Below are 55,827 nucleotides of genomic sequence, written 5' to 3'. Positions count from 1 at the left end.
CTCACCGTGGCGACGGTATGGCTGGCGTTGCTGTCGTGGCGCAGCTTCACCGCCGACCCGCACTCCTACCTCGCGCCTGCCGCGTTCCTCGGCGTCGTCATCGTCGGCGTCGGCGCGCTCGGGCGGGCGGTGCGGCTGCGGACACCGCTCGTCGTCCTCGCCCAGCTCGTCATCGGCGGGCTGGTCACCGACGCGGTGATCTTCGGCTCGCCGCTCCCGCTCTCGTCCGGAGCCCGCGCCCATGTCGTCGACGTGTTCAACACCGCCTACGACACCGTGACCCGATCCGACCTTCCGGTCCGCGTCGGCGACGGCGGCATCGCGCCGTATCTCCTGCTCGGGGCGGCGGCGGCGTTCCTGCTTGGCGACCTGCTCGCCAACCGCCTCCACCGTCCTCCGCTCGCCGGGCTGGTGCTGCTGGCGATCTTCAGCGTGCCGTTCAGCATCGTCGGCGGCGGTGTCGCGTGGTGGGTCTTCGCACTCACAGCGGCTGGGTTCCTCGCCCTGCTGGCGTTGCAGCAGGCCGAGCGCATCGCCCACTGGGGCCGCCACCTCGGCGACACCGCCGCCGCCGGCATCGCGGCCGACCCGGTCGGGGCGCGGTCGCCGGCGCGGGTGCGGAGCCGGGCCGTCGGCCCGGGCGCGATCGGGCTCGCAGCGACGGCCTGCGCGATCGTCGTGCCGGTCTTCGTGCCGACCCTCCACCTCGACCTGAGCGGGTTCGGGCCCGGCTCGGGCGGCGGCGGCCCGATCCGGGTCACCAACCCGACGGTCGGCATGTACGACGACCTCAAGAACCGCTCCGACACCCCGCTCGTCTACGTGCACACCGGCCGCGGCGCGGCGACGCCGCCGGCGTACCTGCGGATCGCGACGCTGACCTCGTTCAACGGCACCGAGTGGACGCCGGGCGGCCGCAGCATCCCGCCGTCCCACACCGCTCACACCAGCTTCGACCCACCCGAAGGGGACGGTGCCCTGCTCGGGGCGCCCACGACGTACACGCTCACGGCGACCCCGGACTTCCAGTCCAAGTGGCTGCCGACCTTCTACTACCCGACCCGGGTCGACGCCGCCGGCGACTGGCGCTACGACGACGACACGCTGGACTTCATCTCCGGCGACCGGGGCGGCGGACTCACGACGGCCGGCGAGACCTGGACGGTGACGTCGGCGCCGGTCCAGCCGCCCCAGGACCTCCTGCTCGCGGCGCCGTTCACGACGAACGGCGTGCCGGCGGCCTACACCGCGCTTCCGGACCTGCCGGCCGAGTTCGGGCGGATCGCACGGGAGAGAACGGCCGCGGAGTCGACCCCGTTCGCCAAGGCCGTCGCGCTCCAGGACTGGTTCCACTCCAGCGGCGAGTTCACCTACAGCCTGGACCGGCCGGGCGGCACGGGGCGCAACGACCTGCTCCACTTCGTCACCGACCAGAAGATCGGCTACTGCCAGCAGTTCGCCACCGCGATGGCGGCCATGGCTCGCGAGCTCGGCATCCCGGCCAGGGTCGCTGTCGGCTTCCTCAACCCCACGGCGATGGGCGGCGGCAACTACGTCTTCCGTGCCCGCGACATGCATGCCTGGCCGGAGCTGTGGTTCCAGGGCGTGGGATGGGTGCGCTTCGAGCCGACGCCGGCCGCTGCGGACACCTCCGTGCCGGGCTACACCATCGGCGTCCTCGGCGGCCAGGGTGGCGACGACACCGGCTCGCAGACGACGCAGGGTCCCGGCTCCCTGCCGACGCAGAACGTCTCGCCGAACCATCGTGGCGACGTGCCGCAGCCCGGAGCGAACGACACGACCTCACCGTCCGGCGCGAACGCGTCCGACGACGGCGGACACGGCTGGCTGGTCGCGGTCGCCGTCGTGGCGGGCCTGCTCCTGCTCGTCGGCGCGAGCGTGGGCCTGCCGCTCTGGGTCCGGCTCCGGCGTCGTTCCCGCCGTCTGCACGGAGGTGCCGAGGACGGCTGGGCGGAGCTGCGTGACAGCGTGCGCGACCTCGGCCTGCCGTGGTCCGACGACCTCTCACCGCGGTCGGCCGGCCGACAGCTTCACGGACATCTTCGTGGCGCGACGGCGCGCGATGCGCTCGAGCGCATCGTGGTCGCGGTGGAGCGCAGTCGCTATGCCCGCGTCGCGTCCCAGGAGCCGATCGGGGACGACGTGCGGCTCGTCGTCGAAGCCCTGCGGGAGGACGCCGACCCCGCCAGCCGACGGCGCTCGGGGCTGTGGCCGCGCTCGGTCATGAGCACCCGGCGGCGCCAGCCCGCACCGCGTCCCGAGCAGGAGCGCGAGCTCGTCGACCACATGGGGTGACCGGCCACGCCAGGCCGGTCAGCGCGGCGTGGTCACCAACCCTGACCGCGGCGACGACGCCAGCGGTGCTCGGCCCGCTCCAGCAGCGAGACCCGTCCCAGACGGGTCGCTCGCGAGGAGGGCACGACGGGAGGGTGACCACGCAGCGCGGACAGGCCGGTGCTCGCGGAGGCGAGCATGACCAGGAAGCCGAGCACACCCAGCAGCCACACCTCGGTGACCACCCCGGACATCAGGATCGCGATCCCGCCGGCGAGGACGGCGCCGGCGGCGATGGCCTGGCGCCGCTGCGCCCGGCGCAGGGCCGTGCCGCGCAGGGTGTTGGCGAACTTCGGGTCCTCCTCGGAGAGGGCGCGCTCCATCTGCTCGAGCAGTCGCAGCTCCTCTTCCGAGAGTGGCACCGTGCCTCCCAAGTCCGTCGGTCCCCCAAGTCTAGGCAGCCGCGACGGGCGGCGGTAGGGACCGTGACGAAATTCCCTCACCGCAGCAGACTGGCCGGACCGACGACACCCTTGCCGAAGCGCTCCACCGCCCGGTCGACCGCCAGGTCGGCGTCCCGCCAGCCGCGCCGGCGCTCGCCGAGCATCCCCTGTCGAGGAGTGCGCTCGCGCGGAAGGAGTCCCTCCACCCGGACGCCGACGAGGCGGAGCCTGCTGTCGTCGCCCACGCTGAGCGCGTCGTAGAGGCCGACGGCCGTCGCGTGGACCTCCTGGGTCACGTCGGTGGGCTGGGTCAGCGTGCGGGACCGGGTGATCGTGCGGAAGTCGGCGAAGCGGACCGTCAGCGTCACCGTCCGGCCGACGCAGCCGGCGGCGCGCACCCGCCGCCCCACCCTGGCACTGAGCCGGAGCAGCTCGCTCACGATCGCAGCTCGATCACGCCCCGCGTGGAGGTCACGCCCGAAGGTCTCCTGCGCACCTATCGACCGGTCGGTCTCGAGCGGGCGCCGCGGCGCTGAGCGTCCGTCGCCATCGGTGCCGTGGGCGAGCCGGTGGAGCCTGGCGGCCGAGCCGGGCCCGAGGGCCTGGACGAGCACGGGCAGTGGCGTCGTCGCCAGATCGCCGACGGTCGAGAAGCCGAGCCGGTGCAGGCGGGCGCGGGCCTTGGGCCCGACGCCGTAGAGCTCACCGACGTCGAGCGGGTGGAGGAACGTCGTGAGCTCCTCCGGCGGCACGACCACGACGCCGTCGGGCTTGGCGTGGCGGCTGGCGACCTTCGCCACCCCTCTGCTCATGGCGACCCCGACCGAGCAGGTGATCCTCTGCTCGGCCAGCACCTCGGCGCGGATCCGCTCGGCGATCGTCACCGGGCTGCCGAGCAGCCGGACGGCGCTGCGAACGTCGAGGAAGGCCTCGTCGACGCTCACCATCTCGACCGACGGCGTGAACCGACCGAAGATCTCGCGCACCGCCGCGGAGACCTGCGACACCAGGTCGTGGTCGAGCGGCACCGAGACCAGCGGGGGGCAGAGTCGACGCGCCTGCACACCCGACATCGCGGACCGGACGCCGAAGGCCCGCGCGGCGTAGTTGGCACACGTGACCACACCGCGCGGTCCACCACCGACGGCGGCGGGCACGTCCCGCAGCTCGGGCCGGTCGCGGATCGCCACAGACACGAAGAACGCGTCCATGTCGACGTGGAGGATGGGTGTCTTCGGAGCGCTAGCCGCCGACACGACGAGCCTCCGGGCCGGGGATCAGTTCATCGTCGCGCGGTGAAGTGAAGCTGAGCCGCGAGCGCGCGGTAGTCCGGCCGCTGGGCGACGGCCTGCTCCAACTCGACGAGCGCGCTGGCCGCCCCGGGCTCGAGGTCGAGCAGCGACCCGGGGACGAGATCGGCGAAGACCCGGACGGCGTGGACCGCCGTGATGGAGAACTCAGCGGTGGCCAGCGCCGCGGCCGCCTCGTCGTAGGTGAACCGGCGTCCGGAACGCCCCACGGACGTGGTCTCGTCCAAGAGCGCGATGGCCTGCCCGAAGTGGCCGGCCATCGCGCGGGCGAGCACGGCGGCGGTGCGCTGCGCGACGAGCAGGCTGAGATGGCCGCCCGGGCGCAGCACCGCGCGGATGGCCTCGAGCGCGGCGGCCGGGTCGGGCACGATCTCAAGGACGCCGTGACACAGCACGAGGTCGGCGCTGTCAGGCTCGACCACCTCGAGCAGGTCGGCCGCGCTCCCCTGCTGGGCCGCCACGTCGGCACCCATCTCGCGGGCGCGTCGGGCCAGCGCCGCCAGCGCATCGGGACTCGGGTCGACGACGGAGACCCGATGGCCCAGCCGGGCGAGGCGGACAGCGGAGCCGCCGGTGCCACCGCCGATGTCGAGCACGTCGAGCGGCGCTCCGGCGTCGAGCAGCGGGTCGAGGGCGTCCCAGACCACGGCGGTGCGGGCGCTGGCCCGCCTCTCCGACGGGCGTTCGCTCGCAGACATGTGACCCACCCTAGGACCTCGACCGGGCGGGCCGTGCGCTCAGCCCACACGACGGATCGGCTCGCCCTCGACCGAAGGATGCGGGACCAGTCCGAGCGCGTGCTCGACCACGCCGAGGAACCGGTCGGCGTCACGGACGAGGTCGTCGGCATCGCGCGCGCTGACGGCACGGGTCGAGCCGGCCTCGGCAGCCGCTCGCTTCGCCGCGCCCGCGGCGAAGAACCGGGCCCACTCGGCGAGCTCGGGTGCGACGTCGGCGAGCAGCACCCACGCGTTGCGCTGCACCCGTCGGCGCCCGGGCGCGGCGGGCCGGGCGCGAGCGGCGATCAGCGCCGCCGCCGCGCGGAGGGCGGCCACGTGGGCGCAGGCATACCTCGCCGGCACGTCGGGGGCGGCGATCGCCTCGGCGAGCGACTCGCCGGCGCGCAGGAGGTAGGAATGAGTCGTCGCGGGCAGTGCGTGCAGACTCTCGACGTACGGCGGCATGGGGCATCCTTCCCTCGTTCGAACAGATGTTCGACCCGAGGGACAACATAGCGCCCCTCGCCGACAGTTCTCAACGGTCGAGGACCGGCCGGCCTGCGAACCCCGTGGCTCAGACCCGGGCGCGCTCCCGCAGCCGTGCGAGCTCGTCGTCGCCCCGCGGATGGAGATATCCCGTGGTGGCCGGCATCCACATCGCGACGATGGCCGCGACGCCGATGGCGATCGCGACCAGGGTGAGGACGACGAAGAGCGCCGGCGGCCCGGTCAGGATGCCTCCGACACTGGCCACGGCGGTCGCGAGCATCACGAGCGTCGTCACGATGCGCGCCCACTCGAAGCCGTTGCGCAAGAAGACGGCGAGCACACCCAGAAGACCCGCGACGACGCCCCACAGGGTGAGCGCCGGCGCGACGAAGTGCGGCGGCTTGATGTCGAACTCCCCCGGGTGCTTGAGCGCCTCGAGCCCCTGCGTCTGCAGGATCCTGCGCGCGCTCGGGTTGCCTTCGGCCCAGGCCCGCAGCAGGTCGTCGTGACGGATCGCGACGAGCAGCACGACGAACCCGGAGAAGAGCACCAGGATCCCGATCAGTCGCAGGGCCCAGGTCAGGGTCGCGGGCCGCGGGTCGACCTCGTCGGCCAGCGGTACGCCGGCGAGCGGCTCCGTCCTGCGCTCCGTCATGCGCCCTCCTGTGGCTCCCCTCGCCGGGGTTCGTTCTCGTCTGCGGATCCGGCAGGGCCGCCGCTAGGGTCGGCCCATGACCGATGAGCACCCCACGATCGCCGTGTTCCGTGCCGCGCACGCGGAGCGCGGGGGCACCGGTCGGATCGTCATTCTGCCCGACGCCGTCCACACCGCCGCACTCGCCGCCGAGGCGCTGGGCTGCGAGGTCGGCGCCATCGCCAACAGTCTCCTCTTCGACGCAAGCGGCGCGCCCGTCCTCATCCTCACCTCGGGGGCTCACCGCGTCGACACGGCCACGGCGGCCGCGACCATCGGCGTCGAGCGGCTCCGCCGGGCGAGTCCCGAGTTCGTGCGCACCCACACCGGCCAAGTGATCGGCGGGGTCTCGCCGATCGGGCATCCGGCCCCGGTGGCGACCTACGTCGACTCCTGGTTCCGCCGCCACCCGGTCGTCTGGGCGGCGGCCGGCCATCCCGCGGCGGTCTTCTCCACGACGTACGACGAGCTCCTCGCACTCACCGGCGGGACGGCGATCGACGTCGAGTGACCTCCGGCGGGAGGGGCTGACCGGCGCTCGGTAGGGTGCCGCGCGTGGCGCGCGTGGTGGTGATCGGTGGCGGGTACGGCGGCCTCGCGACCTCGGTCCGGCTCGCGAAGCTGGGCCACTCGGTCACGCTCGTCGAGTCGGCCGACGCGCCGGGAGGGGCGCTGCGCCCCGTCGAGCTCGACGGCTTCTCCTGGGACGGCTCCGCCCACGCGACGCTGCTGCCTGCGGTCCTGCGCGACCTGTTCCGCAAGTCCGGGCGGCCCGCCGAGCGTGAGCTCGAGCTCGAGCCGCTCGACGTGATCCGCGAGCACCGCTTCGAGGACGGCACGCGCGTGCGCCTGCCCGGCGGCTCACGCGCGGCACAGCTCGCCGCGTTCGACGAGCTCGGACCCGGCCTGGGGCAGCACTGGGTCGACCACGTCGCGGCGTACGCCGACGACTGGGAGGTGCTGCGCAAGCACTACCTCGAGAACCCGTGGAACCCTGCGGCGCTCCCCCGGGAAGCGGCCGCCCGACTCGACTCGCGCGAGATGCTCGCGCGGCGGCTGCGGCGCACCCTCAAGGACGAGCGACTGCGGCTCGTCGCCGGTCACCCGTTCGTCGCCGGCGGCCACCACCTGCGCGACGTCCCCGCCTGGTCGGGCCTGACCGCCTACCTCGAGCAGCGCTTCGGCGCCTGGCGGGTCGTCGGCGGCACCGGCGAGATCGCCGCCGCTCTCACGAAGCGGCTCGCCACGCGACGCGTCGAGACATTGACCTCCACCTCCGCGGTCGACCTCGTGCTGCGCGACGGACGGGCCGCCGCCGTCGCCACCACCGCGGGGGAGATCGACCTCGGGCCCGACGGCGCGGTCGTCTGCGCGATCGACCCCCGCCGCCTGCCGGCGCTCCACGACCACGTCCGGCGGACGCTTCCCGCCCTGCCGCCGCCGATGTTCCACCTCGGCCTCGCCGGCCCCCTCCCCGACCACCTCACCGACCTGCCCGCCGAGCTGGTCCTCCACGGCGACCCGACACTCGTCGTACGCACCCGGGGACGGGCGCCGACGGCGGACGGCGCGGCGTGGACGGTCCACTCCTACGGCACGCTGCTCGAGGACATCCTGCTGGCGCTGGCCCGCCACCGGATCGACGTCCGCGACCACGTTGTCACGCGCGTGGACCTCGGTGCCGCGGAGCTGGTCGGCCGCTGGGGCGGCTCGCCGCTCGGCGTCTTGTGGGCGGGGCGGCGCACCGTCCGACAGCGCCTCGGGCCGCACACCCCGATCGAGAATGTGTACGCCGCCGGCGCGCACGCCACCCCGGGGGCGGGGCTGCCCTACGTCGGGCTCTCCGCCGCGCTCGTCGCGCAGGTCATCGGCCCCGCCTGACCCGCCGACGCCCCGTCAGAGGGCGCAGGTGGCCCTCAGACCGTGACGTTGAGCTGCGCGAAGATCTCCAGCGTCGCCTTGGAGCGGTTGAGGGTGTAGAAGTGCAGCCCCGGGGCGCCGGCGGCGAGCAGGTCCTCGCAGAGCTCGGCGGCCATCGTGATGCCCTCGGCCCGCAGCGCGGCGGGATCGTCCGCGTGCTTCTCGACGCGGGCGACGACCTCCGCTGGGATCGCCTTGCCGGAGAGCTCGGCCATGCGGGTGATCTGGCGGAGGTTCAGGATCGGCATGATGCCGGGCAGGATCGGGATGTCGACGCCGATCGCCGCGGAGCGCGCCACGAGGGCGGCGTAGTCGGAGGCGCGGAAGACCATGTCGGTGATGGCGAACTCCGCGCCCGCCTGCTGCTTGGCGAGCAGCACCTCGGCGTCCGCCTCGAGCGAGGCGGACGAGGGGTGGCCGTCGGGGAAGGCGGCGACGCCGATGCTGAAGTCGCCCCGCTTCGCGGCCAGCTCGACCAGCTCGACGGCGTAGGTGAACCCGCCCTCCGTCGGCGTCCACGCGGCGCGCGGGCCGTCCTTCGGGTCGCCGCGCAGCGCCAGGATGTTGACGACGCCGGCGACGGCGAACGCGTCGAGGGTGGCCTCGAGCTCGTCGCGGGTGTGACCGACGCAGGTGAGGTGCGCCATCGGGACGAGCGAGGTCTCGCGCGCGATCCGGCCCGTGATGCCGACCGTGTTGTCGCGGGTGGTGCCACCGGCGCCGTACGTCACGGACACGAACGTCGGCCGGTAGGGCTCCAGAGCGCGGATCGCGTCCCAGAGCTGGGCCTCGCCCTCCTCGTCCTTGGGTGGGAAGAACTCGAAGGAGTACGAGTGCTCACCGGCCCGGATGAGGTCGCCGATGCGGCGCGCCGTGTGCTCGGTCATGACCGACAGTCTAGGGAGCAGACGGCCCTCTCCCCCGGATCGTCCACGATCTACCCTCGACTGGTGATCCAGCATGGGGACCGAGCCGCGGAGAGCCGCGCGTTCCGCGCGCAGATCCAGAGCGCGCTCGATGCGTTCCTCGACGTGCAGGCCGCCCGGCTGGCGCCCCTCGGCCCGGACGCCGCCCGGCTGCTGACCCAGGCGCGGGCCGGCGTGGCCGGTGGGAAGCGCCTGCGCGCCGCGTTCTGCTACTGGGGCCACCGTGCGCTCGACCCGGCGCCCGCCGACGAGCAGGCGCTCGTCCGTGCCTGCGCCGCCCTCGAGATCCTGCACGCCTCGGCGCTCGTCCACGACGACCTCATGGACGACTCCGACACCCGCCGCGGCCGCCCGGCGACCCATCGCGCGCTCGAGGCCGAGCACCGCGCCGCGGGCTGGCGTGGCCGGCCGGAGCAGTACGGCGCCGCCGGGGCGATCCTCCTCGGCGACCTGCTCCAGGCCTGGGCCGACGAGCTGCTGCGCGGCGCCGGGTTCCCGGTCACCCGGACGGCGGCCGCGCTGGAGCTCTTCGACCGGACCCGCAGCGAGGTCATCGCCGGGCAGTTCCTCGACATCTCGGTGCAGGCGCGCGGGCACGCCGACGTGGAGACCGCGATGACGGTCCTGCGCTACAAGTCGGCGAAGTACTCCATCGAGCGTCCCCTCCACATCGGCGCCGCGCTCGCCGGCGCGGACACCGAGGCGCTCGCGGCGCTCTCCGGGTTCGGGCTCCCCCTCGGTGAGGCGTTCCAGCTCCGGGACGACCTGCTCGGCGTCTTCGGCGACCCCGGGACCACCGGGAAGCCTGCGGGCGACGACCTCGTCGAGGGCAAGCGGACCGTCCTCGTCGCCCTCGCGCTCGACGGCGCCTGCGCCACCGAGGCCGCGCGCCTCGACGCTGCGCTCGGCACCCCGCTCGGCGACGAGGAGGTCGCCGAGCTGCGCCGCATCATCCGTGACTCGGGTGCCGAAGCCCAGGTCGAGGAGGCCATCGCCACCCTCCACGGCGAGGCGCTCGCCGCCCTCGATCGCGCCGTGGCCGAGTCGGGCCTGGACGAGGACGCCGCCGGCGTGCTCCGGACGCTGGCGGCCGCCGCCACGAGCCGCTCCGCCTGAGCGCGGGCGGTGATCGGGACTCAGTCGAGGCCGGCGATCCCCAGGTCGGGACCATCACCGCGCAGCAGGACGGCGAAGCCTCCCTCGGCGGCCCGGTCCTCCAGGACGCCGAGCAGGCGGCGTACGTCGGGCTCTGCGGCGTGCGCCAGCGCACCCCAGCCGTCCCAGAGCAGGACGGTCGGGCCCGGCAGATCGCGCAGGCAGTCCCAGAGCGCGTCGAGGTTGCGGCCGTAGTGGTCGGGGAAGTCGAGCACCTCCCCGAGCGCGGCGAGCGCCTCCTCCCGCGAGTCGAGGGTGCGGTCGAGGTGAGCGAGCCGCCAGCCGGCCGTCTCGAGGGTGTGCGCGAGCGCGTCGGCGTCGAGGTGGGAGTGCCAGCGGTACACCCCGGACGGGGTGCGGCCCGCGAGCAGCCCGGCCAGCCCGCCGGTGGGGCGCGTCATCGCGCGATCCTCGAGAAGGACGCGTAGTGGTCGTCGGTGTAGTAGAGCTCCCCGCCGTCGCCCCTGATGATCCGGCGCGCGCCGCGGTCCTCGGAGCCGGGCGTCTCCACGGTGTACTCCCGGTAGTAGCCGCGCGACTCCTTCGGCAGGATGCTCTCGTAGTTGCCGAACGTCTTGTCGTCGTGCTCGGGATAGGGGTAGGGCCCGCCCGCGTCGATGAGCGCCAGCGTGTGCTGCGCCTCCGCGGGCAGTGCTGTGGCCGAGACCCAGGGAAGTCCGCTCCCTGGATCGGTGCCGTTCCGCGACGCGCCCGATGCGGGCGCCGGCGCCTGCGTGGTCCGCGCGCCGGTCGGGGCCGGCGTCCCGTCTGCGCGGGAGTCGCCGCCCGAGCCGCTCTGGGTGCACGCGGTCACGATCGCGATCACCACGACGACCAGCACCGAGCCGAGCGTGGACAGAGTCTTCTTGTTCAGCGAGATCATCCCCCGAGATGGTGTGGGCCGGTTCAGAAGGCCATCGCCTGGGCCCGGCGCTTGACCTCGGAGCCGCGATTCTCGCGCAGGGCGTCGATCGGACGACCGGGGAGGTCGGCGTCGAGGAAGAGCCAGGCGATGCACTCGCGGTCGTCGTACCCGCCGTCGTGGAGCACGGTGAGCAGCCCCGGCAGGCCCTTCACCGGGAGGCCGTCCTGGATGAAGTCGGCCGGGATGTGCTGGCCCTTGATGCCGGGAGGCACCGCCGCCGCGAGCTCGTGGTCGCGGATCATCGTGCGCACCTTGCCGACCGTGACTCCGAGCCGCCGGGCGGCCTCCGCCCAGTCGATCCAGTCCTCCACGAGGGCGCCCAGGTCCTGGTCAGCGAGTGGCTTCTCGGTCATGCGGCCAACTCTGGCACCTCCGTGTCGGAGCGCGAAAGTCACGGGATCGGGCACCCCCGTCCGTACCATGGGGGCTCCGGTTCCTTCCCCAGCCGGATGCAGGAGGGCTGACGTGCGCGCTGATCGGGACACCCGCTCAGGCGGTTCGACGCGCCCCGACGCCCGGCGCCGGCTCCCCGCCGACCCGATGATCGGACGTGTCCTCGACGCCCGCTACGAGATCACCGACCGCATCGCGCGGGGCGGCATGGCGAGCGTCTACGAGGCCCACGACCTCCGGCTCGATCGGACCGTGGCGGTCAAGGTCATGCACCCGGGCATGGGTGACGACGAGGCCTTCGCCAGCCGGTTCGTCCGCGAGGCCCGCGCCGCGGCCAAGCTGTCCCACCCCAACGTCGTCGCCGTCTATGACCAGGGCGAGGACGACGGCGCCGTCTTCCTCGCGATGGAGCTCGTCCGCGGTCACACCCTGCGCGACACGATCGCACGGGAGGCGCCGATGCGGCCGGCCCGCGCGCTGAGCCTCCTCGAGCCGGTGCTCGCCGCGCTGGCTGCCGCCCACCGCGCCGGGCTCGTGCACCGTGACATCAAGCCGGAGAACGTCCTCATCTCCGAGGAGACCGACGGCCCGACCCGCGTCAAGGTCGCCGACTTCGGGCTCGCCCGCGCCGTCACCGCCGAGACGCAGCACACCTCCACCGGCGTCCTCATCGGCACCGTCTCCTACATCGCCCCCGAGCTCGTGATCGAGGGCAGGGCGGACGCCCGCGCCGACGTCTACAGCGTCGGCGTCCTGCTCTTCGAGCTCCTCACCGGCCGCAAGCCGCACGCCGGCGAGACGCCGATCCAGGTCGCCTACAAGCACGTCCACGACGACGTCCCGCCGCCCTCCCACGAGGTGCCTGGCATCCCGCCCTACGTCGACGCGCTCGTCGCCCGCGCCACCGCCCGCGCCACCGCCCGCGACCGCGACCTGCGCCCCGCCGATGCCGGCGTCCTCCTCCACCAGGTCCGCCGGGTCGCCAACGCCCTCGCGGCCGGTCTCGCCGACGACCCCGAGCTCACCGCCGACCTCGCGCTCCCCGTCCACCCGGCCGAGGAGGAGACCGAGGCGTACGACGTCGCCGACTGGGTCCGCGAGACCGACCACGAGCCGACGACCGCGATGCGCACCGCGCCCCCGACGCGCGCCGCCGCGCCGCCGGTCACGCCCGGGGGCCCCGCGGGGCCTCCGGTCCCCCGGCGACCGCGCCGGCGTCGTACCGGACTGGTCCTGCGGCTCGTGCTCGCGCTCGTGCTCGTCGCCGCCCTCGCCGTCGGTGGCTGGTGGCTGTTCGAGGGTCGCTACACACGGACGCCGGCGCTCGTCGGTCTCACGAAGGCCGCCGCCACGACGCGCCTCCACCACGCCGGGCTCGAGGCGAAGGTCGCCACCGCCTACTCCGACACCGTCCCCAAGGGACAGGTCATCTCCTCCGACCCCGACCGCGAGGGGAAGGTCCTCGACGGCGGCACCGTGACGATCACAGTCAGCCGCGGCGTGGAGGAGTACGCCGTCCCCAAGCTCGCCGGCCGCAGCCTGGACGACGCCGAGCAGGCGCTCGCCACGATCAAGCTCGAGGTCGGTGGCCCGCGGAAGCGGTGGTCGGAGACGGTCCCCGAGGGGTCGGTCATCCGGACCACACCGAAGGCCGGCACCGTCCTGCGCCCCGGTCACACCGTCACGCTCTACGTCAGCAAGGGCCGCCAGCCGATCACCATCGGCGACTGGGAGCACCGCGACGCCGCCAAGGCGAAGGCGACGCTGGAGAAGCGTGGTCTCAAGGTCGATCTGGACTATGACTACGACGACGACGTCGCCAAGGGCGACGTCGTCAGCCAGAGCCCGGGCGCCGGGACGACGCTCCACCGCCGCGACACCGTGTCGCTGATCGTGTCCAAGGGACCGCACCTCGTCGTGGTCCCCGACGTCCGCGGCTCCGGCCAGGGCTCGGCGACCGACGAGCTCGAGAAGGCCGGCTTCAAGGTCGAGGTGGACCACTACACGCCGTACTTCGGCCTCGGCTTCGTCATGGGCCAGGACCACGCCGGCGACAAGCTCCCGTTCGGCTCCACGATCCACATCTACGTCAGCTGAGATCCGCCGTCGGTGCGCCGTCGCGGGACCGGAGCCGATGACGGTCCGCCGCACCGGAGCACCTAGGCTTCCTGCTCGTGACACCGGAGCAGCGCAACCCGATCGGCACCCACGTCCAGGTCGGCAAGGGCCTGGTGAAGGGGGCCCTCGCGAGCGCGGACGCGCTCGGCTGCGAGACGCTGCAGATCTTCGTGGGCAACCCCCGCGGGTGGGCGCTCTCGGCGGGCAAGCCCGCCGAGGACAAGGAGTTCCGCCGCGAGATCGAAGCCCGCGAGATCCGCGCCTTCATCCACGCGCCCTACCTGGTGAACCTCGGGTCGCCGACCCCGGCGACGTACGAGAGGTCGGCGGCCGTCGTCGCCCACAACCTGCGCCGCGCGGCCGAGATCGGCGCGGAGGGCGTCGTCGTCCACACCGGCTCGTTCGTGAGCACGGAAGGCGACCCCGAGGAGCAGTACGCCGCCGCGATGGCCCAGGTGCGTGCGGCGCTGCTCCCGGTGCTGGACGAGCTCGACGGGGACGCGCCGTGGCTGCTGCTCGAGCCGACCGCCGGGCAGGGCCGGTCGCTGTGCGCCGGCGTCGAGGACCTGACGGCCTACCTCGGTGCCCTCGACTTCCACCCCAAGGCGGGGATCTGCCTCGACACCTGCCATGTCTTCGCCGCCGGTGCGCCCCTCGACGAGGCGGGCGGGACGACCGCGACCGTCGACCGGATCGTCGAGATCGGCGGACCCGGCCGGCTCCGGCTGATCCACGCCAACGACTCGATGGACGTCCGCGGGGCCTTCAAGGACCGTCACCAGCGCATCGGCGAGGGCCACATCGGCACCGACGCGTTCGCCGAGCTCTTCGCCCACCCGGCGACCGAGGGTGTGCCGTTCGTGCTCGAGACGCCCGGCTCCCGCGACCCGGACACCCCGGACATCCCCCTGCTCAAGCGCCTGCGGGACTCTGCGCGGGGATGAGGGACCGCACCTCCATCCTGGCGTCGTTCGCCCTCCTCGCCCTCGCGGCCTGCTGGGGCTCGACGTTCTTCATGATCCGGGACCTGCTCGACCGGGTGCCGACGCTCGACTTCCTCGCCGTGCGGTTCACGATCGCGGGCGTCGCCCTCCTGGCGGTCGCGCCGGGCGCCGTACGCCGCCTCTCGCCGCTCGCCCTGCGCCGCTCGGTGCTGCTCGGTCTCCTCTACGGCGTCGCCCAGATCCTCCAGACCGCCGGGCTGGCCCACACGCCGGCCACGGTGTCCGGCTTCATCACCGGCACGTACGTCGTCCTCACGCCGCTCCTTGCGGCGCCGCTGCTGCGGGTCCGGATCGGCAAGGTGACCTGGCTCGCGGTCGTCATCGCGCTCGTCGGGCTCGGTGTCCTGACGTTGCGCGGCGTCTCGGTCGGGATCGGCGAGACCATGACCCTCGGGTCCGCGGTGCTCTACGCGCTCCACATCGTCGGTCTCGGCGCCTGGTCGCGCCACGACGAGGCGCTCGGCAGCTCGATCGTCCAGCTGCTCACCATCGCCGTCGTCTGCCTGCTCGGCACGGCGCCCGACGGCCTCGTCCTCCCCCACCGCGCCGGGGACTGGGTCGCGGTGCTCTACATGGCGATCATCGTGGGGGCGCTCGGGCTGCTCTGCCAGACCTGGGCACAGGCGCATCTGGCTCCCACACCGGCGGCGATCGCGATGTCGATGGAGCCGGTCTTCGCGGCCCTGTTCGCGGTGTGGTTCGGCGGCGAGCCGGCCAGCCTGCGGCTGGTCCTCGGCGGTCTCCTGGTGCTTTCCGCGATGCTGCTCGTCGAGCTCGTCCCCCGCCGCAAGGTCGAGGCCGAGGTGCTCCACCCCAGCGTCTGACCGGCGAACGGGTCAGCGCCGGTGGTTCGGTCGGGCTCGGGTCCCTCCCCTACGCTGGGCACACCTCTGGGTCATATCGGTGGGGACACACCCGAACGTCGAGGAGCACGATGAAGTACTGCGGACAGTGCGGCAGCCAGCTGCGCGCCGGCGCGCGGTTCTGCAGCAACTGCGGTGCGACCGTCCGGACCGACGCCACCGCGCCGGGTCCGACGACGCCGCCACCGGCGACGACCTCGCCGACCAGGTATCCGCTCTATGCCGACCAGGCCGGCCCCGCCCGGGCCGTCGACACCGCGCCCGAGCCCATCGCGCAGGCGCAGGTGCAGGCCCAGACACAGGCACAGGAGACCGCGGTGCGTCCGGCGCTCCCGCCGCTCAGCGAGACGGCGGTGATCCCCGCCGCGGCGGAGTCGCGGACCCGGGCGACCCCGCGGGTCGTCGTACCCGAGGGCGCGGGTGCCGGCGCCGCGGACGGCACCGACGAGCACCATGCCTCCCCCTGGGTGGTCTCGGTCTGGGTCCTGTGCACGGTCCTGGTGGTCGTGCTCGCGGCGGGGATCTGGCTGCTCGGGCACTGAGCGGCCGCCGCGGCTATCCTCACCGAGGTGCCCCGCATCCCCGTCGTCCGCGCCGACTCCCCCGAGCTGCGCGCGCTCGCGAGGGAGATCTGGCGTACGGCGGACGCCGCCCGGCCCCGACCGGCCGGGGCGCTGCGCGCGGAGCGCGTCCGCCACAAGATCGAGGCCGCGGAGCTGCTCCTCGTCGCCCACTACGGGACCCGTCCCGCGGGAATGCTGCTGGCCGAGACGTACGTCGCCGACGGAGTGCCCGATCCCGAGGTCGGCCACCTCTCGATGGTGTTCGTGGACCCGGCGGTGTGGGGGTCGCGGGTCGGGACGACCCTCGTGCGGGACCTGCAGGGCCGTCAGTGGTCGCAGCTGAGCGCATGGACCCGCACCGACAACCGGCGCGCCCAGCGGCTGCTGCTCGCCACCGGGTTCGTCGACTCCGGCGCCCGCTCGACCCTCCAGGACGGCGACGAGCTGCGTCAGCTCATCTGGACGAGATAGCCGCGGGCGGGGTCAGAGCGTGGCGAGGACGGCGGCCGCGCGCTCCGCATCCCCGCGCGTGACGTCGAGGTGTGTCACCAACCGCACCGTCGTCGGCCCGACGGCCGAGACCAGCACACCCTCCGCCTTGGCCCGGGCGACGAAGCCGGGCGCGTCGTCACGGGGTAGGACGACGATGTTGGTGTCGACACCGGCCGGGTCGAGCCCGCAGGCCTCGGCGAGCAGCCGGGCGTGCGTGTGGTCGTCGGCGAGCCGCTCCACGTGGTGGTCCAGGGCGTGGAGCCCGGCGGCGGCCAGGACGCCGACCTGCCGCATGCCGGCGCCCATCCGCTTGCGCCGCACCCGGGTCTCGGCCATCAGGTCGGCCGGACCCACGGTGAGCGATCCGACGGGAGCGCCGAGGCCCTTGGAGAGGCAGACGGACAGCACGTCCGCGACAGCGCCGTACTCCGCCAGCGGGACGCCGGTCGCGACGTGGGCGTTCCAGATCCGCGCCCCGTCGAGGTGGATGCCGCAGCCGGCCTCGTCCGCGAACGCCCGCAGCGCCTTCAGGTCGTCGAGCGGGAGGACGGCGCCACCGGCGAAGTTGTGGGTGTTCTCGACGGCGATCGCCCTCGTCTGCACGAAGTAGGGCCCGAGGTCGGGCGCGAAGAGCGTGCGGATCTGGCCGAGGTCGACCTGGCCACGCGGATGGTGCCAGGTCCGCATCGTGAGGCCCGAGACGGCGCCGTGCGCGCCCAGTTCGGCCCGGGCGATGTGGGCCGCCGACTCGCAGAGGACCTCCTCCCCCGGGCCGACGAGGGCACGCACCGCGAGCACGTTGGCCAGCGAGCCGGTCGGCATGAAGACCGCGGCCTGCTTGCCGAACATCTCCGCCACCCGCTCCTCGAGCCGGGTGACGGTCGGGTCCTCGCCGTACACGTCGTCGCCGACCTCCGCGCGCGCCATCGCGGCGCGCATCGCCTCGGTCGGGCGCGTGACGGTGTCGGAGCGGAGATCGATCACGCTTTGCGGAGCATCTCGGCGACGAGAAAGGCCATCTCCAGCGACTGGACCCGGTTGAGCCGCGGGTCGACGACGGACTCGTAGCGGTTGCCGAGGCTGGTCTCGTCGAGCTCCTCGCCACCGCCGATGATCTCGGTGACGTCGTCGCCGGTGTTCTCGACGAGGATGCCGGCGGGCACGGTGCCGAGGGCACGGTGGACGTCGAAGAAGCCCTGCACCTCGTCGAGGACGTCCTCGAAGCGGCGCGTCTTGTAGCCGGTCGACGCCTCGAACGTGTTGCCGTGCATGGGGTCGCAGATCCAGGCGACGTCGACACCCTCGGCCGTGACCTTCTCCACCAGGCCGGGCAGCCCGTCGCGGATCTTGCCGGCCCCGAAGCGGGTGATGAAGGTCAGCCGGCCCGGCTCGTTCTCGGGGTTGAGCCGGTGGGCGAGCGCGAGCGCGTCGTCGGGCGTCGCGGTCGGACCGAGCTTGCAGCCGATCGGGTTGCGCAGGTGGCGGAAGTACTCCACGTGGGCGCCGTCGAGCTGGCGGGTCCGCTCGCCGATCCAGACGAAGTGGCCCGAGACGTTGTAGGGCTGGTCGGTGCGCGAGTCGATCCGCGTCATGGCGTGCTCGTACTCCATGAGGAGCGCCTCGTGGCTGGAGTAGAAGTCGACCCGGTGGAACTCGTCGGGGTCGGCGCCGATCGCCTTCATGAAGGTGAGGGCACGCTCGATCTCGGCCGCCACCGCTTCATACTTGGCGCCGACCGGGCTGTTGCGCACGAACTCGGAGTTCCACGCGTGCACCTGGCGCAGGTCGGCGTACCCGCCGGTGGTGAAGGCCCTGACGAGGTTCAGCGTCGACGCCGAGGAGTGGTAGACCTCGAGCAGCCTCTGCGGGTCCGGGATCCGCGACTCGGGGGTGAAGTCGTAGCCGTTGACGGCGTCGCCGCGGTAGGCCGGCAGGGTCACCCCGTCGCGGGTCTCGGTGTCCTTCGACCGCGGCTTGGCGTACTGCCCCGCGAGCCGACCGACCTTGATGACCGGCACCGAGGCGGCGTAGGTCAGCACGACCGCCATCTGCAGCAGCACGCGCAGCTTGTTGCGGGTGTTGTCGGCCGTGGCACCGGCGAACGTCTCGGCGCAGTCGCCGCCCTGCAGGATGAAGGCCTCGCCGCGGCTGGCCGCAGCCACCTTCTCCTTCAACTCGTCGCACTCGCCCGCAAAGACCAGCGGGGGCAGGGTCCGCAGCCGGTCGACGGCCGCGGCGAGGGCCGCCGGGTCGTCGTACGTCGGCTGCTGGGCCGCTCCGATGGCGTGCAGCTGCTCGAGGGAGGGAATGGCGTCGTTCACGCCTGCCAGCGTACGCGCGCCGCGCCCGCTTGACGCATCGTCATTCTCCCGGCGAGACGATCCCGAGCCGCTCGAGCAGGAAGAGACAGGCAACGGCGAAGTCGTTCTCCTTGGTCCGCGTCCGCACCTCCGCCCAGTCGACCTGCTCCCGGACGGCGCGGGCGGCGGGCAGGATCTTGCCGAGGTCACAGGCGTGCTCCTCGAGGGCGTTGAGCTTGTCCCCCATCAGCCTGGTCGCGGAGAGCACCGGCATCGCGACCGACTCGACCTCGATCTCGTCGACGTCGTCGAAGTAGGTGCGCTCCACCGGGACCCCGTTGACCCGGAAGAGGATGTCGACCATGGACGCCTCGGGGCCCGACTCGACGAACACCTTGAAGAGCCAGTCCTCGGGCGGCTGCACCACCTGCACGCCCTGCTCCGCGAGGCGCGCCATCACGTGCGGCGCGTCCTCCTCGGCGACGAGGAAGTCCACGTCGTGCTCCGGCTCGGGACCGCCCCGCGCCCAGAGCGCATAGCCACCCGCGAGGGCGAACGGGGCGTCCCCCTCCTTCAGCGTGACGGCGACGAGCTTCAAGGCCTCACGCAGGTTGCGCTGCAGCTCTCCCGGCATTCCGCGCCGTTACCCGGGTACCTGCCCCGCATGCGCGTGGTGACCTTCAACATCCTCAACGGACGGGCCCCCGACCGCACCGAGGTCGACATCACCGCGTTCGCCGAGGCGATCTCACGCCTCGACGCCGACGTGCTCGCGCTGCAGGAGGTGGACCACCTCCAGGCGCGCTCGAACCACGTCGACCTCACCGCGGTCGCCGCCGAGGCCATGGGGGCGAAAGAGCACCGGTTCGTCGCGGCGCTGTCGGGCACCCCCGGCGCCACCTGGACGGCCGCCACCGGTGAGGAACAGCCGGACTCGGCGGCGTACGGCGTCGCGCTGCTGAGCCGCTGCCCGGTCACCTCGTGGGAGACGGTCCGGCTGCCACCGGTGCCGTTCCCGGCGCCGTGGCGCCACCACGACCGGCGCTGGCCCACGCTGGTCGACGACGAGCCGCGGGTCGCCGTGGCGGCGGCGCTCGACTCCCCGCTGGGGCCGCTCACCGTGGTCAACACGCACCTCTCGTTCCTGCGCTGGTGGAACGGCCGCCAACTGCGCCTCCTCACTCGGTCGCTGGCGCCGCTCCCCCGGCCGATGCTGCTCGTCGGCGACCTCAACATGGGACCCGACAAGGCCTACCGCGGGACCGGCATGACCGGCCTCGGCGCCCATCTCACCTTCCCCGTCGACCGGCCGCGCGAGCAGATCGACCACATCCTCGCCGACCCGCCGATACGCGCGCGTACGTCGACCTGCCGGCTGCCCGTCTCCGACCACCTCGCCCTCATCGCGGACCTCGACAGCACGACGGCTCGCTAGTGTCGTCGCCATGACGTTCTCGATCGTGGCCAGGTCCGTCGATCCCGCGACCGGGGAGCCCTCCTGGGGCGTCGCGGTCGCCTCGAAATTCCTCGCGGTCGGTGCCGTGGTTCCGGCCGCCGTGGCGGGGGTGGGCGCGATCGCGACCCAGGCGGAGGCCAACGTGGCCTACAAGGGGCTCGCCCTCAGCCACCTCGACGACGGCGCGACGGCGTCCGTGGCGGTCGAGCGCCTGGTCGAGGAGGACGAGGGGCGCGACCACCGCCAGGTCGGCATCGTCGACGTCGAGGGCGGCGCCGCGTCCCACACCGGGGCGTCCTGCCTGGAGTGGGCCGGCTCGCTGACCGGTGACGGTTACGCCATCCAGGGCAACATCCTCACCGGCTCCGAGGTGGTCGAGGCGATGGAGGCGGCGTTCCTCGCCGCCGACCCGGCCGAGCCGCTCGCGCGGCGCCTGCTCGCGGCGCTGGCTGCCGGCGACGCTGCCGGGGGTGACCGCCGCGGCCGGCAGAGCGCGGCGCTGATCGTCGTACGCGAGGGGGCGGGGTACGGCGGCGGGGACGACGTCGCCGTGGACCTGCGCGTCGACGACCATGGGGACCCGGTGGCCGAACTGGGGCGGCTGCTCGACCTCAACGACCTCTACCTCACCGCCTCGACCGAGGCGGAGAGGGTGCCGGTCACGCCCGAGCTCGAAGCGGAGCTGGACGCGTTCGCGAAGGCGTCCGGGGCCGCCGACTTCCACGCCTGGGTCGGCACGGAGAACTACGAGATGCGGGTGGCCCCCGACCTGTCCTGGGTCGACCGGCGGGTGCTGGCCATCGTCCGTGGCGAGGCCGCCCGGTGAGCATCCTCGCGATCGACGCCGGCACCACCGGCGTGACGGCCCTCGTCGTCACGGACGAGGGGGCCATCGCCGCCCGCGGCTACCAGGAGTTCCCGCAGCACTTCCCGAGGCCGGGCTGGGTCGAGCACGTCCCCGAGGAGATCTGGCAGGCGACCCTCGAGGCCTGCCGGCAGGCGCTCGCGGGCGCCGATCGCGACGCGGTCGTCGGCATCGGGATCACCAACCAGCGCGAGACGGTCGTGCTCTGGGACCGCGAGACGCTCGGCTCGCCGCGGCGGGCGATCGTGTGGCAGGACCGTCGTACGGCCTCGCTGTGCGGCGACATGGCCGCGCACGAGCAGCGCATCGCCGAGCTGACCGGCCTCCGGCTCGACCCCTACTTCTCCGGCACCAAGCTGGCCTGGATCCGGCAGAACGAGCCGCACACCTGGGCGCTCGTCGAGTCGGGGCGGTACGCCGTCGGCACGGTCGACTCCTACCTCATCGCCCGGATGACCCGCGGGCTGGAGCACGTCACCGACGTCTCCAACGCCTGCCGCACGCTCCTCTTCGACCTCACCGCCGGCGACTGGTCCGACGAGCTCTGCGCCCTCTTCGGTGTCCCGCGCGACGCGCTCCCCGAACTCGTCCCGAACTGGGGCGCGTCGATCACGACCGACCCGCGCTCCTTCCTCGACCTCGCACTGCCGGTGGCGGGCATGGCCGGCGACCAGCAGGCGGCGCTCTTCGGTCAGGGCTGCTTCGACGTCGGTGACGCCAAGTGCACCTATGGCACCGGCTCGTTCATCCTCACCAACACCGGCGGGACGCTCGCGCGCTCCGACGCCGGGCTGCTCTCCACCGCCGCCTGGCGCGCCCCCGACGGCCACCTCACCTATGCCCTCGAGGGCGCGATCTTCGTGACCGGCGCGGCCGTGCAGTGGCTGCGCGACGGGCTGCAGGTCATCGGGTCCGCCGCCGAGACCGAGGCGCTCGCCCGCACCGTGCCGTCCTCCGACGGCGTCGTCTTCGTCCCGGCGCTCACGGGCCTGGGTGCGCCGCACTGGGACCCGCACGCGCGCGGCACCATCGTCGGCATCACCCGCGGCACCACCCGCGCCCACCTCGTCCGGGCGACGCTCGAGGCGATCGCCTTCGAGGTCCGTGACGTGATGGCGACTCTGCCCACGCCGCTGGCCTCACTGCGGGTCGACGGCGGCGCCTCCGCCAACGACCTGCTCTGCCAGCTCCAGGCCGACCAGCTCGGTGTGGATGTCTCAAGGCCGCGCTATGTCGAGACCACCGGCCTCGGTGCCGCCTTCCTCGCCGGGCTCGGCACCGGCGTGTGGGACTCCCTCGACGACGTACGCGACACCTGGGCGCTCGACCGCACCTTCTCCCCCAGCGGCTCCCGCGAGGACGCGGACGCGGCGTATGCCCGCTGGACCGACGCCGTCGAGCGCGCCAAGGGCTGGGGCTGACCCCTCCCGAGAGGTCACCGATTCCTCCCCGAGAGGTCGCTCATTCCTCATTGAGCGACCGCTCGAGCCGAACGACCGACTTCTGGGCGACATCGAGCGACTCCTCGGCGCGAGCGAGTGACTCCTCGGCGGTGTCCCGGGTGTCCTCGGCGTCAGCGAGCGCGTCGTCGGTCTCCTGGGCGTCCTCCTCGAGCTCGGCGAGGCGGCGGCGGAGCTCGTCGAGCTCCGACGACGCCTGGAGCGCACGGGCCCGGAGCCGGTCGACCTCCTCCTGCGCCCGGTCGCGCTCGGCCCGCGCCTCGCGTTCGGCGGCCTCCGCCTCGGCAAGCGCCTCACGGGCCCCGTCGAGGGCGCGTGTGTCCGGCAGGTCGGGTACGGCGTGGAGCGGCACGGGCGGCGGCTCCGCGAGCGCGGACGCCTCGAAGCCGAGCGCCTCGGGCAGCGCGACCGCGGCAGCCGCGTCGACCGCACCGACGCCGGTCGCGGAGAGCGCACTGACCAGGAGCCCGCTGCGGACCGCCTGGGCGGCGCCGGGATCCACCATCGCCGCCGTCAAGGTGGCCTCGACCTGGACGGCGACGGCGTCGGTGACGCGGAGCCCGTGGCTGCGGGCGAGGGCCCGGGCCCGCGTCGTGACCGCGGCGGTCAGCTGTCGGCGCTGCCGGGTCAGCTCGCGCAGCGCTGCGGCGTCCATGCCCTGCTGCGCCTCGCGGAGCGCGGCGCCCACGGCGAGCACCTGGTCGACCTGCTCGGTCTCGTAGCGCACCAGCAGGTCGACGACCCAGGCCGCCGTCGACGGCTTGCGCAGGCCCTTGACCGCCGCCTGCCGCGGATCGCCCTTGAGCTCCCGGGCGCGTGCGTCGCGCGCCGGCGTGAAGTCGCCGAGCGGCAGGCCGTAGAGCTCCTCGGCGATCGCGAGCACGCCGTCCGCACCGTCGCCCGGCGTCCCGTCGCCCGGCGCACCGTCGCCCGGCGTGCTCACCGGACGTACCGCCCGCGCCGGTGGATCAGCGGCTCGCCGTCGTCGCCGACCTCGAGGTGCTCGACCGCGCAGGTCAGCAGGGTCGACCAGCCGAGCGGCGTCGCCGACACCAGTCGTACGCCGGCCCAGGTCGGCGCATCGACGAGCCGCGGGCCCCAGTCGGTCCGGCTGAACTCACCTGTGCGGAACGGTCCGCCCGGCGAGGGGGCCGTCCCCGCGAACGCCTCCGCGAGGTCGCGGTGGGGCCACTGCAGCAACGCGACCACGGCCCGCCCGGTCTCCTCGACGGCGTCGCACAGGTCGCTGTCCGGGTCGACCAGGCCCACCACGTGGGCCGGGTCGCCGCCCGCGACCATCAGCGAGGAGACGGTGAGCCCCGCGCGGGCCGGACCCGCGCCGGCCGTCCAGAGCGACACCTGCCCGCCCAGGCGGGCCCGCAGGCGGCGTACGGGATCCTCGGGCGTCGGGAAGGGATGGCTCGCGTGGATCGTCACGGGACCGACCCTACGGGCGCCGCGACGACCCGGCCGGGATCAGGCGGCCCGCTTCCCGGAGTCCGAGCCCTTCTCGCCCTTGGACCGCTCCTTGGCCTCGGAGGCATAGATGTCGACGTAGTCCTGGCCGGAGAGCTTGAGGATCTCGTACATGATCTCGTCGGTGACGGCCCGCAGGATGAAGCGGTCGTTCTCCATGCCCTCGTAGCGGGAGAAGTCCAGCGGCTTGCCGAAGATGACCACCGGACGGGCCAGACGACCGAACTTCTTCCCCGGAGGCGCGATCACGTCGGTCTTCAGCACGGCGATCGGGATCACCGGGGCCCCCGTCGTCAACGCGATGCGGGCGACGCCGGTGCGGCCGCGGTAGAGCTTGCCGTCGTGGGAGCGGGTGCCCTCCGGATAGATCCCGAAGAGCTCGCCGTCGTGGAGCACGCGCCGGGCGGAGATGATCGCGCCCTCGGCGGCCGAGGCTCCCGCCCGGTCGATCGGGACGTTGCCGGTGCCGGCGAAGAAGGTGCGCTGCAGCCAGCCCTTGACACCGCGGCCGGTGAAGTACTCCGCCTTCGCCACGAACCGCACCATCCGCGGGAGGTAGAGCGGCATGAAGAGCCAGTCGGCATAGGAGAGGTGGTTGCTGGCGAGGATCGCAGGCCCCTCGGTAGGGACGTTGTCGGCGCCGACGATCTTGGGACGGAAGACGAGCTTGAGCCACGGACCGATGAAGATCCACTTCATCGCCCAGTAGAAGAACCCCTCGTACACCCCACGCATCCTTCCGCTGCCCGATCCGGTCGGGATGAGCCTAACGTCCCCGTTCCGCAGGCGGCGGAATGCCCGGGTGCCCGAGACCTCCGCCACTGTCCTCGCCACGGAGTTCGTGCGGCGAGTCGCGACCGTGGGCTAGTTCGCCAGACCACCGCGTGTCTACTCTGGAGGGGTGCACGAGGGAGACGACCGGGCCGACGAGCCGCGAGCCGACGAGCACCCGGCCGAGCCCGAGGAGCCCGTGGAGTCCGCTGAGGACGCGGCCTGGCGCGAGATCGTCGAGAACTACGGCGATCTTGTCCTCGACGACGCCCCGATGACCGACGAGTCGGTCATCGTCTCCTTCCCCGAGCCGTTCGCCTTCGACAGCGACGCCGACCCCGACGACCCCGACTCCGAGGACGACCTGGTCCCGGACGACGAGGCCTTCGTCCCGCCGCGTCCCGACCTGCCCCACACCACGCCGGAGCGCTTCCTGGCCTGGCTGGGCGTCCTCGGCTCCCCGGTGCTTGCCATCGTGCTGGTGACGATCTACACCATCACCGGCTTCGTCTTCCCGAGCTGGGTCATCGCGCTGCTCGTCCTCGCCTTCCTCGGCGGCTTCGGCTACCTCATCGTCACGATGTCCCGCGACCCCGGCGACCCTTGGGACGACGGCGCCCGCCTCTGACCCGGATCAGTATCCGGAGCGCGCCATCGCGGCGGCCCCCACGACGCCGGCCTCGGGCCCGAAAGCGGCGCGGACGACCGGGGGGACGGTGCGGTGGGCGGCACCGACGAGCGAGCCTTCGAGGGCGGCCCGTGCCGGGCCGAGGAGCAGGTCGCCGGCGGCCGAGACCCCGCCGCCGATGACGAGGAGCTCGGGGTCGATGGCCGCGACGAGGTTGGCGAGACCGATGCCGAGCCACTCGCCGATCTTCGCGAACGCCTTGAGGGCGAGCCGGTCCCCGGCCTCGGCGGCCTTGGTGACCATCGGGCCGTTGAGCGTCGCCGGGTCGCCCCCGCAGAGGTCGTCGAGGAGCGAGTCCTCATGCTCGGGCCGGTCGATCCGAGCACGGACGTAGCGGACGAGGGCGTTGCCGGAGGAGTACTGCTCCCAGCACCCCGTCCCGCCGCACTCGCACGGCAGCCCGTCGGGCACGACCTGCATGTGACCGAACTCCCCCGCCATGCCGTTCCGGCCGCGCAGGAGGGTCCCGCCCAGGACCACGGCGCCGCCGATGCCGGTGCCCATGGTGACCAGCAACGCGTCGCGTACGCCGGCGGCGGACCCGAGCGCGAGCTCGGCCCGCGCCGCGCAGTTGGCGTCGTTGTCCAGGACCACCCGCGTCCCCCACCGCGCCTCCAGCCGCGACCTCGTCGGGTCACCGCGCCAGGGCAGGTGCGGGGCGAACATCACCCGCTCGCCGTCACCGTCGACGAACCCTGCCGCCGCCAGCCCGACGCCGTCGATGCGGCGCCCGTCGGCGACCTCGAGGACCGCCTCGGTCAGCGCGTCCTCGACCAGCGCCACCTCGACGCGCCGGCCCGGCGTCGTACGCCTGGCGGTGCGGGCGACCTCGCCCTTCGCGGTCACCTCGGCGGCGAGGACCTTCGTGCCGCCGATGTCGACACCGATGTAGAGCCCCACAGGTCAGCGCCGCGCGAGGTCGGCCGCGCCGATCAGGCCGGCGCGGTTGCCGAGGGAGGCCTTGCGGATCTCGAGCACCGGGCGGTGGCCGCGGCCGGTGAGCTGGGCCGCGAAGGCCCGCCGGGTGGGGCCGAGGAGCAGCTCGTCGGCGTCGGCGACGCCGCCGCCGATCGCGACGACGGCCGGGTCGAGGACGGCGGTCAGCGAGGCGATGCCCTCGCCGAGCCACATGCCGAGCGTCGTGAGCGCCTCGACGGCGAACGGGTCACCGTCGCGCGCGGCCTCGGTGACGAGCGGTCCGGTGATCCGGGCGGTGTCGCCGCCGGCGCGGTCGAGGAGGCCGCGGGCGAGCAGCGACCCGGCCGACGCGGCCGCGCGGGCGTCGCGCACGAGGGCGGAGCCGGAGGCGTACTGCTCGAAGCAGCCCTTGTTGCCGCAGCCGCAGAGGATGCCGTTCGGGACGACCCGCATGTGGCCGATCTCCGCGCCGACCCCGAACGCGCCGCGGTAGAGCTCGCCGTCGAGCACGAGCCCACCCCCGACGCCGGTGCCGACCGTGACCAAGAGAAGGTCGTCGACGTCCGCGCCGGCGCCGTACGCGAACTCGCCCCAGGCGGCCGCGTTGGCGTCGTTCTCGATGACGACCGAGACGCCGACCTGCTTCTCGAGCCGCTCGCGCAGGTTGACGTCGCGCCAGGCGATGTTGGGGGCGAACATGACGGTGCTGCGCGCCTTGTCGATGTAGCCCGCCGCACCGACCCCGACCGAGCGGAACTCGTGGCGGCTGGCCAGCTCCTTCACGACGGCGGCGATGGCGGCCTCGATCGCCTCGACGTCGGTCGCGGGCGAGTCGACCCGGACCTCGTCGAGGATGGTGCCATCCTCGTCGACGACCCCGCCGAGGATCTTGGTGCCCCCCACGTCCACGCCGCAGGCCAGGGTGCCGCTCATCAGATCTCCTCCCCGGGACCGGTTGCGGGCCCGGTGTCATTCTCGCCATCGCCCGTGCCGGTGGCGCGATCCTCATCCTCGGCGTACGCCGCCGCATCGTCGTCGTCGAGGTCGATGTGCTCGACCGCGGCGTCCCGCTCGGAGGGCCGCGGCGACGACGCGGCGTGGAGGACGGCGGCGGCCGCCTGCATCAGCGACGCCGCGGCCCCGGCGAGGTGGACGCGGACCTCCGGGCTCGCCTCACGGACGACGTGGACGGTCCGACAGATCGGGCAGTAGGTGCACTCGGGTGCCCCGGTCGCGAGATGGTCCGCGAGGTCGTGCTCGGCCGCGGACGCCGCCGCGGCCGCGTGGCCGGCCAGTCCGGCGAACCCGTGGGCGAGCCCGCTCGCCAGCTCGGTGCCGTGCTCGCGCGCCCAGTCGCCGAGCGCACCGAACAGCTTGGCGGCCTCCTCGGACGCGCTGCCGACCGGGTCGTGCCGGTCCTCCCAGGGCCCCTCGCTCACTGCCGTTCCTCGCTCCTGCCCTGCCGATCGCGTGTTCCCTCCGGGTCGACGAACCGCACCTGCAGCTCGCCGTCCTCCACCCGCGCCCCGGCGACGCGCAGCCGCGCGAGCCCGGCGGGCAGCGTGAGGAGACGACGATACGACCCCAGCGCGGAGCCCAGCGTCACGACCAGCTCGTCGCCGTTGCGGCCGAGGTGCACCTGGTCCTTGTCCAGCCAGTCGTCGACGCCCGGCAGCGCCAGCCGCAGCACGGTCGCCGTGCTGCCCCGCACGACCCGGAAGGGCCCCTCGCCGGTCGGCGTCGCGAGCGGGTCGTCGCCGGCGTACACCTCACCGGCGAGTGCGGTGAGGCCGGGGACGCCGACCGGCTCCTGGGTGCGGTAGACCGACCGCCACACCGGCAGGCCCGCGAACGAGGCGTCCACGTCGGCGAGGACGGCGTCCTGCGCGGCGACCCAGCCGGCGCGCCACGCGTCGGCGCCCTCGGCCGGGAAGACCCGGTTGGCGACGACCCCGTCGACGCGGTAGCCGTAGAGCGACAGCGTCGTCCAGCTCCGCCGCGCCTCCGCGAGGACCACCCGCTCAGGGGTGAGCACGAGCCGGACCGACGCGTCCGGGCCGGAGAGCAGGGCGCGCACGTCCTGCAGCTCCTCGTGGAGGCGTACGACGGCGTCGAAGACCGAGTCACCGGGCATCGGCACCCCCGCGGTGCGGGTCAGGACGGGCTTGAGCGCCTTGACGATCCGGCGCTGCAGCGGCAGCACCCGTTGCATGTACCACCCCAGCGCCTCGGGCAGCGCCAGCAGCCGCAGCGTCTCGGCCGTCGGCGCGCAGTCGACGATGATGACGTCCCACTCCCCCGAGCGCGCCCGCTGGCGCAGCTCGAGCAGCGCGAAGACTTCCTCGGCACCCGGGACGACGGTGAGCTCCTCGGCCGCGACCGGGTCGACGCCGATGACGTCGAGGACGCTGAGCAGGTAGCGCTGGATGTCGGCCCACGACTGCTCGAAACGCTGCTGCGCGTCGATCTGGGAGACGAAGAGGCGCGGCGACACCTCGGTCGGCTCGCTCCCGATGGTGAGGCCGAGCGCGGCCGCGTCGTAGGCGTCGGCGAGGGAGTGCGCGGCGTCGGTCGAGAGGACCAGGGTCCGCTGCCCGGAGGCCGCGGCCAGGGCCGCCGTACCGGCGGCGACGGTGGACTTGCCGACCCCGCCCTTGCCGGTGAAGAGCAGGATCCTCATGGGCGGGCCCTCACCTCGGTGACTCGACGCGCGTCTTCAGCCCCCGGAGCGCGGTGTCGATGAGCATCTTCTCGCCCTTGCGCTTGAGCATGCCGATGAGCGGGATGCTGACGTCGAGCGAGAGTCGGTAGGTGACCTCGGTGGACCCGTTGCCGAGGTCGCGCAGGACGTAGGCGCCGTCGAGCATCCGCAGGAGAGTGCCCTCGATGAGCGTCCAGCGGACCTCCCGGTCGCCGTCCCAGGTGTAGGCCAGGACGTAGTCGTCCTTGATCGGCGGCACGTCGAGCACGAACCGGACCCGCTCGGCCCGCCCGTCGGAGCCGGTCGAGAGCGGGGTGACGCTCTTCATCCCCTTCGCCCAGGACGGGTACGCCGGGAAGTCCGCGATCACCGCCATGACGTCGGCGGGAGCCGCGTCGATCACGATCGACGACGTGGTCTGGTCGGCCATGGGAAGGTCCTCCGCGCGGGGCAGGTCGGGTCGTCTCGTGGGCAGGGGCGTGAACGGTGGGGAGCGTACCGGATCGTGTCCCGGGTGACCGCTCCGGCTGTGACCGGGGTAACCTCCCGCTGGACACCTACCAGGAGTATGCGGAGGCCCTAGTGCGCGAGTTCTCCACGCCGGCGACGTTCGAGATCCCTCGGACCGGCAACCTCACCGACGACGTCGTGACGAACGCCGCCGTCGCGCCGCAGGACGTCGTCTTCAGCCGCCCCGCCTCGGAGGGCGGATGGCAGGACGTGACGTCGGCGCAGTTCCTCGCCGAGGTCTCCTCGGTCGCGAAGGGGCTCATCGCCGCCGGCATCCAGGCCGGCGACCGGGTCGCCCTCTTCTCCAAGACCCGCTATGAGTGGACGCTGCTCGACTACGCGATCTGGTTCGCGGGCGCCATCACCGTCCCCGTCTACGAGACCTCCTCCGCCGAGCAGGTCCACTGGATCCTGCAGGACTCCTCCGCCCGCGCGGTCGTCGCGGAGGGCGCGGACCACGTGGCGCGGGTCGTCGAGGTCCGCGAGGGCCTCGCTCACCTCGACCACGTCTGGTCCTTCGCCGACAACGCGGTCGAGATCCTCGTCAAGCTCGGCGCCGACATCTCCGACGAGGAGCTCGAGGGGCGGCGTACGGCGCTGACGCCGGACTCCATCGCGACGCTGATCTATACGTCGGGCACGACCGGGCGGCCCAAGGGCTGCATCCTCACGCACGGCAACTTCATGTTCGAGCTCGGCGTCGCCGTCAGCGAGCTGGAGCGTCTCTTCGAGACCGAGGGCGCCAGCACCCTGCTCTTCCTGCCGCTCGCCCACGTCTTCGCGCGGATCATCCAGATCGGCTGCATCAAGTCGCGCACCCGGCTCGGCCACTCCCCCGACATCAAGAACCTGCTCGACGACCTCGGCGAGTTCAAGCCGACCTTCATCCTCGCCGTGCCGCGCGTGTTCGAGAAGGTCTACAACACCGCCTCCCAGAAGGCGGTCGCCGACGGCAAGGGCAAGATCTTCGCGATCGCGACCGACGTGGCGATCGCCTTCTCCCGGGCCCAGGAGAAGGGCCGGGTCCCGCTCCGGGTCAAGGCCCAGCACGCCGTCTTCAGCAAGCTGGTCTACAGCAAGCTGCTGGCCGCGCTCGGCGGCAGCTGCGAGTTCGCCGTCTCCGGCGGCGCGCCGCTCGGCGAGCGGCTCGGCCACTTCTACCGCGGGCTCGGCCTCACCGTCCTGGAGGGCTACGGCCTGACCGAGACGACCGGCGCGCTGACCGTCAATCTCCCCGACGCCATCAAGATCGGCACCGTCGGGCGGCCCATCGCCGGGACCGCCGTCCGGATCGCCGACGACGGCGAGCTGCTCTTCAAGGGCGGCCAGGTCTTCACCGGCTACTGGGGCAACGAGGACGCCACCGAGGAGGCGCTCAGCGACGGCTGGTTCCATACCGGTGATCTCGGCGAGGTCGACGACGAGGGCTTCGTCCGCATCACCGGCCGCAAGAAGGAGATCCTCGTGACCGCGGGCGGCAAGAACGTCGCGCCCGCCGTCCTCGAGGACCGCCTCCGTGCCCACCTCCTCGTCGACCAGTGCATGGTCGTGGGTGACGGCGAGCCCTTCATCGGCGCGATCGTCACCCTCGACCCCGAGTCGATCCCGGCCTGGGCGAGCGCCCGCGGCAAGTCGGACCGGATCGAGGACCTCGTCGACGACCCCGACCTGCGTGCCGAGATCCAGAAGGCCGTCGACGACGCCAACAAGGCCGTCTCCCACGCCGAGTCGATCCGGAAGTTCCAGATCATCCCCGACGCCTGGACCGAGGAGGGCGGCCAGCTCACGCCCAGCCTCAAGCTGAAGCGCAACGTCGTCATGCGCGAGTTCCGCGACGAGGTCGAGGCGCTCTACCGCTGACCGACCGCCCACTAGCCCGAACGGACTAGACCGGCGGCGTGAAGACCACCCGTTCGTACGGTCTCAAAACCGGTTCCTGGTCCTTCCCCCGCCACTAGCGTTCCCGACGAGGGATATCCCCGACGGGATACGGGGTGCGCCCGCAGCGCACACAGTGGAGGGGTCGTCATGGAGCGACGCAGGATTCTTGTGGTCGCCGCCGCACTGGTGGCCGCGCTGGGCGCGGTCCTCGTGCTGCTCTACGTCCACGGCGCGGACAGCCGCGCCCAGGCGCAGTTCGCGACCCGGCAGGTCCTGACCGCGACGCAGGCGATCGCGCAGGGCGAGTCGTTCGACGACGCCGTCAAGGCCGGGAAGATCGACACCCGGTCGGTCGTCACGGCCGACGTCGTCCCCGGCGCGCTGGGCCAGGAGGGCGTGAGCTCGCTGACCGGCACGTCGGCGCTCGCCCCGATCTATCCCGGCCAGCAGATCCTCGCCGCCGAGTTCGGCGACAAGGCGGGCGCCGCGACGACCACGAGCCTGCCGATCCCGGCCAAGCACGTCGCCATCTCGGTGACGCTCACCGACCCGGCCCGCGTCGCCGGCTATGTCGAGCCGGGCTCCCGGGTCGCGGTGTTCCTCAACGGCAGCGACGCCGGCGGCGCCGCCTTCACCCGGCTGCTGCTGCCCGACGTCACCGTGCTCGGCGTCGGCTCGACCCCCGCCGCGGGGACCACGACGTCCACCGGCTCCAGCACCGACAGCGCCACCGGCGGCTCGGCCGCCCCCACGGAGACGCTGCCCAACACGCTCATCACGCTCGCCGTCACCCAGAAGCAGGCGCAGAAGGTCCTCTTCGCCCAGCAGAACGGCGCCCTCTCCTTCGCGCTCCTCGGCTCCAAGAGCGGCGTGAAGGCCGGACCCAGGACCGATCTCGGCAACCTCTTCGAGTGAGCCAGAGGTGAAGTGAGTCATGCCCGTCGTCATCGAACCCGAACAAGCCAGCGCCGCGGACCTGCTCCCCGGCCTCCCGACCGGCACCCAGGTGGTCGCCACCACCGACCGGATGCAGGCCTGGCTCGGCCAGCACCATGACGAGTACGTCGTCGTGGTGGGTCCGTCCATGCCGCTCGGCGACGCCCTCGTCGTCTGCGATGCCCTGCGCACCTCCCACCCGACCGTCTCGGTCGTCCTCGTCGTCGACGAGGTCACGACCGAGGCGCTGGCCGCGGCCATGCAGGCGGGAGCGCGCGACGTCGTACCCCTCGACGAGCCGAAGGCGCTGACCAAGGCGGTCGAGCGTGCCTACGAGCTCTTCACAGCCCTGCGCGGGCCGTCGGGCGCCGCCCACCAGGGCCGGGTCATCACGGTCTGGTCCCCCAAGGGCGGCGTCGGGAAGACCACCGTGGCGGTCAACCTCGCCCTCGCACTCACCGAGCAGGGCGCCCGGCGGGTCTGCCTGGTCGACCTCGACCTGGCGTTCGGCGACGTCGCGATCACGATGCAGCTCTTCCCGACCCACACGATCGAGCACGCCATCGGCGCCGAGTCCTCGCTCGACGCCGAGCTGGTCGACGGCCTGCTGACCCGCCACGAGGGCTCCCTCATGGTGCTGGCCGCGCCCACCCACCCGGACGTGCGCGAGCGGATCTCCCCCGCGCTCGTCGCGCGGATGCTGCGCGCGCTGCGGGAGACCTTCGACTACGTCGTCCTCGACACGTCCCCGTCCTTCGACGAGCAGACGCTCACCGCCCTGGACGCCACCGACGACATCGTGCTGGTCGCGACGCTCGACGTGCCCACGCTCAAGAACGTCAAGGTCGCGCTCGAGACCCTCGACCTCCTCGGCGTCGCCCCCGACCGCCGGCACCTGCTGCTCAACCGCTCCGACGACGAGGTCGGCCTCGGCCCCGAGCGGGTGGAGAGCATCCTCGGGCTCACGCCGGTGGTGAAGGTCGCGTCGTCGATCGACGTGGCCGCCTCGACCAACACCGGCGTCCCCATCGTGACGCGGAACCCCCGCCACCCCGGCAGCGTCGCGCTGCTCCAGCTCGCCTCCCACCTGGCGGGCCAGGACATCGCCGCGCCGGTCACCCTCACCGACCAGCCCGCCGAGCAGGCCCCCGCCCGCCGGTTCTTCAAGCGGAGGTAGCAGATGAGCCTCGCCGAGCGCCTCGCCGCGGCCCGTGCCCGCGTCGGCGGCCCCGACGCCGGGTCCGATGTCGGGCCCGTCGTCCTGGGTGCCCACGCCGGTGACTTCGCGCCTGAGCCCGCGGGGGCTGACGCCGGTCCCGACGACACCCCGATCGCACCGTACGTCGGCCGGCGGCGTGCGGTCGTCGCTCCCGACGGCGCCCCGGTCGACCCCGGCGCGCACGCCCCGGTGGAGTTCGTGAAACGGCCCGCCGAGGAGATGCCGCGCCGCACGCTCGGCGGTCAGCTCGGCGACCAGCAGGAGGAGCGTCTCGAGGAGCTCAAGAGCAGCGTCCACAGCGAGCTGCTCAAGCAGCTCGGGCCCCGGTTGTACGACGCCGACATGACCCAGCAGGAGCTCGACAAGCAGGTCCGCGCGGTCCTCGCCGACGTGATGTCCGCGCAGGACCGGCCGCTGAGCACGGGTGACCGCATCCGGGTCACGCAGGAGATCACCGACGACATCTTGGGCTATGGGCCGATCGAGCCCTACCTGCGCGACCCCGACGTCTCCGAGGTCATGGTCAACGGCCACCACGACATCTGGCTCGAGCGGCACGGCCGCCTCGTGCGGGCCGAGGCCCACTTCGCCGACGAGGCCCACCTGCGGCGCACGATCGACAAGATCGTGTCGCGCATCGGCCGCCGGGTCGACGAGTCCAGTCCGATGGTCGATGCCCGCCTCCCCGACGGCAGCCGCGTCAATGCGGTCGTGCCGCCACTCGCGGTCGACGGCTCGGCGCTGACGATCCGGAAGTTCGCCGCCGACCCGCTGACGATCGAGGACCTGCTCCGCTTCGGGTCGGTCACCCCGCAGAGCAGGGAGTTCCTCGAGGCGGCCGTGCGCGGCCGGCTCAACGTCATCGTGTCGGGCTCGACCGGTGCGGGGAAGACCACGACGCTCAACGTGCTCTCGAGCTTCATCCCCGACGACGAGCGCATCGTGACGATCGAGGACGCCGCCGAGCTCCAGCTCAAGCAGGACCACGTGGTCCGGCTCGAGGCGCGCCCCGCGAACATCGAGGGCAAGGGCGCGGTCACCATCCGCGACCTGGTCAAGAACAGCCTCCGCATGCGTCCCGACCGGATCATCGTCGGCGAGGTCCGCGACGCCTCCGCGCTCGACATGCTGCAGGCGATGAACACCGGCCACGACGGCTCGATCTGCACCCTGCACTCGAACGGTCCGCGCGACACGCTCGCCCGCATGGAGACGATGGTGCTCATGGCGGGCATGGACCTGCCTGTGCGCGCCATCCGCGAGCAGGTCGCCTCCGCCGTCGACCTCATCGTCCACCAGACCCGCTTCAAGGACGGCACCCGGCGCATCACCCACATCACCGAGGTGGAGCGGATGGAGGGCGACGTCATCACCCTCCAGGACGTGTTCCTCTTCGACACCAGCGCCGGCTTCGACGGCGACGGCCGCGTCCTCGGCAGCATCCGTCCGACGGGCCTGCGCCCGAAGGTGCTGGAGAAGATGGCGGACGCCAACGTCACCGTCGACCCGCTGATCTTCGTGACGGACCGGCTGTGACGGGCCCCTTCCTGCGGGGCCGGCGCGTCACCGCACTCGTCGCTGCCCTGGGCGTCGTCCTCGGCGCGCTCATGCTGGGCTCGCCCGCACGCGCCGCCGACGCCGGTGGCGCCCGGATCACCCACTTCGAGCAGACCGACGGTGGCGTCCGGATGCTCGTCTCCGTGCCGACCGACGCGACGCCGGACCTCTCCGGCGTGACCGTGACCATCGACGGCGACCCCGCGAAGGCGACCGCCGAGCAGGCGCAGTCGCATGCCGTCGTACGCCGGACCGCCATCCTCGCGATCGACACCAGCGACTCGATGAGGGGGAAGCGGCTGGCCGCGGCCAAGACCGCCGCGGAGGAGTACGTCACGACGCTCCCCCACGACGTCTACCTCGGCATCGTGACCTTCGCCGGCGACGTCACCACGGCGCTCGCGCCGTCGCAGGACCGCGCGAAGGCGAGCTCGATCATCGACGGGCTCACCCTGTCGCACGGCACGAAGCTGTACGACGGCGTGGGCGCGGCCATCGACCTGGCCGGCCCCCAGGGCCAGCGCTCGCTCCTCGTGCTCACCGACGGTGCCGACGTCGGCAGCAGCGCCACGCTCGCGCAGACCGCCACCGCGGTCACGCGCGCGAAGGTGCTCATCGACACGGTCGCCGTGGACGAGTCCGACAGCGCGCTCACGGCGCTCCACCGCCTGGTGAGACCTGCCGACGGTGACGTGCTCGAAGCGGACCCCGCGACGCTGCAGCAGCGCTTCGAGGCCGAGGCCGACGCGCTCAGCCGTCAGCTCGTCGTGACCGCCACCCTCCCGGCCGGCTTCACCGGCACGTCGGGTCAGGTCGCGGTGAGGATCCCCACCGAGGCCGGCTCCGCGCTCACCGCCTCCGCGCTCGACACCGAGCTGCGCAGCGGCTCGACCACCACGACCGCCAGCACCACCGCGGTCGCCGCGTCGACGGTTCTGCCGTCGTCGTCGACGACGCGCGGCATCGTGCTCCCCGGCTGGGCGATGTACGCCGGCGCGGCCGTCGTGGGCCTGGGTCTGCTCCTCCTGCTGCTCGCACTCGTCCCGGTCCGCCGGGCCGTCGAGAGCCCCGAGCAGCGCATCCTCACCTACACCGCCAAGCACGCCCGGACGCCGACGCCGAGCGCCAACAAGAGCGACACCGACCACGTCATCGCGAGCGCGAAGAAGGCCGCCGACGACCTGCTGCGGCGCAACCGCGGCCTCGAGGCCCGGATCTCCCGGCGGCTCGAGGCGGCCGGCAGCCCGCTCAAGCCGGCCGAATGGCTGCTGCTCCACCTCGGCGTCGCGGTGGGCGTGGCCCTGCTCGGGCTCCTCGTCGGCGGAGTCCTCGGTGGCTTCATCTTCCTGCTGCTCGGCGCGGTCGGTCCGTGGTTCTATCTCGGCCTGCGCCGCAGCCGGCTGCAGAAGAAGTTCTCCGCCATCCTGCCCGACACGCTGCAGCTCATCTCGGGCTCGCTCTCCGCGGGGCTCTCGCTCGCGCAGGCGGTCGACACCGTCGTCCGCGAGGGGCAGGAGCCGATTGCCTCCGAGTTCAAGCGGGTACTGATCGAGAACCGTCTCGGGGTCTCGCTGGAGGACGCGCTGGAAGGGATCGCCGAGCGATTCCAGAGCAAGGACTTCGCGTGGGTGGTGATGGCGATCAAGATCCAGCGGCAGGTCGGCGGCAACCTGGCCGAGCTTCTCGACACGGTCGCCGGGACCATGCGTGAGCGGCAGTACCTCCGGCGACAGGTCGACGCGCTCGCCGCCGAGGGGAAGCTTTCGGCGATCGTGCTGGGCGCCCTTCCGCCACTCTTCCTCGTGTACCTGCTGCTGACGAACCGGAAATACGTCATGCCGCTGTTCAACGATCCCCGGGGCCTCGTGATGTTCGTCGGCGCGATCCTCTGGCTGCTCGTCGGCATCTTCTGGATGAAGAAGCTCGTGAAGGTGGAGGTCTGACGTGATCCTGCTCCTGCTCCTCGGCTTCATCTGCGTCACTGGCGCGATCACGCTCGTCGCCATGGCGCTCCAGCCCGGCGAGGGTGGCGTGACCCGCTCGCTGGCCGTCCTCGAGGCGATGACCGACGCGCCGAAGGAGCTGACGAAGGACCTCGACCGGTCCTTCGCCGACCGCATCCTTGAGCCGACGCGCGAGCGTGCCCTCCGGGTAGGGCGCCGGCTCGCTGGCTCCGACAGCGCTGAGCGGATCCGCCGCAAGCTCGATCTGGCCGGGAACCCGACTGGCTGGACCGTCGACCGCGTGGTCTCCGGGAAGGTGATGGCGGCTGGTTTCGGTGCCGTCATGGGTGGATGCCTCGGCGTCATCTTCGGGGTCTCCTTGATGACCGGCATCCTCATGACGGCCATCGGCGCGGCCGCGGGCTTCTTCTCGCCGGATCTCTTCCTCTACCAGCGCGCCTACGACCGCACCGAGCGGCTCCGCAAGGAGCTGCCCGACGCCATCGACCTGATGGCGATCAGCGTGGAGGCCGGCCTCGGCTTCGACGCCGCGGTCCAGCAGGTCGCCCGCAACACCGAGGGCCCGCTCGCCGAGGAGTTCTCCCGGATGTTGCGCGAGATGCAACTCGGCACAGGCCGGGCCGAGGCGCTCCGCGGGCTCGGCGAGCGCACCTCGCTCGACGACCTCAAGTCCTTCATCAGCGCGATGGTCCAGGCCGACGCGTTCGGCATCCCGATCGCCAACGTGCTGCGCGTCCAGTCCAGCGAGATCCGGGTCAAGCGCCGCCAGTGGGCGGAGACCAAGGCCCAGCAGGTCCCGGTGAAGATCACCATCCCACTCATCTTCTGCATCCTGCCGTGCCTCTTCATCATGATCATGGGCCCCGCCGCCCTCCAGATCATGGGAAAGTTCTAGCGGCCGCCGTGTTCCCAGGACGGCAACAACTCCGCCTCGCCGCCACGGCGCGCCTCTTCGTGCTCGTCGCGCTGCTGGTGCCGGTGCTGTGGGCCCAGGATGCGACCGCGGTCTTCGTGCTGCTCGCCATCGGTGCGGTCTGGGTCCTCACCACCCTCGCCGAGGCCCATCCCGGCGACGGGGTGACCGACCGCGCGCCGGGCACGATCCCCGGCGCGCTCACCGTCCTCGAGGGCATCGCGATCGGCGCGCTCTGCGGTGTCGCGCTGAACGACTCGCGCGCCGTCCTGGGTGCGCTCGTCGTACCCCCGTTCGTCGCCGGGTTGTGCTGCAGCGTCCGCGGGCTCCTGCGCTCGCTGGCCGCCGTCCTCGGGGCGCTGGCCGCCGTGATGCTCGCCGCCTGGCAGCAGCCGACGCCCGACCAGGCGTACGCCGTCTTCAGCTGGTGCTTCGCCGGACTCGGCCTCGGGCTGATCGGCGCGTTCCTGCACGGCATGCTCCACCGGGAGAGCGACCCGCTCGCGCCGTACCGGCACGCCCAGAGCCTGCTGCGCCGCCTCATCTCCATCTCCCATGGGCTCGACACCGACCTGGACCCGGTCGCGCTCGGCGGCGAGGTGCTCACCGAGGTCGGCGACGTGCTACCGACCTCGGCGCTGGCGCTCTACGTCCCGCGGGGCGACGCACTGACGCCGCTGCTGACCCGCTCGCTCGGCACCGAGGAGCTCACCGTCTGCGAGGAGGTCGGCGTCGAGGCCTGGACGCTGGAGATGCCGGTCGTGGTCGGGCGCTACTTCGCCTTCCCGCTGGCCACCGACGCCGGAACGGCGGGCGTCGTCGTGGGCGCACTCTCCGAGCGCGTCGACCCCGACAGCATCGGCCTGGCCGCCGTCCTGCAGCGCCTCGGAGCGCGGCTGCGGGACCGGGCGGTCCACCTCGACACCGCGCTCCTCTTCGCCGCCTTCCGCGACTCCGCGACGACCGAGGAGCGGCGCCGGCTGGCCCGGGAGATGCACGACGGCGTCGCCCAGGACCTCGCGTCGCTGGGCTACTTCGTGGACGCCCTCGCCGCGGGCGGCCCGGTCGCCCCCGAGCGGCTCCAGATCCTGCGCGAGCGGATCAGTGCGATCGTGGCGGAGGTACGCCGCTCGCTGGTCTCGCTCCGCACCAACGTCGGCGCCAGCGAGAGCCTCGGCGCCGCGCTCGGCACGCTCGCCCGGAACCTCGCGGAGGTCTCGGGCGTGCCGGTCCACGTGACCCTCGACGAGCACACCGACCGGCTCCGGCCGGAGGTGGAGGGCGAGCTCTTCCGCATCGCCCAGGAGGCTCTCAACAACGCGGTCAAGCATGCCCGCGCCCGCAGGATCGACGTCCACTGCCAGGTGCGCGCCCCGGAGGCCACGATCACCGTCACCGATGACGGGCTCGGCTTCCAGGGCCCCCGCCGTGGGTCGCACGGACTCTCCATCATGCGGGAACGCGCTCACCTCATCGGTGCCGACCTCACCCTCAGCGACACGCCGGGTGGGGGCCTCACCGTGACCGTGACCGTCCCCGCGCCCCGTTCCCCGGGGCGAGTGCGGGAATCCGTCACCCAAGGAGCTGACGCATGATCCGACCCAGCCAGTCCGAGACGAGCATCCTGCTCGTCGACGACCACGAGCTCATCCGCGCCGGCCTCGCCGGCGTCCTCGACCAGCAGGACGACCTCTGCGTCTCCGCGCAGGCCGGCAGCGTGGCCGAGGCGGTGGCGGCCTACGACCGGGTCAAGCCCGACGTCGTCGTCGCCGACCTGCAACTGCGCGACGGCACCGGGCTCGACATCGTCCGGGCGATCCGCAAGCGCGACCGCACCGTCGGGATCATCATCCTCACCATGCACTCCGGCGACGAGCAGATCTTCGCCGCGATGGAGGCCGGCGCCTCCGGCTTCGTCGGCAAGGACGCGCCCGCCGGCGAGGTCGTCCGCGCCGTCCGCCACGCCGTGGTCGCGCCGACATCGTTCGTCTGCGCCGGCCTGATGGGCGCCATGCTGCGCCGCGCCCGCGGCGAGTCGACCAAGCTCTCCGAGCGCGAGCACCAGGTCCTCGTCCTGCTCGCCGACGGTCTCGGCGCCGCCCAGATCGCCTCCCGGCTCTATCTCTCCGAGTCGACGGCGAAGTCCCACATCGCCCGGATCTATCAGAAGCTCGGCGCCCAGAACCGCGCCCAGGCGCTCGTCACCGCCATGCGGATCGGACTGCTCTCCAGCGTGCGGCCGATCAGCGCCTGAGCCTCTCCAGCCGGTCCTTCCGGCTTCGAACGCCCCGACGGATAGTCTTCCGATCGGGGCGTTCGCGCGCTCAGACTCGTGGCACGGGACGCGGTGCCCGAACGGCCCAGACCCTGGTCCTCTCGGTGTCATCCGCGGATAGTCCCAACGGACCATCCCGGTTCGCACGCTCGCCTGATTCGCCGGATCCGGGACTTCGGAACGATAGGAGTCACGCGGGGCGGGTGTCTCGCGACACCAGGTCCCGGGGGAGCAACCCGGGCATCCATGAGGGAGAAAACAACTATGCACAGCTTCATCGCGAGCCTGCGGAACATCTTCACCATGCGGCGCAATGAAGAGCGCGGCGCCTCGGCCGTCGAGTATGGCCTGCTCGTTGCGGGCATTGCGCTCGTTGTCATTGCCGGCGTCTTCTTCTTCGGCGGGAAGATCACGAACATGTTCCACAACAGTGCCGACACCGTCTGCAGCACGACGCAGGGTGACGTGACGTCGACGGTCAACTGCGACACCCCGACCGACTGACGGCAATCGTCCTAGCAAAGGCGCCGCGGTCTCCTAGACCGCGGCGCCTTTGCACTGAAGGAAGGAACCGAGGATGAGGCGTGTGCGGGCCTTCCTCACCCGGCGCTGTCGCAGAGCACCGGGCGCACGCTACGGCCTGCTGCTGACCGGGATCGCCGTACTCCTGACGACGGCGCTGTTCTCGCTGGGCCGCCTCGCGAGCTGAGCCGGGCGGCTACTTCCCGAGCACCCGGTGGGCGATCGCGATCCGCTGCAGCGAGGTCGGGTGGGAGCCGAACCACCACTGCGAGAACGCCGGTGGGGTGGGGTCGGTGAGCGAGCGCACGTCGAGCTGACGCTGCACGTCGACGAACGCGTCGAGGTCCCGCGTGGTCACCAGCGACGCGACGTCGGCCCGGGTCTCGATCTGCCGGCTGAGGACGTTCTCGACCGGCGTGGCGAGCGCGCTGCCGAGCACGAACAGCGCCAGCAGGAGGGGTACAGCGGCGGGGTCGGTCAGGCCGTCGTACCGTCGCCCCGCGATGAGTCCGAGCAGGCCCACAGCCACGAGCGCGCCGGCGGCCCCGAGGCCCGTGCCGATGGCGACGTCGTTGTGCTTGGCGTGGCCGAGCTCGTGCGCGACGACGGAAAGGACCTCCCGCCGCGAGGTGCTGTCGAGCAGCGTGTCGTAGAGCACGACCCGGCGGGTGCTGCCGAAGCCGGTGACGTAGGCGTTGAGCGTCGTCGTCCGGCGCGAGGCGTCCGCGACGAGGACGTCGTCCACGTGGACACCCTCCTTCTGGGCGAGCGCCATCACCTGCGTGCGCAGCGGCCCGTCGGGCAGCGACGTGAAGTGGTTGAACAGCGGCTCGACGAGCACGGGATAGACGAACGAGCCCAGCACGACGAGCACGGCGAGCAGCACACCCGCCACGAGCGGCCAGGAGCGCCGCCAGCGCCGAGTGCAAGCCAGCAGCGCCAGCACGGCGAGCGAGGCGGCGACGACCGAGATCCCGGTCGAGACACCCTGGTCGCGCAGCCACAGCGACCACGGCTGCGAGGAGAGCCCGTAGATCCGCTCCTCCCGCTGGAACGCGATCTCGAGCGGCAGCGTGAAGAGCCGCCCCACCACGACCACGACCAGCACCGCGAGGACGGCACGCACCGGCCACGGGCCCGGCAGCCGCGAGGTCACCCACCGGCCGACCCGGGTGAAGCCCAGCACGCAGGCCACGACCACCGAGACCACGAGCGCGCTGCGGCCGATCCAGCGCGCGACGTGGGAGTACGCCGTGGCCCGGTCGATCTGCGCCTGGGTGAAGACCGAGTCGGCGGCCGGGAGCCGGAGCGGGCCGCCGGGATAGGGATGCCACGGGATGAGGAGCCAGGCGACCACGACGAACGCCACCGCCCCGACCGTCAGGACCAGCCAGGAGAGTCGCGTCACGCCGCCCAGTGTGACAAATGCTCCTGCCAGGCCTTCGTGAACTCCCCCACCGACAGGCCGGTGACCGACCGGAGGGCCCGGGCCAGCGGCGCGCCGGCCTCGACCCGGTCGTAGACCTCGACCAGGCCGTCCTCGCCGCCGACCTCCGCGAGCACGCGGCAGGCGAGCCACGCGGCTTCGTACTCCTCACCGAAGGTGTCGGCCTGGGAGTCGAAGTCCGCCTCCCCCGGCAGGTGGCTGGGCGGCCCGTTCTTGCGCACGTCCTTGAGGATCTGGCCGGCCGTGGTGCGCAGCGGCAGGTCGACGTCGCGCAGCGCGACGTAGTCGGCGAAGCCCTCCTTCAACCAGATCGGCAGGTCGGTGTCGGTCGCGGCGTTCGTCGCCTGGTGGGTCGCCTCGTGGCTGATGACGACCTGGGCACCTTGACTGTCGGGCGCGCCGATGGTGTCGGGGTTGACGAAGACGTGCACCGGCGCCGACGGGCTCCCGGAGCCGTCGACGGTGGCCGTCACCGCGGCGACCTCGCGATAGCTGCCCTGCGTCGCGCCGAGCGCGGCCTCCAGGCCGGCCTCGTCGGCCGCCACCTCGAGCACGAGGTGGGGCTTCGGCCACGGCAGGACCCGACGGACGGTCGTGACGGCCGTGCGCGCCAGCGCGGCGTACTGCTCCGCCTCCTTGGCGTCGCCGCGGACGAGCACCAGCGTCCCCGGCGTACGACGCACTTCGACCGCCCCGGAGAGCCAGACGGGCGTCTTCTCGTCATCGTCGGAGCCCGCCTCCCCGCCGAAGCCGGCGATGCGGAGCGTGTGGCCGCTCGCCGGAGCGAAGCGGGTCAACACCTCCTCGGTCACCGACCGGGCGTCGAAGCCGGCGAAGCGCCAGGTGTATTCGACATCGGCGCTCCAGGAGCCGTCGGCGGCGACCGTGCCGCTCTGGGCGACGAAGCGGGCCGAGAAGTCGGTCACCCGCACGGCGGCGGCGTTGCGCAGCACGACCGCCTCCGCGCTCCTGCCGGGGACCGTCCGGCGCGCGTGGACATCGGCCACGAACGCGCTCAGGGCGCTGCTGGCGGCCCCGGGGTCGGCCTGGGGCGCAGCGGAGGGGGACGGTCGCGGGGCGACGTACTCCCCCGAGCCGTGCAGCTGCCAGACCAGCACGCCCGCGACGACGAGGGCCAGGAACGACGCGAGGCCGGCCACCCACCAGCGTGGGCGACCGGCCTTGAGGCGTCTCTGCTCGGCCAGCGGAGCGGCTCAGCCGTGGAGCGGCCGGCTCAGCCGGGCCGGACGGCGCCGACGTACGGCATCGTGTGCAGGCCGGTCACCTTGACGCCCACCGAGGGGTTCTCGGCGTTCACGATGAGGCCGTTGCCGATGTACATGCCGACGTGGCTGATCGGGCTGTAGTAGAAGACCAGGTCGCCGGGGCGCAGGTCGGACTCCGCGATGTGGGGTCCCATGCCGTACTGAGCCGACGACGAGTGCGGCAGCGCGACGCCGGCCTGGGCCCACGCCATCATGGTGAGGCCGGAGCAGTCGAACGCGCTCGGGCCGGCGGCGCCGTAGACGTAGGCCTTGCCGACCTGCGCCATCGCGTAGTGGACCGCCGCGGCGGCGCGGCCGCTGACCGGGACGTTGGAGGTGGGCAGGCGGGTGGAGTCGCGGGAGAGGACCTCCTGGCGCTCCTTCTCCTGCAGCGAGGCAAGGAGCTCCTTGGCGTCGGACAGCTTGCGCTGGATCTCCGCCTTGTCGCTCTTGAGCTGCGCCTCGGTCTTGGCGACCTGGTCGGCGCGGCTCTGCGTCGCCTTGCGGCGGATGTCGAGCGCGCTGACCTGGGTGTGGTAGCGCTCCAGGAGGTCGCCCTGGACGCTGTTGACCGCCGAGACGGTCGTCATCCCGGCGAGGAAGTCCTTGGGGTCCGAGGAGAACGCGGCCTGGCCGACGGCCGAGATGCCGGAACCCTCGAACTGGTCCAGCAGCGAGTCACGGAGCTGCTCGCGGACGCCGCTGAGCGCCGTCGTCTGGCGGTTCTGGTCCGCCTTGAGGTCCGTGAGCTCCGAGCGCAGCGCCTTGAGGCGCAGGCGGGCGTCGTTGTAGTGCTCCGAGGCCTGCTCAGCCTGCTCGTAGAGGGTGTCCACGCGCTGCTGGACGTCCTTGACCGAGGGCTTCGCTTCGGCAGTGGTGCCGGTGGGGATGATCCCGGCGATCCCCACGACGGCGGCCACCGCAAGACCTGCGGCGAGTCGCTTCCGACCGTTCAACACGAGCGGGCGGTCTCCCTTGCTTGTCGTACGCCTACCGGGTCAGCTGACGGGTTCGGGCACGACAGGCCCTACCCCTGCTCCACGGCTCGCCTGAGGCAGGCCGCCTTGCAGGGGATGCACCCCAGATGGCACCGCGAGCGGCGCCGGTGGGTCCCCGGCTCCCGACCCACCCCGATGCGGGTCGAGACTCGACGCGGCGCTCGCGCGGACCGGTTGGCCCACTTCCACGAGCACCAAGTGCCCTGACAGTAGCCGAGCGTCCGGGGCGCTTGCCAATCCCCCCGAGAGATTTTGTGGAGAACCTGTGGTGACGCCGCGAACGGACCGTGTCTTCGTGTCCGACGTCACGGCCGCGGTCATCCGAAGGCGAGCCCCTCGTCGTCGTGCGGGTCGCTCTCGAACCGCGGCGGGTCGACAGGCTCCACGAGCCGCAGCGGCGGCACGAGGCCACCCTCGGCCAGGACGTCGAGCGCGCGGCGCTCCTCGTCGTCGAAGGTCAGCTCGGGCGGCGGGCCGAGGAGGACGGTCACCACGCAGTCGTGGCAGGCCAGCCCGCGCACCGCGCAGGTGTCACAGTCGATTCTCGTCGTCATGTCGGTGACGCTCCCAGGCGCCACCGACAGTTTTCACCGGCGTGTCGCGCACCGGCGTGTCGGATCGCTAGCCCAGCAGCCCCGCGAGCGCGGAGACGGCGACGGGGCGCGCCCCGTCGCGGCGTACGTCCCGGACGACCTCCTGGTCGTCGGTGACCACCAGGACGACCCGCCCGACCGGCTCGGCGGCGACCAGGTCGCGGATGACGTCATCGGCGATGATCCCGAGCGGGCTGAAGACGACCTTGACGCCGCGCGGTGCGGCGACGGCCGGACGGTGCTCCGAGGCGGCGGCGTCGAAGACCACCGTCGTCTCGGCGCCGGTGCGGGCGACGACCGGCGCGAGCGCCTGCAGGAGGCGGATCCGCTGCGCCTCGAGGGACGAACTCGGCCACAGGCTCTTGCTGACGTTGTAGCCGTCGACGATCAGCCGCACCCGCGGCATGGCGAGGTACTGCTCCAGGTGAGGGCCGCCCGTTACCACGACGGTGGCGGCACCGGACGCGGTCAGTCCGGTGAGCTCCGCCTCGACCCGGTCCCCCGGCGCGCCGTTGACGGGTGGGAGCGCGAGCTCGCGGCGCAGCCCCGAGGCGGCGTCGAGCAGGGTGTCGAGCAGGAAGCGGGCGCGCAGGCCGGCGTCGTCCCGCTCCTGGCGTACGGCGCGGCGCTGCGCGCCGAGCTCCGACTCGAGCCGCTCGACCTGCTGTCGCAACTGGCGCACCGTCCGGTCCCGCTCGGCGACCTGCTCCTCGGCGCGCGACCGCGCCTCCTGCGCCTCCGCGAGCGCCTCCTCCCTCCCCGTTCCCGCCTCGCGGGCGCGGCTGCGCGCCTCGCCGAGCTTGCGCCGCAGCGTGGCGTTCTCCGCCTTGAGCTCGTCGAGCCGCGCCCGGCGGTCGGCGCGCGTGTCCCGCAGCTCCTCCTCGAGGGAGGCCACCCGCGCACGCAGACGCGCCTCCTCCTCGCCGGCGGCAGGGCCGGCGGCACCGGCGATCCGGGCGAGCGCCTCGACCAGGACCTGGGTCCAGCCCTCCGGACGCACCAGCCAGGCGCGCGCGGCCACCTCGACCGGGTCGGCGCCGTCCAGGTCGCCGGCGGGCTCGGCCAGGTGGTGCGCGATCCGCTCGCGGAGCTCGTCACCGGTCTCGTCGCCGAGCGCGGCGACGATCATGGTCGCGCCCGCCTTCGCGCGGCGCGCCGGGGCGAACGACGCCACCCGCGCCAGCGCGGGCGGAAGCCGGACGACCTCGGGGAGAGCCGCCGCGACGAGGCTGACGACCTTGCCGCGGACGGCGTCCGGGAGGGCGCTCAGCGCAGGCGTCGTCGGGGCCGTCATGCGGTGAAGGATAGGCGGGCGGCGTACTTCGCCCTCCGCGATTCCTCCCGGGAACTGTCGGTCCTCGCCCCTAACGTCATCGCCATGAGCAGCACATTGGTCCGGGCGGCCCGCGAGGAGCTGCGGCGCAAGGCCCTCGAGCGGCGGGTCTCGCGCTGGGAGACCCAGCGCAGCTTCGACGAGCTCGGCCGGCCACTGCGCGACCTGACCTTCTGCGTCGTCGACCTCGAGACGACCGGCGGCTCGGCCGAGGGCGGCTCGATGATCACCGAGATCGGCGCCGTGAAGGTCCGCGGCGGCGAGATCCTCGGCGAGTTCCAGACCCTGGTCAACCCGGCCACCCGGATCCCGCCGTTCATCGCCGTCCTGACCGGCATCAGCGACGCCATGGTCGCCGACGCCCCGGGGATCGAGTCCGCGCTGCCCGCCTTCCTCGAGTTCGCCCGCGGCTGCGTCCTGGTGGCCCACAACGCGCCGTTCGACGTCGGCTTCCTGCGCTTCTTCGCGGAGAAGCAGGGGCGGCCGTGGCCGGCGTTCGAGGTGGTCGACACCGCCAAGCTGGCCCGCCGGGTGATCACGCGCGACGACGCGCCCAACTGCAAGCTCAGCTCGCTCGCGGTCGCCTTCGGCGCGACCACGACGCCCAACCATCGCGCCCTCTCCGACGCCCGCGCCACCGTCGACGTGCTCCACGGGCTGATGGAGCGGCTCGGCAACCTCGGCGTCCACACCCTCGAGGAGCTCCAGACCTTCTCCTCCCGGGTCAGCGCCGCGCAGCGCAAGAAGCGCCACCTCGCCGAGACGCTCCCCCACGCGCCGGGGGTCTATCTCTTCCGCGACGACCGCTCCCGGGTGCTCTATGTCGGGACCTCGAAGGACCTCCGCACCCGTGTGCGCTCCTACTTCACCGCCTCCGAGACCCGTTCCCGGATGGGCGAGATGGTCGGCCTGGCGACGACCGTGACCGGGATCGAGTGCGCCACCGCCCTGGAGGCCTCCGTCCGCGAGCTGCGGCTCATCGCCGAGCACAAGCCGCGCTACAACCGCCGCTCCCGCTTCCCGGAGAAGGTCCACTTCGTCAAGCTGACCCGCGAGCCCTGGCCCCGGCTCTCGCTGGTCAAGCGGGTCCTCGACGACGACGCCGACTACCTCGGTCCGTTCAGCTCCAAGAAGGTCGCGGAGAAGGCGCTGCAGGCCCTCCACGACACCTTCCCGATCCGGCAGTGCTCCGAGCGGCTCGGCCGCACGCCGACGAAGTCACCCTGCGTGCTCGCCGAGATGGGCCGCTGCCTGAGCCCCTGCGACGGCAGCGTCGACGAGACGACCTATGCCGCGCTGGTCGCCCAGCTCCGCGACACGCTGCGCCAGCGGCCCGACGAGGTCGTCGACGCGATCAACCGCCGGATGACCGCGCTCGCCGAGGAGGAGCGCTTCGAGGAGGCCGGCGTCCACCGCGACCGGCTCGCGGCCTTCGTCCGTGCCGCGGCGCGCACCCAGCGGCTGTCCGCCCTCACCCGCTGCCCGGAGGTGGTCGCCGCCCGTCGGGAGGACGATGGCCGCTGGGCGGTGCATGTGGTCCGGCGCGGACGCCTGGCGGCCGCCGGCGTGATCCCCGCCGGCGCCGACGCCCATGACTACGTCGCCTCGCTGCGCGCGTCCGCCGAGACCGTCCCCGCCGCACCCGGCCCCGTCCCGGCCGCGAGCGCCGAGGAGACCGAGCTGGTGTTGCGCTGGCTGGAGTCGCCCGGGATCCGCCTGGTCGACGTCGACGGCGAGTGGACCTGCCCGATCGGCGGCGCCAGCCGACACCTCGCCCTGCACGACGCGGTCAACGAGTCCCGCAAGACGCTGGTGCCCTTCGACGAGCGACGCACGCTCCCGACCGTCCACCAACCCGCGCGCTGACCGTTACGCTGCCCTGGTGATCACTGCCATCGTGTTCGTGAAGGCCGACGTCGCCCGGATCCCGGAGGTGGCGGAGACGCTCGCCGGTCTCGACGGCGTCAGCGAGGTCTACTCCGTCACCGGCCAGATCGACCTCATCGCCATCGTGCGGGTCCGCACCCACGACGACGTCGCGACCGTCGTCGCCGACCGGGTCAACAAGGTCCCCGGCATCCAGTCCACGGAGACCCACATCGCCTTCCGCACCTACTCCCAGCACGACCTGGAGTCGGCGTTCAGCCTCGGCCTGGACTGACGTCCCCGCCGAGAAGTCACCCGTTCCCGCCGAGAAGTCAGCGCGACGACGCCTCGACCCACCGCTCGAGCAGCCGCTGCGCCGAGCCGGAGTCGATGGCCTCGGCTGCCCGGGCGATGCCCGCGCCAAGCCGCTCATCGAGGGTGCCGTCGCCGGCGTCGTAGACCGCGAGCGCGGCGCCCGCGTTGAGGAGCACGGCGTCGCGCACCGGCCCACGCTCGCCGGCCAGCAGGCGTCGTACGACCTCGGCGTTGTGGGCGGCGTCGCCGCCGCGCAGGTCCTCGGTAGTGGCCCGGGCGAGACCGTGGTCGAGCGGCTCGAGGGTGTGCTCGGTGATCTCCCCGGCACGCACGGCCCAGAGCCGCGAGGTGGTGGTCGTGGTCAGCTCGTCCAGACCGTCGTCGCCTCGGAAGACCCACGCGTCCACCCCGCGTGCGGCGTAGACGCCCGCCATGACCGACGCCATCCTCGCGTCGGCGCAGCCGATCGCGTTGGCGGCGGGACGGGCCGGGTTGGTGAGCGGCCCGAGGAAGTTGAAGGTCGTGCCGATGCCGAGCTCGCGGCGCGGGACCGCGGCATACCTCATCGCCGGGTGGAAGCCGGCCGAGAACAGGAACGTGATCCCGGCCTCCTCCGCCATCGCCGCGACCCGCTCGACCGGCAGGTCGAGTCGGATGCCGAGCGCCTCGAGGACGTCGGCGGAGCCCGACTTCGAGGAGGCGGAACGGTTGCCGTGCTTCACGACCTTCGCGCCCGCACCCGCAGCGACGATCGCCGACATGGTGGAGATGTTGACCGAGAACGACCGGTCGCCGCCGGTGCCGACGATGTCGAGCAGGCGACCGGGCACCAAGATCGGGTTGGCCTTGGCGAGCATGCCGTCGGCGAGGCCGACCATCTCCTCGACGGTCTCGCCCTTCGCGCGCAGCGCCACGGCGAACCCGGCGATCTGTGACGGCGTGGCGTCCCCGGAGAGGATCTCGCCCATCGCCCACGCGGTCGCCTCGGCGGTCAGATCCTCCCCCGCCACCAGGGTGGTGAGGACCTCGGCCCAGGCGCTCACGCGGTGGCGTGGGCGGGCCGGAGCAGACCGACGACGGTCCGCGCGAGCTCGACCGGGTCGAGCGGGTGCGACACCGACGCCTCCGCGCGCGACCAGGTCGCCAGCCAGCCGTCTTGCGGCCGGCCGGTGAGCACCACGATCGGCGGGCAGTGCCGCAGCTCGTCCTTGAGCTGCTTCGCGATGCCCATGCCACCGGCCGGGACGGCCTCGCCGTCGAGGACGGCGAGATCGATGTGACCCGCGTCCATCTGCGCGACGACGACCGGCTCGGTCGCGACCTCGACGTACTCCACCTCGGGAAGGTCGGGGTGCGGACGCCGGCCGAGCGCGAGGATCACCTGTTTGCGGACGTCGACGTCATCGCTGTAGACGAGCACCTTGAGCGGCTTCGTAGGGTCGGTCACGGCCGCGACTCTACCGTCGTACGCGCGCTCATGGCAGGCGCCTCTCACCGCCGTCCTCGCGCGCGAAACCGGTCGTTGTGACATCAACGACGACCAACGTCAGGGGGTCGGGGTGCCGTCCCGGAACGGTCACGACATAATGGCGCCCGTGGCGACAGTTTCGACGATTCCGGCATCCCGGCTGCACGGCCATCACGACCGCCCGAGCATGGTGAGCGTGGGGACGATCATCTGGCTCTCGAGCGAGCTGATGTTCTTCGCAGCCCTCTTCGCGGCGTACTACACGATCCGCTCGGTCAGCCCCGGCGTGTGGGAGGCGGACCCGTCCCATCTCAACGTGCCGTTCGCGTCGGTCAACACCACGATCCTGGTGCTGTCGTCGCTGACCTGCCAGCTCGGCGTCTTCGCCGCCGAGCGCGGCCAGGTCGGGCGCAAGGGCTCGGTCCTCAACGTGGCCCAGTGGGGTCTGCGTGAGTGGTTCATCCTCACCTACGTCATGGGCGCGGTCTTCATCGCCGGCCAGGCCACGGAGTACGCCTCCCTGATCCAGGAGGGCATCAAGCTCAACTCCGGCGTCCTCGGTGCGAACGACCCCTACGGCACCGTCTTCTACCTCACCACCGGCTTCCACGGCCTCCACGTCACCGGCGGGCTGATCGCCTTCCTGTTCGTGCTCGGCCGGACCTACGTCGCCCGGAAGTTCACCCACGAGCAGGCCGTCAGCGCGATCGTCGTGTCCTACTACTGGCACTTCGTCGACGTCGTGTGGATCGGCCTCTTCGCCACGATCTACCTGATCAAGTGATTTCCCGACCGTCGAAGAACAAGGACTGAATGTGCGTTTCCTGAACCGCTCCGTCGGTCGTCTCTCGCGGCATCGTCGCCGCCCCTTCGCCGGTGTCGTGCTGCTGCTCGTCGCGCTCGCACTCACCGGCGGCCTGTACGCCGTCTTCTCCCCCGCCTCCTCCGCCCAGTCCGACCAGACGCAGGCGGAGAAGGTCGCGAAGGGGCGCGCGCTGTTCCTCGTGAGCTGCTCGACCTGCCACGGTCAGAACGGCGAGGGCCTCAAGGCGCAGGACGGCAAGCTGCTCGGCCCGTCGCTGATCGGCGTCGGCGCGGCGGCGGTCGACTTCCAGGTCGGCACCGGCCGTATGCCGATGGCCCAGCCGGGCGCCCAGGTGCAGAAGAAGCGCCCGACGTTCGAGCAGGACGACATCGACGCCCTCGCGGCGTACGTCGCCAGCCTCGGCGCGGGCCCGGCCGTGCCGGAGAAGAACCAGTACGACCCGAGCACCTACAGCAGCGACAAGGCGAAGGAGGAGGCCGTCACGCTCGGCGGCCAGATCTTCCTCACCAACTGCACCGCCTGCCACAACTTCACCGGTGAGGGCGGCGCGATGCCGCGCGGCGGCTACGCGCCCAAGCTGCTCGACACCGACCCGAAGTACATCTACGAGGCCATGCTGACCGGCCCGCAGTCGATGGACACCTTCTCCGACGGCAACATCAGCCCGCAGGAGAAGAAGGCGGTCATCGCCTACGTCGAGTCCATGAAGAAGCAGCCCGGGTACGGCGGCTTCAGCCTCGGCGGGCTCGGTCCGGTGTCCGAGGGCCTCTTCGCGTGGGTCGTCGGGCTCGGCGTCCTCGTCGGCTTCGCCGTCTGGATCGCCGCCCACACCACGCGTTCGACGAAGAAGAAGAAGGGACTGGAGGCGTGACCGAGGTTCACGACGGCTCCCACGAGATCGAGGCGCACACCGACGCGTTGCTGCCCGACCCCGGTCTCCCGGAGCATCACTGGCGTCCGACGGACGTCGACCCCCGGGCGGAGAAGCGGGCTGAGCGCCAGGTCGCCACGTTCTTCGGCCTCTCGGCGGTCTTCACCGTCCTGTTCGTCGTCTTCTACATCACGCTCAAGACCGGCGTCGACGGCCCGACGTTCCTCGGCTGGGGCGCGTCCAACCTTGCGCTCGGCGGCACTCTCGGCGGCGCCCTGCTCTTCATCGGCATCGGCGTCATCCAGTGGGCCCGCAAGCTCATGGCCGACGTCGAGATGGTCGAGCTCCGTCACCCGGCCTCCTCCTCGGGCGAGGACCGCTCGATGACGGTCGCGGCGCTCCAGGCCGGTCTCGAGGAGTCCGGCATCGGCCGCCGCCCGCTGATCCGCAACACCCTGATCGGCTCGGTCGCGCTCCTGGGTGTGCCCGCCGTCGTCCTGCTCAAGGACCTCGGCCCCACCAACAAGGACGTCACCGCGGCCGCCGACTACCCCGGCGCGGGTCTCGAGCACACCGTCTGGCGCAGCCAGATGCGCGTCGTCCGCGACGTCATCGGCACGCCGATCCGTCCGGGCGACCTGGAGATCGGTGACCTGGTCAACGCCGAGCCGGAGATCATCTTCGGCAAGGACAAGGGCATGCCCGTCGCCGAGGACGACGTCCTCGAGGGCGCCCCGCTGCAGGTCGCCAAGTCGAAGGCCGCCACCGTGCTGCTGCGCATGGACCCCGACGACATCGTCAGCGACGTGACCCGCAACTGGTCCGTCCAGGGCATCGTCGCCTACTCCAAGATCTGCACCCACGTCGGCTGCCCGATCTCGCTCAACGAGCGGACCACCCACCACCTGCTCTGCCCCTGCCACCAGTCGACCTTCGACCTGGCGGACGGCGGCAAGGTGATCTTCGGTCCGGCCGGTCGCCACCTCCCCCAGCTTCCGCTGGGCGTCGACGATGAGGGTTTCCTCATCGCTCTCGGCGACTACCCTGAGCCTGTGGGCCCCAGCTACTGGGAGCGCAACACCCACTCGCTCCAGGACGTCTACGACAACTACACCAAGACCAGCGGTGAGGAGACGGGTCAGTGAGCGTCGACACCTCGAAGGTCGCCTCCAGCAACGGAGGCAACGCCGCCACCGCGTCGAAGCCGACACGTCTCGGCGCGCTGGCCACCTGGTCGGACGAGCGCCTCGGCCTCGCGGCCATGGGCAAGAAGAACCTGCGCAAGATCTTCCCGGACCACTGGTCCTTCATGCTCGGTGAGATCGCCCTGTGGAGCTTCGTCGTCCTGCTGCTCTCGGGCATCTTCCTGACGCTGTGGTTCAAGCCCTCGATGTCCGAGCTGAGCTACCAGGGTCCCTACGCGCCGCTGCGTGGCGTGGAGATGTCGGAGGCCTACTCCTCCGCGCTCCACCTCTCGTTCGAGGTGCGTGGCGGTCTGCTCATGCGGCAGATGCACCACTGGTCCGCGATGCTCTTCATCTCGGCGATGATGATCCACCTGCTCCGCGTGTTCTTCACCGGTGCTCACCGCAAGCCGCGCGAGCTCAACTGGGTGATCGGCTCGCTCCTGCTGCTCCTCGGCACCCTCGAGGGCTTCACGGGCTACTCGCTCCCCGACGACCTGCTCTCCGGCACCGGTGTCCGGGCCGCGGACGGCTTCATGAAGTCGATCCCGATCGTCGGCACCTACATCTCGTTCTTCCTCTTCGGAGGCGAGTTCCCCGGTGACTCGATCATCCCGCGTCTCTACACCATCCACGTCCTGCTCATCCCGGGCCTGCTGCTCGCGCTGATCGCAGCCCACATGCTGCTGCTCGTCTACCACAAGCACACGCAGTGGCCTGGTCCCGGCCGTGCGGAGAACAATGTCGTCGGCTTCCCGATGCTTCCGGTCTACGCCGCCAAGGCGGGCGGGTTCTTCTTCATCACCTTCGGCGTCACGGCGCTCATGGGTGGCCTGCTGTCGATCAACGCCGTGTGGAAGTACGGTCCCTACGACCCGACCAAGGTGACCGCCGGCTCGCAGCCTGACTGGTACATGGGCTGGCCCGACGGCGCGCTCCGCATCATGCCGGGCTGGGAGTCCCACTTCTGGGGCTCGACCTGGTCGTGGAACATCTTCCTGCCGGTCATCGTGCTGCCCGGTCTGCTCTTCACCGTGCTCCTCCTGCTTCCCTTCCTGGAGAGCTGGATCACCGGTGACAAGCGTGAGCATCACCTGCTCCAGCGTCCGCGGAACGCGCCGACCCGCACGGCCACGATGGTCGCCCTGATGACCCTCTACTCCATGTTCTGGCTGGCCGGCGGCAACGACCTGATCGCGATCAAGCTCCACTCCTCGATCAACAACATCACCTACGCGCTGCGCGCTCTCGTGTTCGTCGCGCCGGTGATCGCGTTCTACGTCACCCGCCGCTGGTGCATCTCGCTCCAGCGTCACGACAACGAGACGCTGCTCCACGGCTACGAGACCGGCATCATCATGCGGTCGGCCGAGGGCGCATACTCCGAGAAGCACCTGCCGATCGACGAGGCTCGCGCCTTCGCCATGACGGTCCGCGACCGCGGCCCGGCCGGCGAGGACGACGAGCTCAAGGCGAACGGCAAGCCCACGCTTCGCTCGCGGATCCGCACGCTCTACTACGAGGACGACGTGCAGAAGCCGACCACGGAGGAGCTCGAGGAGGCCCACGCCCACGCCGAGCACGACGCCCACGCGGTCGCGACCCTCGAGGGTCACCCGGCCGACGGCCACCAGTTCGACGGCCACCGCCTCACCGAGGACGAGCCGCTCCGCGGCGACCACTGATCCTCACCGCACCATCACCCAGATCGAGTCGGCGTCCATGGACGCCGGCTCGATCTGTCTTCTCGGGCGAGTCTGCCTCCATGGAGCTGACTCGGCCGACTGACTTTGCACCGGGAATCCCCAGGGCGCAGATCTTGTTGACTGCTCAACCATGATGGGAGCAGGAATGACAGACACCACGGTGAAGCTCGGGCTCGACACGTTCGGCGACGTGACCCACGACGCGAACGGCGAGCCGCTCCCCTACCCCGAGGTGCTGCGCAACGTCGTCGCCGAGGGGATCCTGGCCGACCATGTCGGCATCGACGCCTTCAGCGTGGGCGAGCACCATCGCCCCGACTTCGCCATCAGCGCGCCCGACGTCGTGCTGGCCGCGCTCGCGGGGCAGACCGAGCGCATCACCCTCGGGACCGCCGTCACGGTGCTGAGCTCCGACGACGCGGTCCGCGTCTACGAGCGCTTCGCCACCCTGGATGCGCTCAGCAACGGCCGCGCCGAGGTCACGCTGGGCCGCGGGTCCTTCACGGAGAGCTTCCCGCTCTTCGGCTTCGACCTCGCCGACTATGAGGTCCTCTTCAGCGAGAAGCTGGACCTCTTCGCGCGGCTCCGCGACGAGAAGCACGTCACCTGGGAGGGCACCGTCCGCGGCCCGCTCGACGCGGAGATCTTCCCGAAGACGGACCGGGGGACGCTCCCTGCCTGGATCGGCGTCGGAGGGTCACCCGAGTCCGTCGTACGCGCGGCGCGCTATCGCTTCCCGATGATGCTCGCCATCATCGGCGGGGCTCCCGCGCGATTCGCGCCGTACGCCGACCTCTACCGTCGCGCGCTGGACGAGCTCCACCCGGGACAGCCCGCGCTCCCGATCGGTGTCCACTCCCCCGGCTTCGTCTTCGACACCGACGAGGAGGCACGCGAGCTGCTCTTCCCACACTTCAAGGCGAACCGCGACCGGATCGGTCGCGAGCGCGGCTGGCCGCCGAGCTCGATGAACGACATCGCCCGTGAGGCCGACGCCGGGGCGCTCTTCGTGGGGTCGCCGGAGACCGTGGCGCAGAAGATCGCAGCGACGCTCAAGGCGCTCGGGGCGACCCGCTTCGATCTGAAGTACAGCAACGGTCCGCTCGCCCACGAGCACCTCATGCGCTCGATCGAGTTGTACGGCACGCAGGTCGTCCCGCGGGTGCGTGAGCTGCTCGCCGACTGAGACCGACCCGCCCAGGGCGCTCAGACGCGTGGAGGGGCCGCCCCAACC

General features: G+C 72.4%; 57 protein-coding genes and 1 riboswitch (1 of these 58 only partly in view). Of the genes, 30 read left to right on the top strand and 27 right to left on the bottom strand.

Annotated features, from left to right (window positions below; all coding sequences use genetic code 11):
- Positions 1 to 2,316 carry the 3' portion of a transglutaminase TgpA family protein gene (locus AB3X52_RS07570; RefSeq protein WP_367992886.1) on the top strand. 33 nt of this gene lie to the left of the window's left edge, so the window shows 2,316 of its 2,349 coding nt (coding positions 34–2,349); the start codon falls outside the window, past its left edge; its stop codon occupies positions 2,314 to 2,316.
- Positions 2,317 to 2,348: 32 nt separating this feature from the next.
- Here AB3X52_RS07570 and AB3X52_RS07565 read toward each other — a convergent pair whose 3' ends face one another.
- The 5 genes from AB3X52_RS07565 to AB3X52_RS07545 all read right to left on the bottom strand — a co-directional run bounded on the left by AB3X52_RS07565 (position 2,349) and on the right by AB3X52_RS07545 (position 5,911).
- Positions 2,349 to 2,717, bottom strand: coding sequence for an SCO2097 family morphological protein (locus tag AB3X52_RS07565; protein WP_367992884.1), 369 nt, complete (start codon positions 2,715 to 2,717; stop codon positions 2,349 to 2,351).
- Positions 2,718 to 2,794: 77 nt separating this feature from the next.
- Positions 2,795 to 3,994: a DNA polymerase IV gene (gene dinB / locus AB3X52_RS07560; RefSeq protein ID WP_367992882.1), complete on the bottom strand. Its 1,200-nt coding sequence runs from the start codon at positions 3,992 to 3,994 to the stop codon at positions 2,795 to 2,797.
- Positions 3,995 to 4,020: 26 nt separating this feature from the next.
- Positions 4,021 to 4,746, bottom strand: coding sequence for a class I SAM-dependent methyltransferase (locus AB3X52_RS07555; protein WP_367992880.1), 726 nt, complete (start codon positions 4,744 to 4,746; stop codon positions 4,021 to 4,023).
- 39 nt (positions 4,747 to 4,785) lie between these two features.
- The gene (locus tag AB3X52_RS07550) at positions 4,786 to 5,232 is read right to left on the bottom strand and encodes an SAV_6107 family HEPN domain-containing protein (protein WP_367992878.1); all 447 of its coding nucleotides are present in this window, start codon (positions 5,230 to 5,232) and stop codon (positions 4,786 to 4,788) included.
- A gap of 109 nt (positions 5,233 to 5,341) precedes the next feature.
- Positions 5,342 to 5,911 carry a hypothetical protein gene (locus tag AB3X52_RS07545; protein WP_367992876.1) on the bottom strand — a complete coding sequence of 190 codons (570 nt, stop codon included), beginning with the start codon at positions 5,909 to 5,911 and terminating at the stop codon, positions 5,342 to 5,344.
- Between the two features lie 76 nt (positions 5,912 to 5,987).
- Here AB3X52_RS07545 and AB3X52_RS07540 point away from each other — a divergent pair, with 76 nt between their 5' ends.
- Both AB3X52_RS07540 and AB3X52_RS07535 read left to right on the top strand, forming a co-directional pair.
- The gene (locus tag AB3X52_RS07540) at positions 5,988 to 6,461 is read left to right on the top strand and encodes a YbaK/EbsC family protein (RefSeq protein ID WP_367992874.1); all 474 of its coding nucleotides are present in this window, start codon (positions 5,988 to 5,990) and stop codon (positions 6,459 to 6,461) included.
- A gap of 44 nt (positions 6,462 to 6,505) precedes the next feature.
- Positions 6,506 to 7,831, top strand: a complete 1,326-nt coding sequence (locus AB3X52_RS07535) for a phytoene desaturase family protein (protein ID WP_367992872.1) — start codon at positions 6,506 to 6,508, stop codon at positions 7,829 to 7,831.
- Between the two features lie 35 nt (positions 7,832 to 7,866).
- Here the strand turns inward: AB3X52_RS07535 and metF are convergent, their stop codons facing one another.
- A complete protein-coding gene (metF, locus tag AB3X52_RS07530) occupies positions 7,867 to 8,757 on the bottom strand; it encodes a methylenetetrahydrofolate reductase [NAD(P)H] (RefSeq protein WP_367992870.1) in 891 nt (296 codons plus the stop codon).
- Between the two features lie 63 nt (positions 8,758 to 8,820).
- On the opposite strand from metF, the gene AB3X52_RS07525 reads away from it, so the two are divergent.
- The gene (locus AB3X52_RS07525; protein WP_367992868.1) at positions 8,821 to 9,912 is read left to right on the top strand and encodes a polyprenyl synthetase family protein; all 1,092 of its coding nucleotides are present in this window, start codon (positions 8,821 to 8,823) and stop codon (positions 9,910 to 9,912) included.
- A 20-nt stretch (positions 9,913 to 9,932) separates the two neighbouring features.
- Here AB3X52_RS07525 and AB3X52_RS07520 read toward each other — a convergent pair whose 3' ends face one another.
- Genes AB3X52_RS07520 through AB3X52_RS07510 form a run of 3 tightly spaced genes read right to left on the bottom strand, consistent with a single transcriptional unit; the run spans position 9,933 to position 11,229 of the window.
- The gene (locus AB3X52_RS07520) at positions 9,933 to 10,352 is read right to left on the bottom strand and encodes a barstar family protein (protein WP_367992866.1); all 420 of its coding nucleotides are present in this window, start codon (positions 10,350 to 10,352) and stop codon (positions 9,933 to 9,935) included.
- Positions 10,349 to 10,834 carry a guanyl-specific ribonuclease gene (locus tag AB3X52_RS07515; protein WP_367992864.1) on the bottom strand — a complete coding sequence of 162 codons (486 nt, stop codon included), beginning with the start codon at positions 10,832 to 10,834 and terminating at the stop codon, positions 10,349 to 10,351. The genes AB3X52_RS07520 and AB3X52_RS07515 overlap by 4 nt, the downstream gene beginning before the upstream one ends.
- Positions 10,835 to 10,857: 23 nt before the next feature.
- Positions 10,858 to 11,229 (bottom strand): Rv2175c family DNA-binding protein, encoded by a 372-nt coding sequence (locus tag AB3X52_RS07510; RefSeq protein WP_367992862.1) that lies wholly within the window; start codon positions 11,227 to 11,229, stop codon positions 10,858 to 10,860.
- Between the two features lie 112 nt (positions 11,230 to 11,341).
- Here AB3X52_RS07510 and pknB point away from each other — a divergent pair, with 112 nt between their 5' ends.
- The 5 genes from pknB (at position 11,342) to AB3X52_RS07485 (ending at position 16,288) form a co-directional block, all read left to right on the top strand.
- Entirely contained in the window at positions 11,342 to 13,366 is a 2,025-nt protein-coding gene (gene pknB / locus AB3X52_RS07505) for a Stk1 family PASTA domain-containing Ser/Thr kinase (protein WP_367992860.1), read from the top strand.
- A 77-nt stretch (positions 13,367 to 13,443) separates the two neighbouring features.
- Positions 13,444 to 14,331 carry a deoxyribonuclease IV gene (locus AB3X52_RS07500; protein WP_367992858.1) on the top strand — a complete coding sequence of 296 codons (888 nt, stop codon included), beginning with the start codon at positions 13,444 to 13,446 and terminating at the stop codon, positions 14,329 to 14,331.
- Positions 14,328 to 15,215 (top strand): DMT family transporter, encoded by an 888-nt coding sequence (locus tag AB3X52_RS07495; RefSeq protein WP_367992856.1) that lies wholly within the window; start codon positions 14,328 to 14,330, stop codon positions 15,213 to 15,215. Before AB3X52_RS07500 ends, AB3X52_RS07495 begins: the two co-directional genes overlap by 4 nt.
- Before the next feature lie 110 nt (positions 15,216 to 15,325).
- Positions 15,326 to 15,796: a zinc-ribbon domain-containing protein gene (locus AB3X52_RS07490; RefSeq protein WP_367992854.1), complete on the top strand. Its 471-nt coding sequence runs from the start codon at positions 15,326 to 15,328 to the stop codon at positions 15,794 to 15,796.
- Positions 15,797 to 15,823: 27 nt separating this feature from the next.
- On the top strand, positions 15,824 to 16,288 hold the full coding sequence (locus AB3X52_RS07485) for a GNAT family N-acetyltransferase (protein WP_367992852.1): 465 nt from the start codon (positions 15,824 to 15,826) through the stop codon (positions 16,286 to 16,288).
- 12 nt (positions 16,289 to 16,300) lie between these two features.
- Here AB3X52_RS07485 and AB3X52_RS07480 read toward each other — a convergent pair whose 3' ends face one another.
- From AB3X52_RS07480 to AB3X52_RS07470, 3 genes are read right to left on the bottom strand one after another with little or no spacing between them, the layout of a single operon-like run.
- On the bottom strand, positions 16,301 to 17,293 hold the full coding sequence (locus AB3X52_RS07480; RefSeq protein ID WP_367992850.1) for a threonine aldolase family protein: 993 nt from the start codon (positions 17,291 to 17,293) through the stop codon (positions 16,301 to 16,303).
- A complete protein-coding gene (locus AB3X52_RS07475) occupies positions 17,290 to 18,630 on the bottom strand; it encodes a class II 3-deoxy-7-phosphoheptulonate synthase (RefSeq protein ID WP_367992848.1) in 1,341 nt (446 codons plus the stop codon). The genes AB3X52_RS07480 and AB3X52_RS07475 overlap by 4 nt, the downstream gene beginning before the upstream one ends.
- 40 nt (positions 18,631 to 18,670) lie before the next feature.
- Positions 18,671 to 19,243 (bottom strand): nucleotidyl transferase AbiEii/AbiGii toxin family protein, encoded by a 573-nt coding sequence (locus AB3X52_RS07470; protein WP_367992846.1) that lies wholly within the window; start codon positions 19,241 to 19,243, stop codon positions 18,671 to 18,673.
- A gap of 30 nt (positions 19,244 to 19,273) precedes the next feature.
- On the opposite strand from AB3X52_RS07470, the gene AB3X52_RS07465 reads away from it, so the two are divergent.
- From AB3X52_RS07465 to AB3X52_RS07455, 3 genes are read left to right on the top strand one after another with little or no spacing between them, the layout of a single operon-like run.
- Positions 19,274 to 20,044, top strand: a complete 771-nt coding sequence (locus AB3X52_RS07465) for an endonuclease/exonuclease/phosphatase family protein (RefSeq protein ID WP_367992844.1) — start codon at positions 19,274 to 19,276, stop codon at positions 20,042 to 20,044.
- Positions 20,045 to 20,054: 10 nt separating this feature from the next.
- Positions 20,055 to 20,891 (top strand): DUF1028 domain-containing protein, encoded by an 837-nt coding sequence (locus tag AB3X52_RS07460; RefSeq protein WP_367992842.1) that lies wholly within the window; start codon positions 20,055 to 20,057, stop codon positions 20,889 to 20,891.
- Positions 20,888 to 22,351 carry an FGGY family carbohydrate kinase gene (locus AB3X52_RS07455; RefSeq protein WP_367992840.1) on the top strand — a complete coding sequence of 488 codons (1,464 nt, stop codon included), beginning with the start codon at positions 20,888 to 20,890 and terminating at the stop codon, positions 22,349 to 22,351. Before AB3X52_RS07460 ends, AB3X52_RS07455 begins: the two co-directional genes overlap by 4 nt.
- Before the next feature lie 40 nt (positions 22,352 to 22,391).
- On the opposite strand, the gene AB3X52_RS07450 is transcribed toward AB3X52_RS07455, so the two are convergent.
- Genes AB3X52_RS07450 through AB3X52_RS07440 form a run of 3 tightly spaced genes read right to left on the bottom strand, consistent with a single transcriptional unit; the run spans position 22,392 to position 24,565 of the window.
- Complete coding sequence (locus tag AB3X52_RS07450; RefSeq protein ID WP_367992838.1) at positions 22,392 to 23,333, bottom strand: hypothetical protein; 942 nt, start codon at positions 23,331 to 23,333, stop codon at positions 22,392 to 22,394.
- Complete coding sequence (locus AB3X52_RS07445; protein WP_367992836.1) at positions 23,330 to 23,827, bottom strand: flavin reductase family protein; 498 nt, start codon at positions 23,825 to 23,827, stop codon at positions 23,330 to 23,332. The genes AB3X52_RS07450 and AB3X52_RS07445 overlap by 4 nt, the downstream gene beginning before the upstream one ends.
- 39 nt (positions 23,828 to 23,866) lie before the next feature.
- Positions 23,867 to 24,565, bottom strand: a complete 699-nt coding sequence (locus tag AB3X52_RS07440) for a lysophospholipid acyltransferase family protein (RefSeq protein WP_367993018.1) — start codon at positions 24,563 to 24,565, stop codon at positions 23,867 to 23,869.
- 202 nt (positions 24,566 to 24,767) lie between these two features.
- Here AB3X52_RS07440 and AB3X52_RS07435 point away from each other — a divergent pair, with 202 nt between their 5' ends.
- Complete coding sequence (locus tag AB3X52_RS07435) at positions 24,768 to 25,265, top strand: hypothetical protein (RefSeq protein ID WP_367992834.1); 498 nt, start codon at positions 24,768 to 24,770, stop codon at positions 25,263 to 25,265.
- Between the two features lie 6 nt (positions 25,266 to 25,271).
- On the opposite strand, the gene AB3X52_RS07430 is transcribed toward AB3X52_RS07435, so the two are convergent.
- The 5 genes from AB3X52_RS07430 to AB3X52_RS07410 are packed head-to-tail and all read right to left on the bottom strand — an operon-like array spanning position 25,272 to position 29,374.
- Entirely contained in the window at positions 25,272 to 26,225 is a 954-nt protein-coding gene (locus tag AB3X52_RS07430) for an ROK family protein (RefSeq protein WP_367992832.1), read from the bottom strand.
- A 3-nt stretch (positions 26,226 to 26,228) separates the two neighbouring features.
- Positions 26,229 to 27,176 carry an ROK family glucokinase gene (locus AB3X52_RS07425; RefSeq protein WP_367992830.1) on the bottom strand — a complete coding sequence of 316 codons (948 nt, stop codon included), beginning with the start codon at positions 27,174 to 27,176 and terminating at the stop codon, positions 26,229 to 26,231.
- Positions 27,176 to 27,682, bottom strand: a complete 507-nt coding sequence (locus AB3X52_RS07420) for a hypothetical protein (protein ID WP_367992828.1) — start codon at positions 27,680 to 27,682, stop codon at positions 27,176 to 27,178. The genes AB3X52_RS07425 and AB3X52_RS07420 overlap by 1 nt, the downstream gene beginning before the upstream one ends.
- Positions 27,679 to 28,923 carry an ArsA family ATPase gene (locus AB3X52_RS07415; RefSeq protein WP_367992826.1) on the bottom strand — a complete coding sequence of 415 codons (1,245 nt, stop codon included), beginning with the start codon at positions 28,921 to 28,923 and terminating at the stop codon, positions 27,679 to 27,681. The genes AB3X52_RS07420 and AB3X52_RS07415 overlap by 4 nt, the downstream gene beginning before the upstream one ends.
- Before the next feature lie 10 nt (positions 28,924 to 28,933).
- Positions 28,934 to 29,374 carry an SRPBCC family protein gene (locus AB3X52_RS07410; protein ID WP_367992824.1) on the bottom strand — a complete coding sequence of 147 codons (441 nt, stop codon included), beginning with the start codon at positions 29,372 to 29,374 and terminating at the stop codon, positions 28,934 to 28,936.
- A gap of 152 nt (positions 29,375 to 29,526) precedes the next feature.
- Here AB3X52_RS07410 and AB3X52_RS07405 point away from each other — a divergent pair, with 152 nt between their 5' ends.
- The 10 genes from AB3X52_RS07405 (at position 29,527) to AB3X52_RS07360 (ending at position 40,908) form a co-directional block, all read left to right on the top strand.
- Complete coding sequence (locus AB3X52_RS07405) at positions 29,527 to 31,314, top strand: AMP-dependent synthetase/ligase (protein ID WP_367992822.1); 1,788 nt, start codon at positions 29,527 to 29,529, stop codon at positions 31,312 to 31,314.
- A gap of 168 nt (positions 31,315 to 31,482) precedes the next feature.
- Positions 31,483 to 32,250, top strand: a complete 768-nt coding sequence (gene cpaB, locus AB3X52_RS07400; RefSeq protein ID WP_367992820.1) for a Flp pilus assembly protein CpaB — start codon at positions 31,483 to 31,485, stop codon at positions 32,248 to 32,250.
- Positions 32,251 to 32,269: 19 nt separating this feature from the next.
- Positions 32,270 to 33,448 (top strand): CpaE/TadZ family protein, encoded by a 1,179-nt coding sequence (locus tag AB3X52_RS07395; protein WP_367992819.1) that lies wholly within the window; start codon positions 32,270 to 32,272, stop codon positions 33,446 to 33,448.
- A 3-nt stretch (positions 33,449 to 33,451) separates the two neighbouring features.
- Positions 33,452 to 35,026 carry a TadA family conjugal transfer-associated ATPase gene (locus AB3X52_RS07390; protein WP_367992817.1) on the top strand — a complete coding sequence of 525 codons (1,575 nt, stop codon included), beginning with the start codon at positions 33,452 to 33,454 and terminating at the stop codon, positions 35,024 to 35,026.
- On the top strand, positions 35,023 to 36,990 hold the full coding sequence (locus AB3X52_RS07385; protein ID WP_367992815.1) for a type II secretion system F family protein: 1,968 nt from the start codon (positions 35,023 to 35,025) through the stop codon (positions 36,988 to 36,990). Before AB3X52_RS07390 ends, AB3X52_RS07385 begins: the two co-directional genes overlap by 4 nt.
- A gap of 1 nt (position 36,991) precedes the next feature.
- On the top strand, positions 36,992 to 37,906 hold the full coding sequence (locus AB3X52_RS07380) for a type II secretion system F family protein (protein ID WP_367992813.1): 915 nt from the start codon (positions 36,992 to 36,994) through the stop codon (positions 37,904 to 37,906).
- Positions 37,907 to 37,914: 8 nt separating this feature from the next.
- On the top strand, positions 37,915 to 39,519 hold the full coding sequence (locus AB3X52_RS07375; RefSeq protein ID WP_367992811.1) for a sensor histidine kinase: 1,605 nt from the start codon (positions 37,915 to 37,917) through the stop codon (positions 39,517 to 39,519).
- Positions 39,516 to 40,178: a response regulator transcription factor gene (locus AB3X52_RS07370; protein ID WP_367992809.1), complete on the top strand. Its 663-nt coding sequence runs from the start codon at positions 39,516 to 39,518 to the stop codon at positions 40,176 to 40,178. Before AB3X52_RS07375 ends, AB3X52_RS07370 begins: the two co-directional genes overlap by 4 nt.
- Before the next feature lie 285 nt (positions 40,179 to 40,463).
- A complete protein-coding gene (locus AB3X52_RS07365) occupies positions 40,464 to 40,703 on the top strand; it encodes a Flp family type IVb pilin (RefSeq protein WP_367992807.1) in 240 nt (79 codons plus the stop codon).
- 73 nt (positions 40,704 to 40,776) lie between these two features.
- A complete protein-coding gene (locus AB3X52_RS07360) occupies positions 40,777 to 40,908 on the top strand; it encodes a hypothetical protein (protein ID WP_367992805.1) in 132 nt (43 codons plus the stop codon).
- 9 nt (positions 40,909 to 40,917) lie between these two features.
- On the opposite strand, the gene AB3X52_RS07355 is transcribed toward AB3X52_RS07360, so the two are convergent.
- The 5 genes from AB3X52_RS07355 to AB3X52_RS07335 form a co-directional block, all read right to left on the bottom strand.
- Positions 40,918 to 42,129 carry a M48 family metallopeptidase gene (locus AB3X52_RS07355; protein ID WP_367992803.1) on the bottom strand — a complete coding sequence of 404 codons (1,212 nt, stop codon included), beginning with the start codon at positions 42,127 to 42,129 and terminating at the stop codon, positions 40,918 to 40,920.
- Entirely contained in the window at positions 42,126 to 43,328 is a 1,203-nt protein-coding gene (locus tag AB3X52_RS07350) for a gluzincin family metallopeptidase (RefSeq protein WP_367992801.1), read from the bottom strand. Before AB3X52_RS07350 ends, AB3X52_RS07355 begins: the two co-directional genes overlap by 4 nt.
- 74 nt (positions 43,329 to 43,402) lie before the next feature.
- Positions 43,403 to 44,353 carry a C40 family peptidase gene (locus AB3X52_RS07345; protein ID WP_367992799.1) on the bottom strand — a complete coding sequence of 317 codons (951 nt, stop codon included), beginning with the start codon at positions 44,351 to 44,353 and terminating at the stop codon, positions 43,403 to 43,405.
- A 51-nt stretch (positions 44,354 to 44,404) separates the two neighbouring features.
- A riboswitch (cyclic di-AMP (ydaO/yuaA leader) is annotated at positions 44,405 to 44,584 on the bottom strand.
- A gap of 164 nt (positions 44,585 to 44,748) precedes the next feature.
- Positions 44,749 to 44,985: a hypothetical protein gene (locus AB3X52_RS07340; protein ID WP_367992797.1), complete on the bottom strand. Its 237-nt coding sequence runs from the start codon at positions 44,983 to 44,985 to the stop codon at positions 44,749 to 44,751.
- Positions 44,986 to 45,052: 67 nt separating this feature from the next.
- Positions 45,053 to 46,318 (bottom strand): NYN domain-containing protein, encoded by a 1,266-nt coding sequence (locus AB3X52_RS07335; RefSeq protein WP_367992795.1) that lies wholly within the window; start codon positions 46,316 to 46,318, stop codon positions 45,053 to 45,055.
- Between the two features lie 84 nt (positions 46,319 to 46,402).
- On the opposite strand from AB3X52_RS07335, the gene AB3X52_RS07330 reads away from it, so the two are divergent.
- Both AB3X52_RS07330 and AB3X52_RS07325 read left to right on the top strand, forming a co-directional pair.
- Positions 46,403 to 48,223, top strand: coding sequence for a DEDD exonuclease domain-containing protein (locus AB3X52_RS07330; protein WP_367992793.1), 1,821 nt, complete (start codon positions 46,403 to 46,405; stop codon positions 48,221 to 48,223).
- Between the two features lie 16 nt (positions 48,224 to 48,239).
- Positions 48,240 to 48,518: an Lrp/AsnC family transcriptional regulator gene (locus AB3X52_RS07325; RefSeq protein ID WP_367992791.1), complete on the top strand. Its 279-nt coding sequence runs from the start codon at positions 48,240 to 48,242 to the stop codon at positions 48,516 to 48,518.
- A 37-nt stretch (positions 48,519 to 48,555) separates the two neighbouring features.
- Here AB3X52_RS07325 and trpD read toward each other — a convergent pair whose 3' ends face one another.
- Positions 48,556 to 49,581, bottom strand: a complete 1,026-nt coding sequence (gene trpD / locus AB3X52_RS07320; protein WP_367992789.1) for an anthranilate phosphoribosyltransferase — start codon at positions 49,579 to 49,581, stop codon at positions 48,556 to 48,558.
- Entirely contained in the window at positions 49,578 to 49,985 is a 408-nt protein-coding gene (locus tag AB3X52_RS07315; RefSeq protein ID WP_367992787.1) for an Rv3143 family two-component system response regulator, read from the bottom strand. The genes trpD and AB3X52_RS07315 overlap by 4 nt, the downstream gene beginning before the upstream one ends.
- A gap of 139 nt (positions 49,986 to 50,124) precedes the next feature.
- Here AB3X52_RS07315 and ctaE point away from each other — a divergent pair, with 139 nt between their 5' ends.
- The 5 genes from ctaE (at position 50,125) to AB3X52_RS07290 (ending at position 55,779) form a co-directional block, all read left to right on the top strand.
- A complete protein-coding gene (gene ctaE, locus AB3X52_RS07310) occupies positions 50,125 to 50,790 on the top strand; it encodes an aa3-type cytochrome oxidase subunit III (RefSeq protein WP_367992785.1) in 666 nt (221 codons plus the stop codon).
- A gap of 31 nt (positions 50,791 to 50,821) precedes the next feature.
- Entirely contained in the window at positions 50,822 to 51,703 is an 882-nt protein-coding gene (gene qcrC / locus AB3X52_RS07305; protein ID WP_367992783.1) for a cytochrome bc1 complex diheme cytochrome c subunit, read from the top strand.
- Positions 51,700 to 52,848, top strand: a complete 1,149-nt coding sequence (gene qcrA, locus AB3X52_RS07300) for a cytochrome bc1 complex Rieske iron-sulfur subunit (RefSeq protein ID WP_367992781.1) — start codon at positions 51,700 to 51,702, stop codon at positions 52,846 to 52,848. Before qcrC ends, qcrA begins: the two co-directional genes overlap by 4 nt.
- The gene (qcrB, locus tag AB3X52_RS07295; protein WP_437440540.1) at positions 52,845 to 54,572 is read left to right on the top strand and encodes a cytochrome bc1 complex cytochrome b subunit; all 1,728 of its coding nucleotides are present in this window, start codon (positions 52,845 to 52,847) and stop codon (positions 54,570 to 54,572) included. Before qcrA ends, qcrB begins: the two co-directional genes overlap by 4 nt.
- A 166-nt stretch (positions 54,573 to 54,738) precedes the next feature.
- Positions 54,739 to 55,779 (top strand): LLM class flavin-dependent oxidoreductase, encoded by a 1,041-nt coding sequence (locus tag AB3X52_RS07290; protein ID WP_367992779.1) that lies wholly within the window; start codon positions 54,739 to 54,741, stop codon positions 55,777 to 55,779.
- Positions 55,780 to 55,827: the final 48 nt, after the last annotated feature.

It is taken from the genome of Nocardioides eburneus, assembly GCF_040838215.1.
Taxonomy (GTDB): Bacteria; Actinomycetota; Actinomycetes; order Propionibacteriales; family Nocardioidaceae; genus Nocardioides; species Nocardioides eburneus.
This window is presented reverse-complemented; position numbering and strand designations above follow the sequence as displayed.

Coding starts and splice junctions, on each gene's coding strand:
- AB3X52_RS07510 (WP_367992862.1), bottom strand. CDS start 11,229: ATGACCGAGAAGCCACTCGCTGACCAGGACCTGGGCGCCCTCGTGGAG.
- metF (WP_367992870.1), bottom strand. CDS start 8,757: ATGACCGAGCACACGGCGCGCCGCATCGGCGACCTCATCCGGGCCGGT.
- AB3X52_RS07290 (WP_367992779.1), top strand. CDS start 54,739: ATGACAGACACCACGGTGAAGCTCGGGCTCGACACGTTCGGCGACGTG.
- AB3X52_RS07330 (WP_367992793.1), top strand. CDS start 46,403: ATGAGCAGCACATTGGTCCGGGCGGCCCGCGAGGAGCTGCGGCGCAAG.
- AB3X52_RS07540 (WP_367992874.1), top strand. CDS start 5,988: ATGACCGATGAGCACCCCACGATCGCCGTGTTCCGTGCCGCGCACGCG.
- AB3X52_RS07545 (WP_367992876.1), bottom strand. CDS start 5,911: ATGACGGAGCGCAGGACGGAGCCGCTCGCCGGCGTACCGCTGGCCGAC.
- AB3X52_RS07425 (WP_367992830.1), bottom strand. CDS start 27,176: ATGAGCGGCACCCTGGCCTGCGGCGTGGACGTGGGGGGCACCAAGATC.
- AB3X52_RS07395 (WP_367992819.1), top strand. CDS start 32,270: ATGCCCGTCGTCATCGAACCCGAACAAGCCAGCGCCGCGGACCTGCTC.
- AB3X52_RS07515 (WP_367992864.1), bottom strand. CDS start 10,834: ATGATCTCGCTGAACAAGAAGACTCTGTCCACGCTCGGCTCGGTGCTG.
- AB3X52_RS07550 (WP_367992878.1), bottom strand. CDS start 5,232: ATGCCGCCGTACGTCGAGAGTCTGCACGCACTGCCCGCGACGACTCAT.
- AB3X52_RS07340 (WP_367992797.1), bottom strand. CDS start 44,985: ATGACGACGAGAATCGACTGTGACACCTGCGCGGTGCGCGGGCTGGCC.
- AB3X52_RS07410 (WP_367992824.1), bottom strand. CDS start 29,374: ATGGCCGACCAGACCACGTCGTCGATCGTGATCGACGCGGCTCCCGCC.
- AB3X52_RS07415 (WP_367992826.1), bottom strand. CDS start 28,923: ATGAGGATCCTGCTCTTCACCGGCAAGGGCGGGGTCGGCAAGTCCACC.
- AB3X52_RS07440 (WP_367993018.1), bottom strand. CDS start 24,565: ATGAAGTGGATCTTCATCGGTCCGTGGCTCAAGCTCGTCTTCCGTCCC.
- AB3X52_RS07555 (WP_367992880.1), bottom strand. CDS start 4,746: ATGTCTGCGAGCGAACGCCCGTCGGAGAGGCGGGCCAGCGCCCGCACC.
- AB3X52_RS07335 (WP_367992795.1), bottom strand. CDS start 46,318: ATGACGGCCCCGACGACGCCTGCGCTGAGCGCCCTCCCGGACGCCGTC.
- AB3X52_RS07360 (WP_367992805.1), top strand. CDS start 40,777: ATGAGGCGTGTGCGGGCCTTCCTCACCCGGCGCTGTCGCAGAGCACCG.
- AB3X52_RS07490 (WP_367992854.1), top strand. CDS start 15,326: ATGAAGTACTGCGGACAGTGCGGCAGCCAGCTGCGCGCCGGCGCGCGG.
- AB3X52_RS07365 (WP_367992807.1), top strand. CDS start 40,464: ATGCACAGCTTCATCGCGAGCCTGCGGAACATCTTCACCATGCGGCGC.
- AB3X52_RS07495 (WP_367992856.1), top strand. CDS start 14,328: ATGAGGGACCGCACCTCCATCCTGGCGTCGTTCGCCCTCCTCGCCCTC.
- AB3X52_RS07465 (WP_367992844.1), top strand. CDS start 19,274: ATGCGCGTGGTGACCTTCAACATCCTCAACGGACGGGCCCCCGACCGC.
- AB3X52_RS07470 (WP_367992846.1), bottom strand. CDS start 19,243: ATGCCGGGAGAGCTGCAGCGCAACCTGCGTGAGGCCTTGAAGCTCGTC.
- ctaE (WP_367992785.1), top strand. CDS start 50,125: ATGGCGCCCGTGGCGACAGTTTCGACGATTCCGGCATCCCGGCTGCAC.
- cpaB (WP_367992820.1), top strand. CDS start 31,483: ATGGAGCGACGCAGGATTCTTGTGGTCGCCGCCGCACTGGTGGCCGCG.
- AB3X52_RS07370 (WP_367992809.1), top strand. CDS start 39,516: ATGATCCGACCCAGCCAGTCCGAGACGAGCATCCTGCTCGTCGACGAC.
- AB3X52_RS07460 (WP_367992842.1), top strand. CDS start 20,055: ATGACGTTCTCGATCGTGGCCAGGTCCGTCGATCCCGCGACCGGGGAG.
- AB3X52_RS07390 (WP_367992817.1), top strand. CDS start 33,452: ATGAGCCTCGCCGAGCGCCTCGCCGCGGCCCGTGCCCGCGTCGGCGGC.
- AB3X52_RS07520 (WP_367992866.1), bottom strand. CDS start 10,352: ATGACGCGCCCCACCGGCGGGCTGGCCGGGCTGCTCGCGGGCCGCACC.